Genomic DNA, 57,098 nt, shown 5'->3' with positions numbered 1-57,098 from the left:
GGGTGACCGGTTCGACGCCCGTGCCGACAGCTCCGTGATGAGCCGACAGGCGGTGTCCAACCTGGTCACGGCCGTGCAGGGCACCGGGGACGCCAAGGCGCAGCTGAACGACTTCGTCGACGACGCCCTGCGGAACGTGGGCGGGTCGGCGCCGAGCAGCTGGGGCGGCGGCTCGGGCGGCGGCGTACCGGTCGGCGGCCTGATCACCGTGGGCGCCCTGGTGGCGGCCGGCGGCGCTGGCGTCTACGCGGTGTCCCGGCGCAACCGGCGCCGCCACGAGGAGGAGCAGCGGGCCGCGCTGGAGAAGCTGCGGGTCGTCGTCGACGAGGACATCACCGCCTTCGGCGAGGAGCTCGACCGCCTCGACTTCCATCCGGGGGAACCCGGCGCCGACGACGCGATGCGCGGCGACTACGAACACGCCCTGGACGCCTACGACCGGTCGAAGACCCTGATGGCGGCCGCCGTGCGGCCGGAGGACGTCAAGGCCGTCACCGAGGCCGTCCAGAACGGCCGGTTCTCCCTGGCGCGGCTCGACGCCCGCCGCACGGGCAGGCCGCTGCCCGAGCGCCGCCCGCCCTGCTTCTTCGACCCGCGCCACGGCCCCTCGGTCGCGGACGCCGACTGGACACCCCGGTCCGGCACCGTGCGCGAGGTCCCGGTCTGCGCGGCCGACCAGCGGCGTCTCGCCGAGGGCCGCGACCCGGTGATCCGCGAGGTCGACACCGACACCGGCCGCCGCCCGTACTGGGAGGCGGGCCCGGCGTACGGCCCCTGGGCGGGCGGTTACTTCGGCGGCGGCATCCTGCCCGGCCTCCTCGTCGGCACCATGCTCGGCAGCATGATGGCGGCTCCCGCCTACGCGGCCGACTACGGCTCCGGCTACGGGGACTTCGGCGGCTACGAGGGCGGCGACGTCTCCGGCGCGGACTTCGACACCGGCGATTTCGGCGGTGACTTCGGCGGGGGCTTCGGCGGCGGTGACTTCGGCGGGGGCGGGGACTTCGGGGGAGGGTTCTGACGGCCGCGGGGGCTGGACGGAGGGCCTGAGCGGTGGACGCCCTGGGCGTCTTCCTGGACGCCCTCACCCACGCCCGGGCGCCTGCGTTGCCCGCCCCTCCCCTGGCGGACAGCCTCTGTCCCATGCCGGCCCTACGGTGGCGCCATGAGCGACGCTGACGGAACGGACCCGGTCTCCCCTTCGCCACCGCGGCCGCCCTCGACGACTGGCTGTCGGCCCACCCCGCCCCGCATCCCGGCCTGTGGGTCCGGGTCGCCAAGAAGGGGTCGGGCGTCCCCTCCGTCAGCGCCGCCGAGGTCAACGACGTGGCGCTGTGCCACGGCTGGATCACCGGGCGGCGCAAGGGACTCGACGGGTCGCACTCCCTCCAGCGGATCACCCCGAGACGCCCCGGCAGCCTGTGGTCCCTCGTCAACGTGCGCCGCGTCGGGGAGCTGACCGAGCACGGCCGGATGCGGCCCGGCGGGCTCGCCGAGGTGGCGGCCGCGCGGGCCGACGGACGCTGGGAGGCGGCGTACGCCTCACAGCGGGACGCGCAGGTCCCCGAGGACCTCGCGGCCGCGCTGGAGCGCACCCCGCGGGCCGCGACCGCCTTCGGGGCGCTCGGGCGGACGGGACCGGTACCTCGCGATGCTCGGCGTGCTCCGCGCCCGGACCCGGGGGCCGGGCGGCCCAAGTGGCCGCGGCGGTGAGGAGGCTGGAGTCCGGAGGGTGAGACCCCGACGAGGGGCGCCGCCGCGCGGAACGGGCCCGGCACCACCCGGTGCCGGGCCCGCGAGCCGTGGGCGGCTCAGAGGGTGGAGGCCGCCGAGGCGATGGCGGAGGCGAACGTCGAGACCTCCGTGTAGACGCCGGGCGCCTCGGGCCGGGCGCAGCCCTCGCCCCAGCTCACGATGCCGACCTGGATCCAGCCGCCGGTGTTGTCCTTGCGGAACATGGGGCCGCCGGAGTCGCCCTGGCAGGCGTCCACGCCGCCCGCGTCGAAGCCGGCGCAGATCTCCTCGTTCGCGACGAGGCCGCTGTAGAGGCCGCCGTAGGCCCTGCAGACAGCGTCGCTCACGAACGGCACGGTCGCCTTCAGCAGGTAGCGCTGCTGGGAGCCGCCCTCGCGGTTCGCGCCCCACCCGGCGACGGTGAAGGTGCCGGTGTTGTACTGCGTGGTGGTGGCGATCTTCAGCGTCGGCAGGTTGATGGGCTGCGCGAGCTTGATGAGCGCCCAGTCCTTGCCGGTGCCGTTGTAGCCGGGCGCGCGCAGTACCTTCGTCGAGCGGACCTGGACCCGGCCGCTGCTGGACTGGAGGTCGACGACCCCGGCGGTGGCCGTGATGCCGGTGTTGTTGCCGGAAGGGCCCACGCAGTGCGCGGCCGTCAGCACGATCTGCTGGGTGTAGAGCGCGCCGCCGCAGCCCATGGACAGCCGCACCATGAACGGGAACTCGCCCTGCGCGGCTCGGGTTCCGCCGACGATGGGCGAGGGGGCGGCCTGCGCCGCGGAGACGGGCTGGAGGCTGGCGATCGCGAGGGCCGCGGCGCCGAGCACCGCGCATCTCTTGAGAGCCGTGAGGAGTCGCTTCAACGTGATGCCTTCCGTGGGGGGTTGGCCGGGTGTGCTACCGGGACACCAGATTGACCAGTTCATGACAGCAGTGAGGACGAAAAGAACGTCCAGGGGCTGGCATGGACTGGTCAAGATGCTGCTGCTGGATTATCGGAAGGCCGACCGTTCTCGCGCAAGGGGTGCGATCCGGCCAGACCGGCCCGGTGGGGGTCACCGGGCCGGTGTCCCCCGGCTCACGCGGTGCGGATCGCCGAGACGTCGAAGCTCAGCCTGATCTTGTCCGAGACCAGGACGCCGCCGGTCTCCAGCGCGGCGTTCCAGGTCAGGCCCCACTCGGAGCGCAGGATCTCCGCCTTGCCCTCGAAGCCCACGCGCTCGTTGCCGAAGGGGTCCGTCGCCGCGCCGTTGAACTCCAGGTCGATGGAGAGCGGGCGGGTCGTGCCGAGGATCGTCAGGTCGCCGGTGATCCGGTAGTCGTCGCCGCCCAGGGCCTCCGCCTCGGTGGAGCGGAAGGTCATGGTCGGGAACTCGTCCGTCTTGAAGAAGTCCGCGCTCTTCAGGTGGCCGTCACGGTCGGCGTTGCCGGTCTCGATGCTGTCCATCACGACGTCGAGGGAGGCCGTGGACCGCGACGGGTCCGAGCCGTCGAGGTGGAGCGTCCCGGTGAACTCCTGGAAGCTGCCCTTGACGTTCGTGACCATGGCGTGCCGGGCGGTGAAGCCGAGCGTCGAGTGGGCCGGGTCGATCGTGTAGTCGCCGGTCAGGGCGGCCAGGTCCGGGTTCACGGCGGCGGCGGTCCCGTTGTTGTTGCGGCTGAAGATGCCCATGGCTTGCTCCTCCGAAGAGTAAGTTGAATGTTGAACTAGTTAACGGGTCTCACCGTAGACCTATTCCGTTCAACCTTCAATATTTGTGAGCCGGGGTCGTGACGACCCGGGAGGCCTACTCGGTGGGCCGGCGTGCGGGCGATCCCGGTGACGTGCCCCGGGTGTGGACGTACAGCCGCCGCCGGTCGCCGACGTCGAGGCGCTGCGGCAGCGGCAGTTCGTAGCGCACCGGCATGCTGTGGTCGGCGAGCTGCCGGCGCGGGTTGTAGACCTGGTTGAACTTCCACAGCATGCGCGCGAAGTTCGTCTGCCCGTGCAGCAGGTTGCGGCCCAGGACCCGGGCCGCGCCGAAGGCGGTGCGCAGGCCCAGGTGCTTGCGGTTGATGACGGCCTGGGTGCGGACGAGCTCCTCGTAGAAGCGCTCCAGCGGGAGCGTGGTGGGCACCACCGCGTGCTGGATGTCGAAGAGGCGGTAGTCCCGGGTGGTCAGGCGCCGCGACTCGGTGTGCCAGATCTCCGTGCCGGGGTACGGCGTCATCACCGTGAAGTGCACGATCTCCGGAACCGCCATCGCGAACTCCCGTACCACCCGGAAGCGTTCCTCGTCCCAGGCCGGGTCCACGATGAGGTTGATGGCGACCTTGATGCCGAGGCGGCGGGCGACCTGGAGGGCGCGGAGGTTCTCGTCCATGCTGACCCGCTTGCGGTACAGCTCCAGGCCCTCCGCGTCGATGGCCTCCATCCCGAGGAACATGTACTCCAGCCCCAGCCGGGCCCACCGCTCGAACACCTCGGGGTGGCGCAGCAGGACGTCGCTGCGGGTCTCCAGGTAGTAGCTCTTGCGGATGCGGCGCCGCTCGACCTCCGCGGCGATCGCGTCCCCGTGCTCGGGGCGGATGAAGGCCACGTCGTCGACGATGAAGACGTTCGGCTCCCGGACGGCCGCCAGGTCGTCGGCCGCCGCCTCGGGCGACGCCTTGCGGTAGCTGCGCCCGTAGAAGGTCCATGCCGAGCAGAACGAGCAGTCCCAGGGGCAGCCGCGGGTGAACTCGATGGAGGCGCACGGGTCGAGCTCGCCGATGAAGTAGCGCCGGCGGCAGCGCGTCAGGTCCCGGGCGGGCAGCGGCTCGTCGATGCCGTGCAGCATCAGCGGAGCCGGGCCCCGACCGGCGGTCGTGACGATCCCGGGCACGTCCTGCACGCCGCCGTCCCGGACCGCCTCCAGCAGGGGCCCGATCGCCGGTTCGCCCTCGCCGCGCACCACCGCGTCGACCACGCCCTCGGCCTGCTCCAGCACCTCCTCGGCGACGAAGGAGACGCTGTGCCCGCCCAGGAACACGAAGCAGTCCGGCACGGCCTGCTTCACCCCGGCGGCCAGCTCGATCGCCTCGGGGATGTTCGCCAGGTAGTTCAGCGAGATGCCGAGCGCCTGCGGCCGGAACGAGCGCACCTCGGCCCACAGCCGGTCGGGGCGCAGCACCTGGAGGTCGACGATCCGCACCTCGTGGCCGGCCTCACGGGCCGCGCCCGCGACCCGTTCGAGGCCCAGGGGTTCGAGCCTCAGGAAGATCTCGGAGTACATCAAGGCGCTGGGGTGGACGAGCAGGACACGCATGGACACCTCGCCACAGGAAGCCGTACCGGACACGGGGTGCTCCCTACGTAACCCGGGACGGTCCCGTCGTGTGCTGCCCATACCGCCGCCTGGCGGCACCGTGCGGCCCGTAGGAGTGGTCCTGCCGCACGCGCCGCGCGACGGCCCGGCCCGCGGACGCGCACGGCACAGCGCCCGTAGGACCGGATCCGCCACAGCCGCGGGAGCGCCCCCAGCACTGGCGCGGAGCCCTGCGGTGGCGGTGTCCTGGAACAAGAAGTTCCGCTTAGCCGGGTCCCCCGGGAGGTCCCCGGGAGGATCCGCGTACAGGAAGACGAGTCCACGGCGAACGCACAGCGCAGGGAGACCGACTCGTGACACTCACCGGCTCCGGCTCGGCCCACGACCGACCGGCGGGCAACGCCCCTCGCCGTTCCGCGGACCCCGTCCGGGTGCGCGCGCACGGTCCCCAGCGGCGCCTGGACCGGCGCGTGGCCCTCGTCACCGGCGCCTCCTCGGGCATCGGGGCGGCCACGGCACGGCGTCTGGCCCTGGACGGCTGGCAACTGCTGCTCAGCGGACGCGACCGGTACCGCCTGGAACTGACGGCGTCCGGCACCTCGGCCGTCGTACTGCCCGCCGACCTCGCCGCTCCGGGCGGCCCGCGTCTGCTGGCCCAGTCCGCGCTCCACACGACCGGGCGCGTCGACCTCCTGGTCGCCGGGGCGGGCATCGGCTGGGCGGGCCCCTTCGCCACCATGCCGCACACGGACATCGACCGGGTGCTCAACCTGGACCTCAACGCCACCCTCCACCTCGTGCGCGAGGTGCTGCCCACCATGATCGCGGCCGGCCGGGGCCGGGTGGTGCTGATCGGCTCGATCGCGGGCAGCGTCGGCGTACGGGAGGAAGCGGTGTACTCCGCCGCCAAGGCCGGACTCGCCGCGTTCGCCGACGCGCTGCGCCAAGAGCTGCGGGGCACGGGTGTGGGGGTGACGCTGATCGTGCCCGGCCCCGTCGACACGGCCTTCTTCACCCGCCGCGGCAAGCCCTACGACCGCTCCCACCCCCGGCCCGTGCCGCCCGGCAGCGTCGCCGACGCGGTGCTGGCGGCCGTACGCCGGGGCCGCGACGACACACACGTCCCCGGCTGGCTGACCGTCCCGGCCCGTGTCCGCGGCCTGACCCCCCGGCTGTACCACCGCCTGCTGAACCGCTTCGGCTGACCCGCCTCCGGCCCGCACACCGCGGCGCGTCGCGCCGTCCGGCCATCTCGGCCATATCCCCCGTTCGCGCGGGGCTCCTGCGGTGGTAGGCCGGGGCATGGGTCCCAGCGCCGCGCGTTCCCCCGCCCCAACCGCCGCGCCCTGCTGCTGGCTCCGGCCGCCCTGGCGGTGGGCGGCGGGCGGCACCCCCGGCCCGGGGCGCCGGCGCCGGGGCCGGCGACCCGTACGACGTCCTTCGCCGGCGCTGGCTCGGCATGCTGGCGGTCCGGCCCGAGCGACCAGTACCCCGACCGGTACTGGCCCAGCGTCGACCCGTAGCGGCTGCCCGGCACCACCTTCTCCACCCGGCGCCTGGCGGACCGGAAGGGCGGCGAGTGGGGCGCCGCCCTCCCGGACGCGCGCTGGGTCGGCGGCACCACCGACGGCACCTACGCGGCCTTCGGCCAGCACCTCAAGGGCCTCGGCTCCACCCTCCGGGCCCGCACGTCCTTCATCTGCCTGGCCGACGCGGTCGTCTGCCCCGGGGCGGGGATCAGCTGCCGGGACGGCGTCCCGGTCGAGACGATCGTCGACCGCCGCAACCTCGGCCCGTCCGGCGCCCAGCGCCTCGTCCGGGGCCCGCACCGGGCCCACCTGGAGGACCACGGCGGCTGGGTGTTCCTCCACGGCGAGCCTGCGCCCCTGCGCGAGGACCGCACGGGCGCCTGGCCCGACATCAACACCGGCGGCACCGACGAGCCCCGCACCCGCCGCTGGCAGACCCTCTGGCCCGACCACGGCACCGACCCCCGGGACGCCACGTACGCCCACGTCCTGATGCCGCGGGCCGTCCCGCCGCGCCGTCGCACGCCGTGCCGCCCGGCGGCACCGCTGGCTGTCCGTCCTCGCCAACGACGCCGCCCGGCAGACCATCGGGATGCCCTCCCCCGGCGCGCCGGCCGCCGCCTTCTGGCAGCCCGGCACGGCAGGACCCCTCACCGCCTCCGCCGGAGCGAGCGTGCCGGCGGTGCGCCGGGGCCGTACCGCTACGCTCCGCATGAGCGAGCCGCCCCGCACGGGCGAGCCCCTGGAGATCGTCTGGGACCGCCCGGTCCGCCGGGTGCTCCACGCGGACGACACGGTCGAGGGGCTCGCGACCGGCCCTCGGCTGAGGCCCCGGTTCACCCGGGGGACGGCATGTGCCCCCCATCGGTGTGAGGTGATCCTCGATTGAGCCGCTTGTCTGACCCCTACAAGCCACAGGCCCTCTGAGCAGTCGAATGAGCTGCCCCCAGGCGCGGTTCTGTTCAGGGCTACCAGGAAAACACGCCGGACACTGTGAGGAGTCGACGGCCCGGTTTCCTCGGTTCCCTTCGTAAGGTCGCTACATGACCGTTTTGGATGAGGCGCCGGGTGAGCCGACCGACGCGCGCGGACGCGTGGCCGAACTGCACGAGATCCGCGCGCAGGCGGTGGCCGGACCGAGCGAGAAGGCGACCGAGGCGCAGCACGCCAAGGGCAAGCTGACCGCGCGCGAGCGCATCGAGCTCCTCCTCGACCCTGACTCCTTCCGCGAGGTCGAGCAGCTGCGCCGGCACCGGGCCGTGGGCTTCGGCCTGGAGACCAAGAAGCCGTACACCGACGGCGTCGTCACCGGCTGGGGCACGGTGGAGGGCCGCACGGTCTTCGTCTACGCCCACGACTTCCGCATCTTCGGCGGCGCCCTGGGCGAGGCCCACGCCACGAAGATCCACAAGATCATGGACATGGCCATCGCGGCCGGCGCCCCGCTGGTCTCGCTGAACGACGGCGCGGGCGCCCGTATCCAGGAGGGCGTCTCCGCCCTGGCCGGCTACGGGGGCATCTTCCAGCGCAACACCAAGGCCTCCGGCGTGATCCCGCAGATCAGTGTCATGCTCGGCCCGTGCGCGGGCGGCGCGGCCTACAGCCCCGCTCTCACGGACTTCGTGTTCATGGTCCGCGAGACCTCGCAGATGTTCATCACCGGCCCGGACGTCGTCAAGGCGGTCACCGGCGAGGAGATCACGCAGAACGGCCTCGGCGGCGCGGACGTGCACGCCGAGACCTCCGGCGTCTGCCACTTCGCCTACGACGACGAGGAGACGTGCATCGCCGAGGTGCGCTACCTCCTGTCCCTGCTCCCGCAGAACAACCGCGAGAACCCGCCCCGCGCGGAGGCGTCCGACCCGGTGGACCGACGCTCCGAGCTGCTGCTCGACCTCGTCCCGGCGGACGGCAACCGGCCGTACGACATGGCGAAGGTCATCGAGGAGATCGTCGACGACGGCGAGTACCTGGAGGTCCACGAGCGCTGGGCCCGCAACATCATCTGCGCGCTGGGCCGGATGGACGGCCAGGTCGTCGGCATCGTCGCCAACCAGCCCCAGTCGCTGGCGGGCGTGCTGGACATCGAGGCCTCCGAGAAGGCGGCCCGCTTCGTACAGATGTGCGATGCCTTCAACATCCCGATCATCACTCTTCTGGACGTCCCCGGCTTCCTCCCGGGCGTCGACCAGGAGCACGGTGGCATCATCCGCCACGGCGCGAAGCTCCTCTACGCCTACTGCAACGCGACCGTGCCGAGGATCTCCCTGATCCTGCGCAAGGCCTACGGAGGTGCGTACATCGTCATGGACAGCCAGTCCATCGGTGCGGACCTCACCTACGCCTGGCCGACCAACGAGATCGCCGTCATGGGAGCGGAGGGAGCGGCGAACGTCATCTTCCGCCGCCAGATCGCCGACGCGGAAGACCCCGAGGCCATGCGGGCCCGCATGGTCAAGGAGTACAAGTCCGAGCTCATGCACCCCTACTACGCGGCGGAGCGCGGTCTCGTCGACGACGTCATCGACCCCGCCGAGACCCGTGAGATCCTCATCCGCTCCCTCGCGATGCTCCAGTCCAAGCACGCCGACCTGCCGTCCCGCAAGCACGGCAACCCGCCGCAGTAACCCTGCGGACATCTCAGCCACGGAGACTGACACCCATGGACACCCCTGACATCCGCGTCGAGAAGGGCCACGCCGAGCCCGAGGAGGTCGCCGCCCTCACGGCGATCCTGCTGGCCCGCGCCGCCGCCCGCCCCACCGACCCGACCCCGGCACACCGCGGCCGCGTGAAGGCCGGCTGGCGCCGCCTGGAACGCGAGCCCGGCTTCCGCGCCCCGCACAGCTGGCGCTGACCACAGAACCAGGAAGAAGGCCCCTCGTCAGAGGGGCCTTCTTCCTTGGGGGCGCGGGGAACCGCGCGACAGGCCACAGGCCACCCGCACACGGCAACACGACAGCCCCCGGACGCCCGTAGGCCGCCGGGGGCTGTTCCGCAGTGCGAGGACTAGCGCAGCCGCGCCATCAGGGCGTGCTCGACCAGCGTGATCAGCGCCGACTTCGCGTCGGCCCGATGCCGGGCGTCCGTGGTGATGATGGGCGTGTCCGGGCCGATCTGGAGCGCCTCGCGCACCTCGTCCGGGGTGTACGGCTGCTGGCCGTCGAAGCCGTTGAGGGCGATGACGAACGGCAGACCCGAGTTCTCGAAGTAGTCGACGGCCGGGAAGCAGTCGGCGAGACGCCTCGTGTCGACCAGCACGATCGCGCCGATGGCGCCGCGCACCAGGTCGTCCCACATGAACCAGAAGCGGTCCTGACCGGGCGTACCGAAGAGGTACAGGATCAGGTCCTGGTCCAGGGTGATACGGCCGAAGTCCATGGCCACCGTGGTGGTGGTCTTGTCCCCGGTGTGGGTGAGGTCGTCGATCCCCGCCGAAGCGGACGTCATGACGGCCTCTGTGCGCAGCGGATTGATCTCCGAGACGGCGCCGACGAACGTGGTCTTGCCCACGCCGAAGCCGCCGGCCACCACGATCTTCGCGGACGTGGTGGAGCGGGAAGGCCCTCCGCTAGAGCTTGCGAAGTCCACTGAGCACCCTTTCGAGCAGTGTCACGTCTGGCTGGCCGCCGGCGCTCTCGTCGCCGCCGGGCTGATGGATGGCGACCAGTCCCGCCTCCGCCAAGTCGGCGACGAGGATCCTGGCCACGCCGAGTGGGATCGTCAGGAGCGCCGAGATCTCGGCGACCGACTTGATCTCCCGGCAGAGGTTGCAGATCCGCTGATGCTCGGGCAGCTGGCCCTGCATCTGGTGCGGCTGCGCGGTGGTGTGCACCAGCGCCTCGATGGCGAGCTGGTAGCGCGGGCGTGTCCGGCCGCCGGTCATGGCGTACGGACGCACCAACGGGTTGTGCGACGCCGCGGCGGGCGCCGGCTCGGGGGTGCGGCGCTGCGGCTGCACGGGCTGGATACGCGGAGCCGGCGGCTGGTCGTACGGCGACGGGCCGGGGCCCTGGGGCGCGTACGGCTGCCGGTGGCTGGGCGCGGAGGGGAAGTTGTAAAGGTTCGGGTTCTGACCACCGTCGCCGTGACCCCGGGCAGGGTCGTACGACCAGGTGCCCGACGAACCGCCTGGGGGTGTTGCCACTTTTTCCTCCTCCGACTGTGCCTGGCACCCATCGCTGTGGAGCCGTGTCCCAAGACCTTACGGCCCCGGGACGCCAAAACGCACCGTCCGTCTGTTAGTTGAGCAGGCTGCCCTGGAGCTCCGCACGAAGGTCCGGGGTGAGGACCGTACCCGCCCGGTCCACCAACAGGGCCATCTCGTACCCGATGAGGCCGATGTCCGCATCGGGATGTGCGAGAACCGCGAGCGAGGAACCGTCGGAGATGGACATGATGAAGAGGAATCCCCGCTCCATCTCCACAACGGTCTGGTTCACGCTGCCGCCCTCGAAGATGCGGGAGGCGCCTGCCGTCAGAGACGTCAGACCGGAGGCGACGGCCGCGAGCTGGTCGGCGCGGTCGCGGGGGAAGCCTTCGGACATCGCCAGAAGGAGTCCGTCGGCGGAGACCACCACCGTGTGGGACACCCCCGGGGTGTTGTCCACGAAGTTGGTGATCAACCAGTTCAGGTTCTGTGCCGCCTGGCTCATCGGGCTCACACTAACGCTCCTGGTTGTAGGTGCTGTCAGGACCGAGGCCCTGGCCGTTCGTTCCACTGCCTGCGCTGCGTCCGCGTTGGACGCCCCGGCGCAGGTTGCTCAGCCTGCCCCGGACGTCCTCCGGGGCGCGGGAGACCTGTGGGCCTCCCTGGGGAGTGCTTTCGGCGGAACCCTCGATCAGGTTGGCCTTGGGTACCCGCCTCGGCAGGCCGGAGGAGGTGACCCCGCCCGCCCTGGGCTTCCGCAGTTGCGAGGCCTGCTGCCACCGCTCGTCGTTCGCCGAGCGCCAGTCGCCGTCGCCGTTGCTCTCCGGTGAGGAGGCCAAAGGCTCCTGGCTCGCGTGCCGTTCGCCGGAGCCGTTCGCACCGTTCGCGGTGGATCCGCGGCGGGGAAGCCCGGCGTCCGTCAGCGCGTGGGCGGAGGAGGGGGCCGTGTCGTCCGGACGGTCGAAGCCTACGCGGTCCTGCTCACCCGCGTCAGCGGCCCGCGCGGAGTCCGTTTCCGGGGTCTGAGCAGGGTACTGGCTCGGGTAGCCGTTCTGGTAGCCGTTCTGCTGCGGCCAGTCGTCCTGGTAGCGCCGCTGCTCGAACCCCGGGAAGCTCTCGGCCGCACCCGTGCCCGCTCCCGCGCCCTGCTCCTGGGCCTGCTCCGCATAGGAGGGGTCCGGGTAGCCGCCGTTCGGCGGGAAGGTGTCGTTGCGCGGCAGGCCGCCGTTGGGTGCGTAGTACTGCTCCTCGTACGCCGGCTGCTGCGGCTCGTCGTACGCCGTCTGCCGCTGCTCCTCGTGAGGAGACTGGCGGTCGTACGCCGACGGCTGCTGCTCCGGGTAGCCGTTCCGGCCGGTGTCGTAGGACCGGCCGGCGTCGTAGTCCTGCCGGGCGTCGTACGCGTCGGCGTAGCCGGAAGCCTCGGACTGCTCCTGGGCGTTGTCCCGCCCGGGCAGGGCGGGCTGCGGGTGCGACTGGGCCTCGGCCTCCAGGGCAGCCCGGCGCTCCTCGCGCATCAGGGAGCGGCCGACGGGGTCCAGCTCGCGTATGTCGTCGGGGACGTCCGCGTAACGGCTGTCGTCGAAGCCGAGCTCGGCCGCCGTGCGCATCGGCTGGCCGAAGTTCTCACCGCCGAGGTTCTGCTCCGGGATGATCTGCGAGACGGTGAACTCGTCGCGGTCCACGTGCTGCTCGCCGCCGCCGCCGTGCGTGATCGCGTCCGGCAGCATGACCAGCGAGGTGGTGCCCGCCTGTTCGCCCGAGGGGCGCAGCTGGACGCGGATGCCGTGCCGGTCGGACAGCCGGCCGACCACGAACAGGCCCATCCGCTGGGAGATCGCTGCGTCCACGGTCGGCGGGTTGGCCAGCCTGTGGTTGATGTCCGCGAAGTCCTCGGCGGTCAGGCCGATGCCCTTGTCGTGGATCTCGACCATCACGCGGCCGTCGGGGAGACGGGTCGCGGTCACCCGGACCTTGGTCTGCGGGGAGGAGAACGTCGTGGCGTTCTCCAGCAGCTCGGCGAGCAGGTGCACGAGGTCGGTCACGGCGCGGCCGTGGATCTCGGCCTCCGGCACGCCCGACAGCTCGATGCGCTCGTACTGCTCCACCTCGGAGGAGGCCGCGCGCAGGACGTCGACCAGCGGAACCGGCTGGTCCCAGCGGCGGCCGGGCTCCTCGCCGGCGAGGACGAGAAGGTTCTCGCCGTTGCGGCGCATACGGGTCGCGAGGTGGTCCAGCTTGAAGAGGTTCTCCAGCTGGTCCGGGTCGGCCTCGTTGTTCTCCAGATCGGTGATCAGGGTCAGCTGGCCCTCGATCAGCGACTGGTTGCGGCGCGAGAGGTTGGTGAAGATCGCGTTGATGTTGCCGCGCAGCAGGGCCTGCTCGGCGGCGAGCCGGACGGCCTCGCGGTGGACCTGGTCGAAGGCGCGGGCGACCTCGCCGATCTCGTCCGTGGTGGTGATCGGGATGGGGGCGACGCGGGTGTCGACCCGGCCGGGGTCGGTGCGCGAGAGCTGGTCGACGAGCATCGGCAGACGCTGCTCGGCGATGCCGAAGGCGGCGTTGCGCAGCCGGCGCATGGAGCGGCTCATCTGGCGGGCGACCGCGCCGGCCAGGATGAAGGCGAGGAGCAGGGCGACGACGACGGCGGCACCGGTGATGTAGGCGTCGCGCTGGGCCTCGTCGGCGATCTGGGAGGCCTCGTTCACCGCGGTGTCGGCGAGGTCGCTCTCGATCTTGCGGTAGCCGTCGAACTTGAGGGTGTTCACGGCCCACCAGTTGGCGGGGGTGATGCCCCGGGTGGCGAGGTCGGCGCGGGCGGCCGGGTCGGTGGTGTCGAGGCGGGCGAGCTCACCGATCATCGTCTCCGGCTTGGCCGGCGGCGGGACGTAGTCCGGGTCGTTCTCCTTGGCCTCCTTGGCCATGGCGGCGCTCTTGGCGCTGATCTCCTGCGCGGTCCGCTCCAGCTTGGCCGCGTCGGCGTCGGTGCCACCGCCCTTGTACTCCTCGATGGCGATGCGCTCGAGGTAGGCGTAGGAGGAGAGGGCGACGCGCTGGCTGGCGAGCTGGCTGGGCGTGGGACCCGGCCTGATCAGCATGTGCATGCCGATGGAGCGCTCCAGTGACAGGGCCGCCTTGGTCAGCGAGATCGCGTAGACCGTACGCCCGTAGCTGGTGATGTTTCCGGTGCCCAGACCCAGTTCGTTGGCGAACTCCATCAGCGGGTGGGCGATGTCGACGTAGCCCTCCTCGGTCTGGACGCCCTTGAGCTGGGAGGTGTAGGCGGCGGCGCGCAGCTCCGTCAGCTTCGGCTCGGCCTTGCGGAACAGGTTCAGGCGGCGCTCCAGGCCCGCCTTCTCCGGCATGTTCTGCGCGGCGTCGTCGAAGGCGTCCGCGGCCTTGTCGGTCGCGGCGCGGGCCTTGACGACGGTCGGTTCGTCCTCGCCCTGCAGCAGCGGCCCCGCGGTGATGTCGCGCTCGTTGTAGAGGGCGTTGGCGTAGAGCAGCGAGGCCTGGACCAGGCGCGCGGTGTTCTCCGCGTCCTCGGCCTCCTGCCAGGTGTCGATCGAGCTCCTCACCTGGAAGCCGCCCATGACGAGGCCGACCAGCACGGGTATGAGCAGGATCGCGTTCAGCCGGGTCGCCACGCGCCAGTTGCGCGGGGAGAGGCGTCCACCGCTCTGCGCGGGCGCGGCCGTGGGCTCCGAACCGGGCACGGGGGCGGGCGCCGCTGTGCGCGGCGGCGGGGTGAAGTTGCCCCGGGCCGACGGCTCGGGACTGTTCTTGCTTCGCCTCACTCGACCAACAACCTCTCGGCGGTCGGCACCAACGTTGTGCCGCAGTGTCTCAGAGCCCAGCCGCGCCATCGGCGGGCGCGTACGTCATTGACTATTGGGCAGTTCAGGCATTCCAGCACGACGACCTGCGCTCTTCCAAACAGTCGGGGGCAGGCGTTCCGTGCGTGGTGAGCCCCAGATAAAACGGTCATAAAGAGCGAGCCCCGCCAAAAGGCGGGGCGATTGTGCGCGCAGCGAGACTGGATGTGCGCGACGCGTGGCCGTGCCACTCGATTCCTCTGCCGAAACGTTATGAACACCTTGGCCGACCGTGTCAAAGGACACAGCCGGCTCCGGCGCAACTACGACAACTGCCGTATCTCTCCTCAGGTTCGGGTGCTACCGCAGCCGGGCCATCAATGCGTGCTCCACCAGCGTGATCAGGGCGCTCTTCGCATCGGCCCGATGCCGGGCGTCCGTCGTGATGATCGGGGCGTCCGGCCCGATCTGCAGGGCTTCCCGCACTTCATCGGGAGTGTACGGCTGCTGGCCGTCGAAGCCGTTGAGGGCGATGACGAACGGCAGACCACTGTTCTCGAAGTAGTCGACGGCCGGGAAGCAGTCGGCCAGGCGACGGGTGTCCACCAGGACCACCGCGCCGATCGCGCCGCGCACCAGGTCGTCCCACATGAACCAGAAGCGGTCCTGACCGGGCGTACCGAAGAGGTACAGGATCAGGTCCTGGTCCAGGGTGATACGGCCGAAGTCCATGGCCACCGTGGTGGTGGTCTTGCCTCCGGTGTGCGTCAGGTCGTCGATCCCCGCGCTCGCCGAGGTCATGACGGCCTCTGTGCGCAGCGGGTTGATCTCCGAGACGGCGCCGACGAACGTGGTCTTGCCCACGCCGAAGCCGCCCGCCACCACGATCTTCGCGGAGGTGGTGGAACGACCTGCGTCAGAGCTTGCGAAGTCCACTGAGCACCCTTTCGAGCAGTGTCACGTCCGGCGCACCGGTTGCCTCGTCGCCGCCCGGCTGGTGGATCGCCACCAGGCCGGCTTCCGCCAGGTCCGCGACCAGGATCCTGGCCACACCCAGGGGCATGTTGAGCAGGGCCGAGACCTCGGCCACCGACTTCACCTCGCGGCAGAGGTGGCAGATGCGCTGGTGCTCCGGGAGCAGGCCCATGAGCGCGGCGGGGTCCGCCGTCGTGCTGATCAGTGCCTCGATGGCGAGCTGGTAGCGCGGCCGGGTCCGGCCACCCGTCATGGCGTAGGGCCGTACCAGTGGCTGGTCGCCCTCGTCCTCGTACGGCTCCGCGTACGGATCATGAGAGGCGGTGGGCGGGGTCATGGGTCCTCCGGGCGGGACACTGAGTCGGTCAGTCAAGCCGTCCGACGGGGCCTGTGCGGGGTGTCTGGCCGCCGGACGGTGATGTGGTGAGACGGGTGGTGCCGGGGCCTGTCAGTGGAGCAGACTGCCTTGGAGTTCGGCTCGCAGGTCGGGGGTGAGAACCGCGCCCGCGCGGTCGACCAGGAGTGTCATCTCGTAGCCGACGAGGCCGATGTCGCACTCCGGGTGCGCGAGGACGGCCAGGGACGAGCCGTCCGAGACGGACATGAGGAAGAGGAATCCCCGCTCCATCTCCACGACCGTCTGCGCGACCTCGCCGCCCTCGAAGATCCGGGAGGCGCCTGCCGTCAGCGACGTCAGGCCCGAGGCGACGGCCGCCAGCTGGTCCGCGCGATCGCGTGGGAAGCCCTCCGACATCGCCAGGAGGAGTCCGTCGGCGGACACGACGACGGTGTGGGACACCCCGGGGGTGTTGTCCACGAAGTTGGTGATCAACCAGTTGAGGTTCTGTGCCGCCTGGCTCATCGGACTCAACTAACGCTCCTGCTGGTGAGTGGGCCGTGGGTGGCTGCCGGTCTGGGTGCTGCCGGCCTGACGACCCTGTGCGATTCCCCTACGGAGATTGGTCAGCCGGCCGCGCACGTCATCGGGAGCGCGGGAGACCTGCGGACCGCTCTGGTGGGTCTGCTGCTGAGCCGTGCCGGGGACGAGGTTCGCCCTGGGGACCCGGCGCGGCAGGCCAGAGGTGGTGATACCGCCCGCGGCCGGCTGACGGACGCGTTCGGCCTGGCGGACGAGGTCGTCGTTCGGCGAGGTGCGCCAGTTGGCGGGGGCGGACCGCTGGGGACCGGTGGATCCCTGCGGCTGCTGCGGGTCCGGAGCCGAGCCGTTGTTCTGCGGCTGCTGCTCCTGCTGGCCGTGGAACCAGTTGGTCTCGAGCGTGTCGTACAGCGGCGTCCGCCCGTCGCCCGGGCCGGTCGCCGGCGGCAGGGCCTCGGGCTCCTGCCGGGCGGGCCGGGCCTGCGGGGCCGGGGGAAGCGGGGCGCCGTAGTCGGCCCCGTTCCGCCCGCCGTTGACCTGCGGGCGCTCGAACTGGCCCGTGCCCGCCGGGGCGGGCAACCCCGGGCCGCCGGAGCCGTTGTCCTGGCGCGGCACGGAGTACTGCCCGGCCGAGCCGCTGTCCTGCGGCGGCACGGGGTACTGGCCCGTCGCACCGGCGGCCTGGCCCATGCCGGCGTACTGCCCGGTCGAGTCGTTGTCCTGGCGGGGCACCGGGTACTGGTTCGGCGCACCGCTGCCGTAGCCCTGCGGGGCCGGGAACTGACCGGTCGCGGAGGCCGAGGTGCCGTAGACGTCCGGCCGGACGAACAGGCCCTGGTCCTGCGACCCGTCGCCGTGCTGGGGACCGCCGGAGTCGCCCGGCGAGCCGGGGCCCTGACGGTCGTCGGCGCGCGGCATGGGGGAGGTGCGGGAGACGTCCTGCTCCTCGTGGCCGCGCGGGGAGTCCAGCGAGGCGCGCGGCACCGGCGGCTGGGCGTTCTCGTCGCTCCAGCTCGGTACGCGCGGCTGCTGCGCGTCTCCACCGGGCAGCGCGGCCCGCGGACCGCCACGCGGCGGCAGCTGCGGCCGACGGCCCTTGCCCTGCTCGGGGTCACGGCCCTGCTGCCGGCCGCGGCCACCGCCACCGCCGAAGGCGTCCTGGCCCTGCGGCCCGTCCGTGCCCGCGGCCTGCAGGCCCTGCGGGGCGCCGGGCGCCTGGCCGAACCCGGCTCCCGTCGGAGCCGGACGGCCCTGCTCGAACAGGGAGTCGCCGGTGCCCTGCGGTCCGCGCGCGCCACCCTGACCGGCCGGCCGGCCACCGTCGCCGTCCCGTCCGGGCAGCGCGGCCCGCGGGCCCTGGCCGGCACCGAGCCGGCCCCCGCCGCCGCCGAACGCGCCGGACGCACCGGCCCCAAGGGCGCCGGCGCTCTGACCGTTGGCGGCCCGTCGGGCCGCGGCCGCGCCCGCGGCGGCCTGCGCGGCGGCCGGGCCGCCACCGCCGATCGGCGGCTGACCACCCTGCTTGGGCTGGGGCTTCCTGCCGCCCTGGGCGACGTCGACGGGCAGCATGACCAGCGCGGTCGTACCACCGGAGTCGGACGGCCGGAGCTGGATGCGGATGCCGTGCCGCTGGGACAGCCGGCCGACCACGAACAGACCCATGCGGCGGGAGACCGAGACGTCCACCGTCGGGGGAGAGGCGAGCCGCTCGTTGATCGCCGCGAGGTCCTCGGGGGAGAGGCCGATACCGGTGTCGTGGATCTCGATGAGCACCCGGCCGTCGGGCAGGGCGTGACCGGTGACCTTGACCTTGGTCTGCGGCGAGGAGAACGAGGTGGCGTTCTCCAGCAGCTCGGCGAGCAGGTGCACGAGGTCGTTGACGACCCGGCCGGCCACCTCGGTGGTCGGCACGGAGGCCAGTTCGATGCGCTCGTACTGCTCCACCTCGGACGCGGCGGCGCGGAGCACGTCGACCAGCGGTACCGGGCGGGTCCAGCGGCGGCCGGGCTCCTCACCGGCGAGGACGAGGAGGTTCTCACCGTTACGGCGCATGCGCGTGGCGAGGTGGTCGAGCTTGAACAGCGAGGACAGCTGGTCCGGGTCGGCCTCGCGGGACTCCAGCTCGGAGATGAGCGACAGCTGACGCTGGATGAGGCCCTGGGAACGGCGCGAGAGGTTGGTGAACATCGCGTTGACGTTGCCCCGCAGCAGGGCCTGTTCGGCGGCGAGGCGGACCGCCTCGCGGTGCACGTCGTCGAAGGCCGCGGCCACCCGGCCGATCTCGTCCCGGGAGTGCACACCGACCGACTCCACGGACGTGTCGACGTCCTGCGGGTCGGACTCGGACAGCTGCTTGACCAGCTCGGGCAGACGGTCGGAGGCGACCCTGGTGGCCGTCTCCTCCAGGCGGCGCAGCGAGCGGATCATCGAGCGGGCCACGACGAAGGCGCCGACCAGCGAGACGCCGAGCACGAGGAGGATCAGCGCACCGGAGATGATCGCGTCGCGCTCGGTGGCGCTGCGCAGCTCGCGGGCCTTCTGCTCCATCTCCTCGAGCAGGGTGTACTCGATGTTCTTCATCTGCTGGATCTTGGTGGAGCTGTCGTCCAGCCAGTCGCGGTAGGACCGCTTGTCCTGCTGGGCGAGACCGCTCGCGGAGACCAGGGCGCGACCCGCGTAGGTGTCGGTCGCCTTGATGGTGGAGTTGCCGCCGTCCTCGATCGGCTTCAGCAGCTCGGCGGCGGTGTCCTCGCCGTAGATGCTCTTGAAGCTGCGGATCTCGGACTTCTGGCTCTCCAGGGCCGACTGGGCGTAGAGCCGGTCGTTCGGCGAGAGCTTTCCGGCGGTGGTCTTGCTCGCGGGGAGCGCCGCCGCGAGGGCCGCGCGCTGGATCGAGGAGTACTCCTTGGCGGAGGAGAACGCGGCCAGCGCCCGCGTGCGCTGGATCATGTCCGGGTTGCTCGTCGCCTCGGCCATGTCCTGCGAGAGGGCGATCAGATTCTCGATCAGACGGTGGTACGCCTCGATCGTCTGCGTCGAGTTGCCCTCGGAGGCGTAGGCGTTCTTGCGGATCTGCTCCAGGTCGCCGAGCTCGCCGGCGATCTGGATGAGGTACTCGCGGACGCCCCTGAGGTTGCCGTCCTTGCTGGCGCTGTCGATCTCCTCGGAGTTGTCGAGGAAGTTCTTCCGGGCCCGGTCGGTCTTCTCGCGAAGTCCCTTGACCGCGAAGTCGGTCGCCTTGCCGCCGTGCGCGAGCGGGCCCGCCGACTGGTCGCGCTCCTCCTGGAGGGCGGCGGACAGCTCGGTGGCCTGCTTGGTCATGTCCGTCAGCAGCTTCATGTTGTCGAGCTGCTGGATGTCGTCCATGGACTGGTCGATACGCAGGGCGCCCAGCGAGGTGGCCGCGACCACCGGGAGCGCGAGCAGCGACACCAGCCGGGTGGAGATGCGCCAGTTGCGCAGGGCTATTCGCGGGCCGGGGCCGGCGGGGCCCGTCGGCGGCTTCAGAGCCGGGGTGGGCGGGCTCGCGATCGCCGAGGAGGACGGCATGCCGGGGCGCCCGGGGCGCTCACCGCTGTCGCCTGCCGGGCCCGGGTTCTGGGCGTGCTGGGGCGAGGGGCCGCCATTGATGGGGCCAGTCCCGCCGTGCGGCTCCGGCTCCGCCGAAGCGGCGCCATCCCTCTTGAAACGTCCCTGCACTAGCGTCGCAACCTCTGGACCAGGCACCCCGTCGGTTGGACGGCGGGGCACGGTGTCGGCGTTCTGGGGACGCCCTGAAAACGCCCCCGTGGTGGTCGTCAGTGACCGGCGCTTGCTCCCCCTTCTGGCCGCCACTCGGCGCGTCTGTGCGCCCCCTGTGCGCCGGATCGATCCCGCGGCGGTCCGTGGCATTCCAGCACAGCAGCAGGATCTCCAACAAGGCTCGTAGGCCAGGCCGTGACATAGGTGACACCAAGTGAGTGGTGAATCACCCGCCGTAGAAAGTGAGTTCACTCATTTCGGGCTTATGCGGACGAGCTGCGGAGCCGCGTCAGGTGTCCCGGTCGCCATGATCAGGAGCGGAATGATGTCTTCAGGGGGTCAATGTCCGCTTCGTCGGCCCGTGGAATGAGTTCTTTATGTCTGATTCGACCTTGGGTTCGTGAGTAAACTCACACGTCGATCATGGCTCCTCGGAGAAGGAGCCGGGAATCCCGTGTTTAGCCTGACGCTTTGCAGAGAAGGCAAAACCGACAACCCGCGCCCCGGCGGGGGTCTCGCACCCTCCCGGCGCCCGTCACAGGACAGGGTCAAGTAAACAGTGAAGACGACGACGATGTTCCACAAGATCGCCAACCCGCGGCGCACGACGCTGGCGCACCTGGACGACGCCGACGAACTGCAGACGCCGCAGCAGCCGGAACACCGAGTCGAACTTCCCTCCCAGACCGCCAACCCCAAGCGCACCGTCCTCATGGACGTTCCGGTCGCCGCCGCGGCCGCGGAATGACACCAGGTGGTACGCGCGCCGGCCGCCGGATGCTCACGGCCGCGCGGCACGGCCTCCGAGGGGCGCTCCCGCGGACGGGGGCGCCCCTTCGTACGGCGCGCGGCGGGGACACCTCCCCGCGTTAGCCTGGAGCGTCAGACTCCAGCCGCTTCAGTCGAGGGGCCAAGCACCCGTGCGCATCGCCAGATTCTCCATCGACGGGAACGTCGCCTTCGGCGTGATCGAGGGAGAGAAGCAGGACGAGCTCGTCCTGGACATCATCAAGGGCATCCCGTTCGCGGACTTCGAGCTCTCCGGCACGAAGGTGCCGGTCGGCAAGGTCCGGCTGCTGCCGCCGGTGCTTCCCAACAAGGTCGTGGCCTTCGGCCGCAACTACGCCGAGCACGCGAGGGAACTGGGCAACGAGGTCCCCGAGGCGCCCTTCGCCTTCTTCAAGCCCTCCACCTCGGTGATCGGCCCCGGTGACGACATCCAGTACCCGTCCTTCTCCTCCGAGGTGCACCACGAGGCCGAGCTGGCCGTGGTCATCGGCCGCATGTGCCGCGAGGTCCCACGCGACCGCGTCAAGGACGTGGTCTTCGGCTACACCTGCGCCAACGACGTCACCGCCCGCGACGTCCAGAAGCGCGAGAAGCAGTGGGCCCGCGCCAAGGGCTTCGACACCTCCTGTCCCCTCGGCCCCTGGGTGGAGACCGACCTGGACCCGGCCGACCTGACCATCCAGCTCACGGTCAACGGCCGGCAGCGCCAGCTCGGCCGCACCAGCGAGATGATCCACTCCGTCGAGGACCTGATCGTCAACATCTCCGAGGCCATGACGCTGCTCCCCGGCGACCTGATCCTCACGGGCACCCCGGCTGGGGTCGGCCCCCTCAACGTCGGCGACGAGGTCGCCGTCACCATCGAAGGCATCGGCACTCTCACCAACAAGGTTGTCAAGCGTGGCTAGCGCACCCGTACGCGTCCGTTTCTGCCCCTCGCCCACCGGTAACCCTCATGTGGGCCTGGTGCGCACCGCCCTGTTCAACTGGGCGTTCGCCAAGCACCACCAGGGCACCCTCGTCTTCCGCATCGAGGACACCGACGCGGCGCGCGACTCCGAGGAGTCGTACACCCAGCTGCTCGACTCGATGCGCTGGCTGGGCTTCGACTGGGACGAGGGCCCCGAGGTCGGCGGCCCGCACGCGCCGTACCGCCAGTCGCAGCGCATGGACCTCTACAGGGACGTCGCCGCCAAGCTGCTCGACGCCGGCCACGCCTACCACTGCTACTGCTCCCAGGAGGAGCTGGACACCCGCCGCGAGGCCGCCCGCGCCGCCGGCAGGCCCTCCGGCTACGACGGTCACTGCCGTGAGCTGACCGGCGCCCAGGTCGAGGAGTTCAAGGCCCAGGGCCGCGAGCCGATCGTCCGCTTCCGGATGCCCGACGAGACGATCACCTTCACCGACCTGGTCCGCGGCGAGCTGACCTTCACCCCGGAGAACGTCCCGGACTACGGCATCGTCCGGGCCAACGGCGCCCCGCTGTACACGCTGGTCAACCCGGTCGACGACGCCCTGATGGAAATCACCCACGTCCTGCGCGGCGAGGACCTGCTCTCCTCCACCCCCCGCCAGATCGCCCTGTACAAGGCGCTGATCGAGCTGGGCATCGCCCGGGAGATCCCGTCCTTCGGCCACCTGCCGTACGTGATGGGCGAGGGAAACAAGAAGCTCTCCAAGCGCGACCCGCAGTCCTCCCTCAACCTCTACCGGGAGCGCGGCTTCCTCCCCGAGGGCCTGCTCAACTACCTCTCCCTGCTCGGCTGGTCGCTCTCGGCCGACCAGGACGTGTTCTCGATCGACGAGATGATCGCGGCGTTCGAGATCTCCGACGTCAACCCGAACCCGGCCCGCTTCGACCTCAAGAAGTGCGAGGCCATCAACGGCGACCACATCCGCCTGCTGGAGGTGAAGGACTTCACCGAGCGCTGCCGCCCGTGGCTCCGCGCGCCGGTCGCCCCCTGGGCGCCGGAGGCCTTCGACGAGGCGAAGTGGCAGGCCGTCGCCCCGCACGCGCAGACCCGCCTGAAGGTGCTCTCCGAGATCACCGACAACGTCGACTTCCTGTTCCTGCCGGAGCCGGTCTTCGACGAGGCCTCCTGGAGCAAGGCCATGAAGGAGGGCTCCGACGCCCTGCTGCGCACGGCCCGCGAGAAGCTGGAGGCGGCCGACTGGACCTCTGCCGAGTCGCTCAAGGAGGCCGTCCTGGCCGCCGGCGAGGCCCACGGCCTCAAGCTCGGCAAGGCGCAGGCCCCCGTCCGTGTCGCCGTCACCGGCCGCACGGTCGGTCTGCCGCTCTTCGAGTCGCTGGAGGTCCTGGGCAAGGACACGACGCTGGCCCGCATCGACGCGGCGCTGGCGAAGCTGTCCGCCTGACGCGGCGGAGCACGGAGCACGAGGGCGGCGTCCGCACCGGGCGCCGCCCTCGCCCCGTCCGCCCAATCGCCACCCGGAGTGCACCCTTCCCGCCAACTCCCTTCCGTCGGCTGGCTGTTGGATGGGTCCGGGCGCACGGTACGCGGGTGCGGCCGGGGAGGGAACACGAGCCGTTCACGCAGACCCGTCCGCACGGCCGCCGGCGGGGTGCTGGCGTTGACCTGCACCGCGCTGAGCGCACCCGAGCAGGCGGCGCCCGAGGCCGACGAACCGGTCGGCGCGGTGCGGCTCGTCACCGAGCGGCGCGTCACGCTCGACCACCCGTGGGCCGGGGCGTCCGGCTTCCGGTACCGGCCGCTGGGCGCCTCCACCGTCACCGCGGTCGACAGCCCGGGGCCGGTCCCGCCCGCCCACGCCGGCCCGGACGACCCGGTCAGCGGACCGACGGTGCCCACCTCGCCCCTCGCGCGGATGGAGGCCCAGTTCCCCGCGCCCTCCGTGATCGGCACCTCGGCACCTCGGACGCCGGTGTGGCAGCTGAACAAGCCGTCCACCTGGATCCTGACCCCGACCGACGCCTCCGGCGGGCCCGTGCCGCACCCTGGCCGGCACCTCCACCGGCGCCGCCGTACGCCCCTTTTGGAACGGCACCGCCGACGGCGGCGGCGCGGCCCCGGCCGGCCCCCACACCCGGAGGCTCACCGCCGACCCGCGCGACGACCAGGGCCCGGACCTCGCACGCACCGGCACCCTGGGCTGAGACCGGAGCGCGTGGGTACGGTCGAAGCATGAGCATCCACGCCGTGGTCTGGGACGTCGACGACACCCTCTTCGACTACACCACCGCCGACCGCCTCGGCATGCACGCCCACCTCACGGCCGAGGGCCTGCTCGACGGCCACGGCGGCGTCGAGCAGGCCCTCGCCCGCTGGCGCGAGATCACCGAACTGCAGTGGGCGCGCTTCGCGGCGGGGGAGGCCACGTTCGAGGCCCAGCGCCGCGACCGGGTGCGGATGTTCCTGGACCGGGAGCTCACCGACGCCGAGGCCGACGCCTGGTTCCAGCGCTATGTCGGCCACTACGAGGCGGTCTGGGCGCTCTTCCCGGACGTCCTGCCCGTCCTGGACGCCCTCGCCGCCAGCCACCGGCACGCGGTGCTCTCCAACTCCAGCCTCCACGTCCAGGACCGCAAGCTGCGTCTCCTCGGCGTCCACGACCGCTTCGAGACCATCCTGTGCGCGGCCGAGCTGGGCGTCTCCAAACCCGAGGCCGGGGCGTTCCTCGCGGCCTGCGAGTCCTTGAACCTCCCGCCGCACCAGGTCGCCTACGTCGGCGACCATCCGGAGATCGACGGACGGGGCGCCGCCGACGCCGGGCTGCTGTCGGTGTGGATCGACCGGGGCGGCCCGTCCGCCATGGTCGAGCCGCCCGCCGGGCCGCACCGCATCGCCTCCCTCGCCGAACTGCCGTCTCTGCTCGGCGCGGATACTCGTTTTGGAGCCCCGTCCACCTTCGGGTAATGTTCTTCCTGCGCCGCGGGGAGCGGGCCGGAAGGCACGAACCCCAGGCGCACAGCTAGAACAAGATCCCCTCAGGGGCTTGCGTTCCAGTGGCCTATGGTGTAATTGGCAGCACGACTGATTCTGGTTCAGTTAGTCTTGGTTCGAGTCCAGGTAGGCCAGCTCGCAGAGCTTATCTGCGTCAGCGGATTCCGATCCGCAAGCCCCCGTTGTGTAGCGGCCTAGCACGCTGCCCTCTCAAGGCAGTAGCGCCGGTTCGAATCCGGTCGGGGGTACTGGTTCCGAGTGATCGACGATCATCTCGGGGCTGCTGGGGCCCCCGTTGTGTAGCGGCCTAGCACGCCGCCCTCTCAAGGCGGTAGCGCCGGTTCGAATCCGGTCGGGGGTACTGACTGGTCTAAACCACATTGGTCTATGGTGTAATTGGCAGCACGACTGATTCTGGTTCAGTTAGTCTTGGTTCGAGTCCAGGTAGACCAGCTCGGACCTGCGGAAACGCAGTGTCCAGGCCCCCGTTGTGTAGCGGCCTAGCACGCCGCCCTCTCAAGGCGGTAGCGCCGGTTCGAATCCGGTCGGGGGTACATCAGAAGAAGGCCCTCCATTTCGGTGGAGGGCCTTCTTCGTGCGTGCCTTCCCGGGGTGCGGGGGACCTCGATCCACCGCGTACGGTCCGCACGCGGCAACGAGACCGTCGCCGTCTGGGCGCCCAGTCGGGAAGGCCTGCCGCGGCGTTGAGGCCGGCCTTCCCGGAACGCTCAGCCGGTCCGCCGGAGTGCCTCGGAGAGACGTCCCGCCGCATCGATCACGGCCTGCGCGTGCATCCGCCCCGGATGCCGCGTCAGCCGCTCGATCGGCCCGGACACGGACACCGCCGCCACCACCCGGTTCGACGGCCCCCGCACCGGCGCCGAGACGGACGCGACGCCCGGCTCCCGCTCACCGATCGACTGGGCCCAGCCCCGCCGCCGCACACCCGACAGCGCCGTCGCCGTGAAGCGCGCCCCCTGCAGGCCGCGGTGCAGCCGCTCCGGCTCCTCCCAGGCCAGCAGGATCTGCGCCGAGGAGCCGGCCTTCATCGTGAGCGTCGAACCGACCGGGACCGTGTCCCGCAGTCCGGACAGGCGCTCCGCCGCGGCGACGCAGATGCGCATGTCGCCCTGCCGGCGATACAGTTGCGCGCTCTCGCCCGTGACGTCACGCAGGTGCGTGAGCACCGGGCCGGCCGTGGCGAGGAGGCGGTCCTCGCCCGCCGCCGCGGCGAGCTCCGCGAGGCGGGGGCCGAGAATGAAACGGCCCTGCATGTCGCGCGCCACCATGCGGTGGTGTTCCAATGCCACGGCCAGGCGGTGGGCCGTGGGTCGTGCCAGTCCGGTGGCGCCGACCAGGCCCGCGAGGGTGGCCGGACCGGACTCCAGAGCGCTCAGGACGAGGGCCGCCTTGTCCAGAACGCCGACGCCGCTACTGTTGTCCATGCAACGATACTCGCGTCTCACTCTGTGAAACGCAAGTTCAAATTTCCGTGGAACCCGCCACCCTGGAATCACGAAAGTCACAACGGCCCGTGACGTAAGGGCCTGGTGGTGTGCGCCCGGCATCAGGGGAACGGGCGCCGCCTCTCACGATCTCTAGTTGGGTCGGCGGATCGTCGTCGGCCGGAGGGAACAGCGATGGGTAGGACACTCGCGGAGAAAGTCTGGGACGACCATGTCGTCCGGCGCGCGGAGGGCGAGCCCGACCTTCTCTTCATCGATCTGCACCTGCTGCACGAGGTGACCAGCCCGCAGGCCTTCGACGGTCTCCGCAGGAGCGGCCGCGCGGTGCGGCGCCTCGACCTCACCATCGCCACCGAGGACCACAACACCCCCACGCTCGACATCGACAAGCCCATCGCCGACCCGGTCTCCCGGGTCCAGCTGGAGACGCTGCGCAGGAACGCCGCCGAGTTCGGTGTGCGCCTGCACCCGCTGGGCGACGTCGAGCAGGGCGTCGTGCACGTCGTCGGCCCGCAGCTGGGCCTGACCCAGCCCGGCACCACCGTCGTCTGCGGCGACTCCCACACCTCCACCCACGGCGCCTTCGGCGCGCTGGCGTTCGGCATCGGCACCTCCCAGGTGGAGCACGTGCTGGCCACCCAGACGCTGCCGATGGCCCGCCCGAAGACGATGGCGATCACGGTCGAAGGCGAGCTGCCCGAGGGCGTCACCGCCAAGGACCTGATCCTCGCGATCATCGCGAAGATCGGCACCGGCGGCGGCCAGGGCTACGTCCTGGAGTACCGCGGCGAGGCCATCGAGAAGCTCTCGATGGAAGCCCGCATGACCATCTGCAACATGTCGATCGAGGCCGGCGCCCGCGCGGGCATGATCGCCCCGGACGAGACGACGTTCGCCTACCTCAAGGGCCGCCCGCACGCCCCCGAGGGCGAGGACTGGGACGCGGCCGTCGCGTACTGGAAGACGCTGAGGACGGACGACGACGCCGAGTTCGACGCCGAGGTCGTCATCGAGGCCGCCGAGCTGTCGCCGTTCGTCACCTGGGGCACCAACCCCGGGCAGGGCGCACCGCTTTCGGCGTCCGTCCCCGACCCGGCTTCGTACGAAGACGCATCGGAGCGCCACGCCGCCGAAAAGGCCCTGGAGTACATGGGGTTGGAGGCCGGGCAGCCGCTGCGCTCCATCAAGGTGGACACCGTCTTCGTAGGCTCCTGCACCAACGGCCGCATCGAGGACCTGCGCGCGGCCGCCGAGCTGCTCAAGGACCGCAAAGTCGCCGACGGTGTACGCATGCTGGTCGTCCCGGGCTCCGCGCGGGTGGGTCTGCAGGCCGTCTCCGAGGGCCTGGACGTCGTCTTCAAGGAGGCCGGCGCCGAGTGGCGGCACGCGGGCTGCTCCATGTGCCTGGGCATGAACCCGGACCAGCTGGCCCCGGGCGAGCGCTCCGCGTCCACCTCCAACCGCAACTTCGAGGGACGGCAGGGCAAGGGCGGCCGTACGCACCTGGTGTCTCCCCAGGTAGCGGCCGCCACCGCAGTCCTGGGCCACCTCGCCTCCCCGGCCGACCTGGCCGACGCCGACACCCGTACGCCCGCTGGAGTCTGAGAACCATGGAAGCCTTCACCACCCACACCGGCCGGGCCGTCCCGCTGCGCCGCAGCAACGTCGACACCGACCAGATCATCCCCGCCCACTGGCTCAAGAAGGTCACGCGCGACGGCTTCGAGGACGGGCTGTTCGAGGCCTGGCGCAGGGACGCGTCCTTCGTGCTCAACCAGCCGGAGCGGCAGGGCGCGACCGTGCTGGTCGCCGGCCCCGACTTCGGCACCGGCTCCTCCCGTGAGCACGCCGTCTGGGCGCTGCAGAACTACGGCTTCAAGACCGTGATCTCCTCCCGCTTCGCCGACATCTTCCGCGGCAACTCGCTCAAGAACGGCCTGCTCACGGTCGTCCTGGAGCAGCCGGTCGTGGACGAGCTGTGGGAGCTCACGGAGCAGGACCCGCAGGCCGAGATCACCGTCGACCTGGTCGCCCGCGAGGTGCGCGCCGAGGGCACCACCGCACCCTTCGAGCTGGACGAGAACTCCCGCTGGCGGCTGCTGAACGGCCTCGACGACATCTCGATCACCCTGCAGAACGAGGCCGACATCGCCGCCTACGAGGCGAAGCGCCCCTCGTACAAGCCGCGGACGCTCCCGGTCTGATCCGCAACACGGTCCGCAGTCGCCGGCAAGGCGACTTTCGGCCACCGCAACACCCCTCTGTACCCCCGATCAGCCCGATCGGGGGTACAGCCGTGTCTGCACCCGAACGGCCCTGGCGACCCCCCGAGGTCGCAGCCAACTTCCCACGTTAAGACGGTGGTTGCCGGGGTACGCGAGTGGTGCAGCTGTGACTTCCGAGTGTGCCCGGACGACTGTTTGAGGCGGCAGTTGTCCCCTGCGCAGGCGACAACTCGCCCCAGATGGCACAATCTGTGCATGGAACACGACGGCCAACTCGAGCTCTATGCGGCAGTCGCGGACCGACTCAAGGAAGCGCACACAAGAGTGCGCGCACTGCAAGTCCCGGAGGGCGTACGGATGGCGCTGACCCGGAAGCTGCTGGTCATTACGGCCGCGGCCAAGCACGATCTCGCCGACGCGGCAAGGCGGCTGGAACGGTTCACGACGGATCTCGACGAGGGACGTCTCCCCGACGAGGAACGCTGAACGCGACGGCACCGCCGAGTTCGATGAGGCACAAGGGTGATAAGCCCGTTTCGTGTTTGATTTGCGGTATATATCTGCCTAACGTGCGAAAAAGCTTGAACACTTTCGTTCTGGCGATGTCTCCGAAGGGGAAGACGTGAACAAGGCGCAGCTCGTAGAAGCGATTGCCGACAAGATGGGCGGTCGCCAGCAGGCCGCCGACGCTGTCGACCATGTGCTGGACGCCATCGTCCGCGCGGTCGTCGCAGGTGAGAGGGTCTCCGTCACCGGCTTCGGTTCCTTCGAGAAGGTCGACCGCCCGGCGCGCTACGCCCGCAACCCGCAGACGGGCGAGCGGGTTCGGGTCAAGAAGACCTCCGTTCCCCGCTTCCGTGCCGGCCAGGGTTTCAAGGACCTGGTCAGCGGCTCGAAGAAGCTCCCGCGGGGCGGTGAGGTCTCCGTGAAGAAGGCGCCCAAGGGCAGCCTCACCGGTGGTGCAGGCGCGACGGTGAAGAAGGCCGCCGCGAAGAAGGCGACCACCAAGACCGCCGCCGCCAGGAAGACCGCCGCCAAGAAGACGACGGCGAAGAAGGCCACCACGAAGACGGCGGCCGCCAAGAAGACCACGGCGAAGAAGGCCCCCGCCAAGACCGCCGCGGCCACCAAGACCGCCGCCGCGAAGAAGACCACCGCCAAGAAGGCCCCGGCGAAGAAGGCGACGGCCAAGAAGGCGCCCGCCAAGAAGTCGACGGCGCGCAAGACCACCGCCAAGAAGACCACCGCCCGCAAGAAGTAGGGGCGCCGGGAACTCACGCGCCGGGCCGGACTCCGCACGGAGTCCGGCCCGCGGTGTGTTCGGCCCGTGGTCAGAGGGTCTGCAGAGTCACCAGTGTGATCCTGAAGTCGTCCCGGGGGCCCTCGACCTCGATGCGCACGCGCTGGCCCGGGCGCAGCAGCCTGAGACCGCCCGCGTCGAACGCCGCCGCGTCGAAGGGCACCGGGGTGCCGTCGTCCAGGAGCACCTGCCCGCTGCGGCTCTTGGGGTCATACGTGTACGCGGTCGCCTGCATGGCAGCAGCCTACTGCCCGGGGATCAGCAACCGCGCGGCGGCCGCGGCCGTATGAGGGCCGACCCCCAGGGCCAGCGCGCTGCGCAGGTCGTCGCCGGTGTCCACGTCCTGGCGCACCGAGTCCACGTCCGCGGGGGCCAGTTCCTCGGCTCCGGACGCGCGGTGCCGGGAGCGGGAACCGGTGCCGAACGCCGGGTGCAGTTCCCGGCCCGGAGCGGCGGCCAGCAAAGTGGTGCCCACCGCGGCCGCATCCGCGAGAAAAGAGCGCGGGAATTGAGCGGCGGCATCGAGCACCCGGGACAATTCCGGCGGACGCAGCGCCGGCAGATCGGCGTTCAGCGCGGCCACCGCACAGGCGGGACGGGCGGACCGCACGGCGTGCGCCGCGTGCCTGAGCGCGGCGTTGAGACCGCTGCCCGGCTCGTCCGCGACGATCCCGGCGCCCAGGGCGGCCAGCACGTGGCCCGCCATGGCGTCGTCCGTGACGACTGCCACATCACGGACCGCGGGGCACGCCAGCGCGGCCGCCACCGTGTCCTGGGCGAAGGCGAGGGCCAAGTCCTGCCGCAGCCCGTCGTGGGCGGTGTCCGCGAGCCTGCTCTTGGCGCGGGCCAGGGGCTTCAGGGGTACGACCAACGTCCACTGCACCGGCGTTCCGCCCTCCTCTTGTCGCGGCCATTGTCACCCGGGGCATCGGGCGGGCGGCGTGTCGGGGCGTACGGTGTCCTCGACAGACCGGCGGCCCGGGGCGACACTTGTGCGGCCCCCCCACGGCCCCCGCTCCAGGCCCTAGAGGAAGGTGTCCGCGTGCCCCGCCGCAGAATCGGCTTCTGGTACCGCTTCGCCGCGGTGATCTGCAAACCACCGCTGGTGGTTCTGCTCAAGCGGGACTGGCGTGGAATGGAGCACATTCCGGCTGAGGGCGGATTCATTACCGTGGTGAACCACAATTCCCACATCGATCCCGTCGCATACGCGCATTTCCAGTACAACACCGGACGCGTCCCGCGATTCCTCGCGAAGAGCGGACTTTTCAAGAAAGGATTCGTCGGTGCCGCGATGCGCGGCACCGGGCAGATCCCCGTCTACCGCGAGAGCACCGACGCGCTCAGCGCCTTCCGGGCCGCGATCGACGCCGTGAACCGCGGGGAATGCGTCGCGTTCTATCCCGAGGGCACCCTCACTCGCGACCCCGACGGCTGGCCCATGACCGGCAAGACCGGAGCCGCCCGCGTCGCCCTGCAGACCAAGTGCCCGGTGATCCCCGTCGCCCAGTGGGGCTGCAACGAGTTGCTGCCGCCGTACGCGAAGAAGCCGCGTCTGCTGCCCCGCAAGACGCACCGCGTGCTCGCCGGGCCGCCGGTGGACCTCACGCGGTTCTACGACCGGGAGATGACCGCGGACCTCCTGAAGGAGGTCACCGAGGCGATCATGGCCGCCATCACCGCCCGGCTGGAGGAGATCCGCGGGGAGAAGGCGCCCGGGACGCCCTACGACCCGCGCCGGGAGCGGATCGAGCAGCGCCGCCGCACACAGGCGCAGACACAGCGGGGCGGGCAGCAGCCCGGGCGGTCGGTGCGGTCGGCACCGCCCGCATCGTCGGGACAGCCGTCGCAGACGGCGCGGGATGAAGGGCTGGGCACGTGAGCAAGCCGGTCAAGGCGGCGGTCCTGAGCGCCGGTTCGTGGGGTACGGCCTTCGGCATGGTGCTCGCCGACACGGGCTGCGAGGTCACCCTGTGGGCACGCCGCCCGGAGGTCGCTCAGGCGATCAACTCCAGCCGCACGAATCCCGACTACTTCCCGGGCGTCGAGCTCCCCGAGCACGTGCGGGCCACCACGGACCCCGCAGAAGCCGCCGCCGACGCCGACTTCACGGTCCTGTCGGTGCCCTCGCAGACCCTGCGCGGCAACCTCGCCGAGTGGAGCCCGCTGCTCGCTCCGGACACGGTCCTCGTCTCCCTGATGAAGGGCGTCGAACTCGGCTCCGCGATGCGGATGAGCGAGGTCATCGACGACGTCGCCAAGGTCGGCCCGGACCGGATCGCCGTGGTGACGGGGCCCAACCTGGCCCGCGAGATCGCCGCGCGCATGCCGGCCGCGGCCGTGGTCGCCTGCACCGACGAGGCCGTCGCCCGCCGCCTGCAGGCCGCCTGCCACACGCCGTACTTCCGCCCGTACACCAATACCGACGTGGTGGGCTGCGAGCTGGGAGGGGCGGTGAAGAACGTCATCGGCCTGGCCGTCGGCATCGCGGACGGCATGGGGCTGGGCGACAACGCCAAGGGCTCGCTCATCACCCGCGGCCTGGCCGAGACGACCCGGCTCGGGATGGCGCTCGGCGCCGACCCGCTGACCTTCTCGGGACTCGCGGGTCTGGGCGATCTGGTGGCCACCTGCTCCTCGCCGCTGTCGCGCAACCACACCTTCGGCACCAACCTCGGCAAGGGCATGACCCTGCAGGAGACCGTCGCGGTGACCAAGCAGACCGCCGAGGGCGTCAAGTCCTGCGAGTCGGTGCTGGACCTGGCCCGCCGGCACGGCGTCGACATGCCGATCACGGAGACGGTCGTCGGCATCGTGCACGAGGGCAAGCCCCCGGTGGTCGCCCTCAAGGAGCTGATGTCGCGCAGCGCCAAGCCCGAACGACGCTGAGCGACGCGAGGCCGGGGGCGCTGTCTCCGGGCACCACCAACGGGTACTCTCGACGCGATATGAGCACCGAGAACCTCCCCCAGAGCCCCGAGCAGCCGCCTCGCAAGCCGCGTGTGGCCGTCGTGTTCGGCGGGCGCAGCTCCGAACACGGGATCTCCGTGGTCACCGCCGGCGCCGTCCTGAAGGCCATCGACCGGACGAAGTACGACGTCCTGCCGATCGGCATCACCCAGGACGGCCGTTGGGCGCTCACGGCGGACGAACCGGAGCGGATGGCCATCGTCGACCGGCGCCCGCCGAGCGTGGACGCGATCGCCGAGTCCGACGAGGGGGCCGTGATCCTCCCGGTCGACCCCGCCGACCGCGAAGTCGTCTACAGCGAGCCTGGTTCGGTGCCGAAGGCGCTCGGCGAGGTCGACGTGGTCTTCCCGGTGCTGCACGGCCCCTACGGCGAGGACGGCACCCTCCAGGGCCTCCTGGAGCTCTCCGGCGTCCCGTACGTGGGCTCGGGCGTGCTCGCCTCGGCCGTCGGCCAGGACAAGGAGTACATGAAGCGGGTGTTCACCTCCTTCGGGCTCAAGGTCGGCCCGTACCTGGTGGTCAGGCCCCGCGAGTGGGAGCGGGACCAGACCGCCGCCCGCAAGAGGATCGTCGACTTCGCCGGCGAGCACGGTTGGCCGCTGTTCGTGAAGCCCTCGCGCGCCGGTTCGTCCATCGGCATCACCAAGGTCGACGACCTCTTCGGCCTGGACGAGGCGATCGCCGAGGCCCAGCGCCACGACCCGAAGATCCTCGTCGAGGCGGCCCTGCGCGGCCGCGAGATCGAGTGCGGCGTCCTGGAGTTCGAGGACGGCCCCCGGGCCTCCGTCCCCGCCGAGATCCCCCCGCCCGAGGCGCACGCGTACTACGACTTCGAGGCGAAGTACATCGACTCCACGCCCGGCATCGTCCCGGCGCCGCTGACGCCCGAGGAGACGGCCGAGGTGCAGCGCCTGGCGGTCGACGCCTTCGAGGCGGCGTCCTGCGAGGGGCTGGTCCGCGCGGACTTCTTCCTCACCGAGGACGGCGAGTTCGTGATCAACGAGATCAACACGATGCCCGGTTTCACACCCATCTCGATGTACCCGCAGATGTGGCAGGCGAGCGGGATCGGCTACCCGGAGCTGGTGGACCGTCTGGTGCAGGCTGCCCTGCGCCGCTCGACCGGCCTGCGGTGAAGCGCCCTTGAGGTACGGCGCTCAGGAGGCGATCCCCTGGGGGATCGCCTTTTTCACAGCCGCTGCCAGATCGATCAGGACGCCGGAGCTGTCCACCCCCTCCGGCACACCCACCTCGACATAGGCCTCACGGTTGGCGGTGGTGAAGCGATGGCCGCCGTCCTGCCGCTCCATGAGCCAGTCGACCCCGTTCACACCCCCGGCCACCGCGTCCTCGTCGCGCCCCTCCGCCACCTTCGGATCGACCATCTTCGGCGGCTGGGGCACACCGCATCGCAGTATGATCGCCGGGCTGCCCCAGGCCGCCGTCAGCGCCGAGGCGGGCTCGGGGTCCTCGCGACGCTCACCGCCCACCTTCGCGGGCAGTACCTTGTCCAGGTCGCGGCACAGTTCCGTGACCTCCGCGCCGGGACTGGGAACCGCCGCCGACGCGCTGTCGTCTGCTGAGGAGCAGCCCGCTGCCGTGATCAACAGCGCGACGGCGGCCAGGCGGGACAGGTGCGGTACACGACGGTGCCGGTGACGGAAAGAGTTCACCGGCACAGGTTAGACGGGGGCTACAGATGGACCACCGGGCAGGTCAGGGTGCGGGTGATGCCGTCCACCTGCTGAACCTTGGCGACCACCATGCGACCGAGGTCGTCGACGGTGTCGGCCTGGGCCCGCACGATCACGTCGTACGGTCCGGTCACGTCCTCGGCCTGGATGATCCCAGGGATCTTGCTGATCGTCTCGGCGACGGTCGACGCCTTGCCGACCTCCGTCTGGATCAGGATGTACGCCTGTACCACGGAACCTCCAGGGCGGCCACGAGGATCATGTGGGGAAAAGGAACGCCACGGTATCGCGTTGCCGCACACCGCGGGGAGACCTGCGGGCACCGGGTCTCGTGTGCCGGGGCGCGAGTCCGGCGGAACGTGGCGGTCACCTCGACCGTAGCGAGGACCGAGAGGCCCCGCGACCGGGCACGGACAGGGACAGAAGGGGAGAAAGGGCAATGAAGGGCACTGTTGGTGAGCTCGGTGAGTTCGGGCTCATCAGGGAGCTCACCTCCCGTCTGACCACCACCCCGGCGGTCCGGCTCGGCCCCGGCGACGACGCCGCCGTGGTGGCCGCGCCCGACCGCAGGGTCGTGGCCAGCACGGACATCCTGGTGGAGGGCCGGCACTTCCGCCGGGACTGGTCGACGGCGTACGACGTGGGCCGCAAGGCGGCCGCGCAGAACCTCGCGGACATCGCCGCCATGGGCGCCGTGCCGACCGCGCTGCTGCTCGGCCTGGTCGTCCCGGCCGAACTGCCGGTGACCTGGCCGAGCGAGCTGATGGACGGCCTGCGCGACGAGTGCCAGGTGGCGGGCGCCGCCGTCGTCGGGGGCGACGTCGTGCGCGGCGACTCGATCATGGTGTCGATTACCGCGCTCGGCGACCTGCGCAACCAGGAGCCCGTGACGCGGGCGGGCGCGCAGCCCGGCGACCTCGTCGCGGTGACGGGCTGGCTGGGCTGGTCGGCGGCCGGGTACGCGGTGCTCTCCCGGGGGTTCCGCTCGCCGCGCGCCTTCGTGGAGGCGCACCGGCGGCCGGAGCCGCCGTACCACGCGGGCCCCGCGGCCGCCGGGCTCGGGGCGACCGCGATGTGCGACGTGAGCGACGGGCTGATCGCCGACCTCGGGCACATCGCCGAGGCCAGCAAGGTGCGCATCGACATCCGCTCCGGGGCGATCGACATCCCGACCCAGATGAACGACATCGGGCAGGCCGTGGGCGTCGACCCGATGCAGTGGGTGCTGACCGGGGGAGAGGACCACGCGATCGTGGCGACGTTCCCGCCGGACGTGAAGCTGCCCGCACGCTGGAAGGTCATCGGCGAGGTGCTCAACCCCTCGGCTCTGCCCCAGGTGACGGTCGACGGGGCGCCGTGGACCAGCAAGGGCGGCTGGGACCACTTCGGGGACATCGAGTCATGATCCCGGGCGTCCTGGCGGTGGCGGGCTCCGACTCGGGCGGCGGGGCGGGCATCCAGGCCGACCTGAAGACGATGCTCGCGCTCGGTGTGCACGGCATGAGCGTCCTCACGGCGGTGACGGCCCAGAACTCCCTCGGCGTACAGGGAGCATGGGAGCTGCCCGTGGAGGCCGTGCGGGCCCAGTACCGCAGCGTCGTCGACGACATCGGCGTCCGCGCGGTCAAGACCGGCATGCTCTCCTCCGCCGAACTGGTCGAGGAGGTAGCCGAGTTGCTCGCGGGTACGAACGCCCCGACGGTCGTGGACCCGGTCGTCGTCTCCAAGCACGGCGACTCCCTGCTCGCGGCCTCCGCGCTGGACTCCGTCCGGACGAGGCTGCTGCCGGTCGCGACGGTCGCCACGCCCAACCTCGACGAGGTCGCCCAGCTGACCGGCGTGCGCGTCGAGTCGGAGGGCGAGATGCGGCGCGCCGCGGTGGCGGTGCTCGGGTACGGGCCGCGCTGGGTGCTGATCAAGGGCGGCCATCTGCCCGGGGAGGCCGTCGATCTCCTCACCGACGGCTCCGACGAGCACTGGCTCCGGGCGCCGCGGCATGACAACCGCCACACGCACGGCACCGGCTGCACCCTCGCCTCCGCGATCGCCGCACAGCTGGCGAAGGGGGACGCGGTGCCGGAGGCGGTGGTGGCGGCCAAGGAGTACGTCACCGGCGCGATCGCGGCCGGCTTCGCCCTCGGCGGGGGGATCGGGCCGGTGGATCACGGCTGGCGGTTCCGGGGGCAGGCGTAGCCGTCGGCGCCGCCCCCGTTCCGGCAACGCCTGGGTCCGGACACACCAAAGAGCCGGTCCACACGAGGTGGACCGGCTCTGCAGCGAACCGACAGCGGCCGCGCGCTAGCTGAGCGTCAGCGCGAGACCTTGCCGGCCTTGATGCACGAGGTGCAAGCGTTCACGCGCTTCGGCGTCCCGCCCACCACGGTACGCACTCGCTGGATGTTCGGGTTCCAGCGGCGGGACGTACGGCGGTGCGAGTGCGAGATGTTGTTGCCGAAGCCCGGCCCCTTGCCGCAGACGTCGCAGTTGGCAGCCACGGGTCACTCCAAAGACTTCAGATGCACTTACGGGTTATCCCGGCATGCCGGGATCGGATCGAAGATCTGAGTGGCGCTGCCAGGGGAATGGCCCGATCGGGATCGGGCAACCGGAGCAGCATACAACGACTGCTCCAGTGCAACGAAACTACCATGGCCGGCCCCGGGCCCGCCCCGGGCCGTGTTCCGGTCGAGACCGCCCCGGGGTCTACGCTGCCTGCCACGTCCAGCAGCTCAGGGAGGCGCAGTGGCGCAGGTGCCGCAGACATGTCTCGATGCGGTCGCGGTGCGCACCTGGTGCGCTCTCGCACTCGAGACGCTGGGGCGGGCGCGTGAGGAGATCGACGCGATCAACGTCTATCCCGTGGCGGACGGGGACACCGGGACCAACCTGTACCTGACGGTGGAGTCGGCGGCGGCGGCGGTCGAGGCGGTGTTCGCGGGGCACGCGGCCGGCTCCGGCCCACACGGGCGGCCGACCCTCTCCGACGCGGTGCGGGCCATGGCGCACGGCGCGCTCATCGGGGCCCGCGGCAACTCCGGGACGATCCTCGCGCAGCTGCTGCGCGGCATGGCCCAGGTGCTCGCCGACGCCGAGGCGGCGCACGCCGACGGCCGGGACCTGCGCGAGGCTCTGCGGCGCGCGGCGGACTCGGCCCGCCAGGCGGTGGCCCACCCCGTGGAAGGCACGGTCCTCACGGTCGCCTCGGCCGCCGCCGACGCCGCGGACGCCGCCGAGGGCGACTGCGGCACGGTGGCCCGGGCGGCCTACGCGGGAGCGCGAGCGGCCCTCGCGGCGACCCCGCGGCAGCTGGCCGTCCTGGAACGCGCCGGGGTGGTCGACGCCGGCGGCCGGGGACTGGTGGCGGTGCTCGGGGCGCTGGTGGAGACGTTCACGGGGGAGAGGCCGCGGGCCGTGACGGTGGCTGCCGTCACGAGTGCGGGCGGTGCCGTGCCCGCGCCGAGCGTCCCGGGGGCCCGGGCCTCCGGGCAGGGCGGGGCCGGCGAACCGGCCGGTGCGCACGCGCGCGTGACGGCCGCAGGGGCCGGTGAGACGGCGCTCGCCGCGGGCGCCGCACGCGTCGACGAGCCGGGGCCGGGCGCGGGCACCGGGCCGGTCCGCGCCCCGCACGCGTGCGGGGAGGCCGACGGAGCCGAGGACGCCGCCGGCAGCGGCGCCGCCGTCCCCGGACCGGACGGTCCCGCCTTCGAGGTCATCTACCTGCTGGAGGCCGAGGACGCGGCCGTCGCGCGGTTGCGGGAGCGGCTCGACGTCCTCGGGGACTCGCTGGTCGTGGTCGGCGGGGACGGCCTGTGGAACGTGCACGTCCATGTCGACGACGCGGGCGCCGCCGTCGAGGCCGGTATCGAGGCCGGGCGGCCGTACCGGATCCGGATCACGCACTTCGGCGCCGACGACGTGCACACCACGGGCGCGGAGCGTCCGCCCCGGGAGCGCGCGCAGCGGGCCGTCGTGGCCGTCGTGCCCGGCGAGGGGCTGGCCGGGCTGTACGCCGAGGCCGGCGCGACCACCGTGCTCGCACGCCCCGGGGAGCCACCCGCGAGCGGCGAGCTCGTGCAGGCCGTGCGCCGGGCCCACGCGCGCGAGGTCGTGCTCATGCCCAACGACGCCGACCTCCGCCACACCGCCGCCGCGGCGGCCGAGCAGGTCCGCGCGGAGGGCGTCCGCGTGGCGCTCATCCCGACCCGCTCGGCGGTCCAGGGCATCGCGGCCCTGGCCGTGCACGAGCCGGAGCGCCGCTTCGACGAGGACGTCGTGTCGATGACCTCGGCCGCCGGTGCGACCCGCTACGCCGAGGTCACCGTCGCCGAGGCCGAGTCCTGGACGATGGCCGGCATCTGCCAGGCCGGTGACGTCCTCGGCCTGATCGACGGCGACGTGGCCGTGATCGGCTCGGACGTCGCGGCCACCGCGGCAACCGTCCTGGACCGGATGCTCGCGGCCGGGGGCGAGATGGTCACCCTGGTGCTCGGTGACGACGCCCCCGACACCGTCGCCGAGCATCTGGAGAGCCGTGTCCGCGAGGGTTACCTCGCCGTCGACACGGTGGTCTACCGGGGCGGGCGGCAGGGGGCCCTGCTGCTCATCGGCGTCGAGTAGCGCCGGCGGGCCGCGGAACCGCGAACGGGCCGGGCCGCGTTCGGGGACGGGCCGCTGCCGGGTGGAGCGGACCGGTCCGCCTCGGCCGTCGGTCCGGCCGGCCCGGGGGCGCCCCGGCCCCACCCGCTGAACGAGCCCTCTGACCAGGTTTTTCCTGGATCTTCACGGCGATACCGGCCGCTGCCCGCAGGCCGTTGTCAGTGCGGTGGTGTGCAATGGATCTCGTGCCCGCACTGGAAGAACCGCTGCAACAACCGCTGAAGTCGGTGCTCGGCCCCGCCACCGCGAAGGTGATGGCCGAGCACCTCGGCCTGCGTACCGTCGGCGACCTGCTCCACCACTACCCGCGCAGATACGAGGAGCGCGGGCAGCTCACGCACCTCGCCGACCTCCCCATGGACGAGCACGTCACGGTGGTCGCCCAGGTCGCCGACGCCCGGCTGCACACGTTCGCCTCGGCCCGGGCCCCGCGCGGCAAGGGCCAGCGCCTGGAGGTCACGATCACGGACGGCAGCGGCCGCCTCCAACTGGTCTTCTTCGGCAAGGGCGTTCACAAGCCCCACAAGGAGCTCCTGCCCGGCACGCGCGCGATGTTCGCCGGCAAGGTCTCCGTCTTCAACCGCCGTCTGCAACTGGCCCACCCGGCGTACGAGTTGCTGCGCGGGGACCCCGAGGAGTCCGTCGAGACCTGGGCGGGCGCCCTGATCCCGATCTACCCGGCCACCGCCCAACTGGAGTCCTGGAAGATCGGCAAGGCGCTGCAGACGGTCCTGCCCACCGCCCGGGAGGCCGCCGACCCGCTGCCGGAGTCCCTGCGCGAGGGCCGCGGCCTGGTCCCCCTCCCCGAGGCACTCCTCAAGATCCACCGCCCGCACACCAAGGCGGACGTCGAGGACGCCCGCTCCCGCCTCAAGTGGGACGAGGCCTTCGTCCTCCAGGTCGCCCTCGCCCGCCGCCGCCATGCCGACGCCCAACTCCCCGCCGTGGCCAGGAAACCGGCCCCCGACGGCCTGCTCACGGCCTTCGACGCCCGTCTCCCCTTCACCCTCACCGACGGCCAGCGGCGCGTCTCCCGGGAGATCTTCGACGACCTGGCGACCGAGCACCCGATGCACCGCCTGCTGCAGGGAGAGGTCGGCTCCGGCAAGACGATGGTCGCCCTGCGCGCCATGCTCGCCGTCGTCGACGCCGGTGGCCAGGCCGCCATGCTCGCACCCACCGAGGTCCTCGCCCAGCAGCACCACCGCTCGATCGTCGAGATGATGGGCGAGCTGGCCGAGGGCGGCATGCTGGGCGGGGCCGAGCAGGCCACCAAGGTGGTGCTGCTCACCGGCTCCATGGGCGCCGCCGCCCGCCGCCGGGCGCTGCTCGACCTCACCACCGGCGAGGCCGGCATCGTCATCGGTACCCACGCGCTGATCGAGGACAAGGTCCGGTTCCACGATCTCGGCCTGGTCGTGGTCGACGAGCAGCACCGCTTCGGCGTCGAGCAGCGCGACGCCCTGCGCGGCAAGGGCAAGCAGCCCCCGCACCTGCTCGTCATGACGGCCACGCCCATCCCGCGCACGGTCGCCATGACCGTCTTCGGCGACCTGGAGACCTCCGTCCTCGACCAGCTGCCGGCCGGCCGCTCACCGATCGCCAGCCATGTCGTCCCGGCCGCCGACAAGCCCCACTTCCTGGCCCGCGCCTGGGAGCGGGCCCGTGAGGAGGTGGCGAAGGGCCACCAGGCGTACATCGTCTGCCCCCGCATCGGCGACGAGGAGGACGACCCCGGGAAGACCGGGGGGAAGAAGCCCCCCGGGTCCCCGGAGGACGCCGCCGAGAAGCGTCCGCCGCTCGCCGTCCTCGACGTCGCCGACCAGCTGGCCAAGGGCCCGCTCCAGGGCCTGCGGGTCGAGGTCCTGCACGGCAGGATGCACCCCGACGACAAGGACGCCGTCATGCGCCGCTTCGCCGCGGGCGAGGCCGACGTCCTGGTCGCCACGACGGTCATCGAGGTCGGCGTCAACGTCCCCAACGCCACCGCCATGGTGATCATGGACGCCGACCGCTTCGGCGTCTCCCAGCTCCACCAGCTCCGCGGCCGCGTCGGCCGCGGCTCGGCCCCCGGCCTGTGCCTGCTGGTCACCGAGATGCCGGAGGCGAGCCCCGCCCGCCAGCGGCTGAACGCCGTCGCCTCCACCCTCGACGGCTTCGAGCTCTCCCGCATCGACCTCGAACAGCGCCGCGAGGGCGACGTCCTCGGCCAGGCCCAGTCGGGCGCCCGCACCAGCCTCAGGATGCTGGCGGTCATCGAGGACGAGGAGATCATCGCGGAGGCCAGGCAGGAGGCGACGGCGGTGGTGGCCGCCGACCCGGAGCTGACCGGCCTTCCCGGCCTGCGCACAGCCCTGGACGCCCTCTTGGACGAGGAGCGGGAGCGGTACTTGGAAAAGGGGTGAGAGAGACTTCCATCAGGGGCGCGGGGAACTGCGCGACCAGCCACACTGAAACGTAAAGCCGCCCACCATCAAGGACCGAAGATGACCCGCGTGATCGCCGGCACAGCCGGCGGACGCCGCCTGGCCGTCCCACCAGGCAACGGCACCCGCCCCACCTCCGACCGCGCGCGCGAAGGCCTCTTCTCCACCTGGCAGTCCCTCCTCGGCGGCCCCCTCGACGGCGAACGCGTACTCGACCTGTACGCGGGTTCGGGGGCGGTCGGTCTCGAAGCCCTCTCCCGGGGCGCGAGCCACACCCTCCTGGTCGAGACCGACGCAAGGGCCGCGCGCGTCATCCGGGAGAACGTCAAGAGCCTCGGCCTCCCCGGCGTCGAGGTCAGGGCGGGCAAGGCCGAGCAGATCATCCAGTCGGCGCCCGCAGCCCCGTACGACCTCGCCTTCCTGGACCCCCCGTACCGTGTGACGGATCACGATCTTCGGGAGATCCTCCTCACACTCCGCTCGGAAGGGTGGCTCGCAGAGGAAGCCCTCGTCACCGTGGAGCGCAGCACCAGAGGCGGCGAATTCCGGTGGCCCGAGGGTTTCGAACCCCTCAGGTCCCGCCGCTACGGCGAGGGAACGTTTTGGTACGGTCGCGCCGCCTCTACGTGCGCATACGCACGATGACCGGACCGGAGAGCGAGGGATCACAAGTGCGCCGCGCCGTCTGTCCCGGGTCGTTCGACCCGATCACCAACGGACACCTCGACATCATCTCCCGCGCCTCCAGGCTGTACGACGAGGTCTACGTCGCGGTGATGATCAACCAGGCCAAGCGGGGTCTGTTCGAGATCGAGGAGCGGATCGACCTGATCCGCCGGGTCACCGCCGAGTACGGCAACGTCCGCGTCGAGGCCTTCCACGGCCTGCTCGTCGACTTCTGCAAGCAGCGCGACATCCCCGCCATCGTCAAGGGCCTGCGCGCGGTCAGCGACTTCGACTACGAGCTGCAGATGGCGCAGATGAACAACGGCCTCTCGGGCGTGGAGACCCTCTTCATCCCCACCAACCCCACCTACAGCTTCCTGTCGTCCTCCCTGGTCAAGGAGGTCGCGACCTGGGGCGGCGACGTCTCCCACCTGGTGCCCGAGGAGGTCCTCCAGGCCCTCTCCGAGCGGCTGCGGAAGGACTGAACGCCCCCCGGGCGCCCCGCCGGGGCCTGACAACCCGTCACCCGGTGCCGGGCGGCGACCCCGTGGCCTTAGAGTCGTCCCGTCCGTCTCCAAGGCATCTGTAGAGAGTGGCGAGCACACGGTGGACGTGCAGAAGAAGCTCGACGAGATCGTCACCACGATCTCCGGCGCCCGGTCCATGCCCATGTCGGCCTCGTGCGTGGTCAACCGCGCCGAGCTGCTCGCGATGCTGGAAGAGCTGCGCGCGACGCTGCCCGACTCCCTCGCCCAGGCCCGGGAGCTGATCGGCGACCGCGAGCAGATGGTCGAGCAGGCCCGTCAGGAGGCCCAGCGGATCATCGAGAGCGCGCACGCCGAGCGCGGGTCGCTGATCTCCGGCACCGAGGTCGCCCGACGCTCCCAGGCCGAGGCCGACCGGATCCTCGCCGAGGCCCGCCAGGAGGCCGAGGAGGTCCGCGCCGAGGCCGACGACTACGTCGACTCCAAGCTCGCCAACTTCGAGGTCGTCCTCACCAAGACCCTCGGCTCCGTCGGCCGCGGCCGCGAGAAGCTCCTCGGCACGGGCCCGGGCACCGACGAGCAGGGCTACGAGGACGAGGACGCCCCCGAGCGCAGCCACGACCCGGAGACCCAGCGCCGTACGGCCGACGAGTACGTCGACGCCAAGCTCGGTGCGTTCGAGGCGGTCCTCGCCAAGACCCTCGAGGCGGTCGGGCGGGGCCGGCAGAAGCTGCACGGCCGGATCGCCACCGACGACCTCGGCGCCCTCGCCGACGACACCAGCACCGTCCGGCACTCCAGCGACGCCGACTACCTCGCGGACCTGGCCGCGCTCGCCGAGCAGCCGCCCACCCCCGCCGAGCGGCCCGCCGCCCAGCGGCAGGACTACGCGACGCCCCAGCCGGCGTACGGCTACCAGCCGCAGCCCGATGCGTACGGCGGCTACCCGCAGCAGCCTTACCCGGCCGAGCAGGACCCGTACGGCTACCAGCAGGCCGACCCTTACGCCGCCTACCAGGGCTACGACCCCCAGCAGGCCGCGTACGACCCGAACCAGGCCCAGCAGCAGCCCCAGCAGGCTCACCAGGACCGTCAGGGTCGGCAGGGTCACCAGCAGTACGCGCTCGACGAGACCAGCCTGTTCGACACCAGCATGATCAGCGCGGAGCAGCTGCGGGCCTACGAGCAGGGCCGCGGCCAGGGCTGAGCACCGGATTGGGCCGACAGCGAAAGGTCCAGTATCCTGGCTCTTCGGTCGCGCGTACGTCCGCGATTACCGCTGCCCGGGAACACCACAGGGCAGCTTCCCTCCGAGCTCGAAGACCGAAAGCAGGAATGGCCCTGAACGCCCGCCTCGACCACCGGAACCCCCTCGTGTTCGACACGCACGAGCTGGGACGGCGTCCTGGTGCGCTGCAGCGCCTGACCCGCACGGTCGACGCTCCCAAGGACTTCGGGATCAAGGAAGTCATCGGAGTGCCGGAAGGCGCCCCGGTGGAGCTCGGCCTCCGTCTGGAGTCGGTCATGGAAGGGGTGCTCGTCACAGGCACCGCCCGTGCCACGGCCGAGGGGGAGTGCGTAAGGTGTCTGGAGCCGCTGGAGCAGCAGCTCGAAGCGGACTTCCAGGAGATGTTCTCGTACCCTGACGCCGACGACCGGGGCCGCGTGATCGCGGAACCGGGCGACGACGCCGAGGACGACGAGGACAGGCTCTTCCTCGAGGACGGTCTGTTCGACCTCGAGCCCGTGCTGCGGGACGCGGTGGTGCTCGCACTGCCGATGCAGCCGGTGTGCCAGGAAGACTGCCCTGGTCTGTGCGCCGAGTGCGGCGCACGGCTGGCGGACGACCCGGACCACCACCACGACGCCGTCGACATCCGTTGGGCGGCTTTGCAGGGACTCGCCGGCACCATGAAGGACGGCGAGAAGGACGAGATGAGCGGCGCCGAACCGGGCGTCGACGAGAAGCAGGAGAAGTAGCCGTGGCTGTTCCGAAGCGGAAGATGTCGCGCAGCAACACGCGCCACCGCCGGTCGCAGTGGAAGGCTGCGGTCCCCACCCTGGTTGCGTGCGAGCGCTGCCACGAGCCCAAGCTGCAGCACATCGCGTGCCCGTCGTGCGGCACCTACAACAAGCGCCAGGTCCTCGAGGTCTGAGCGGCTGGTGAGAGGCACTGTGTCCACGCCTAAGAACAAGTCTTCCCGTGTGAGCGGGAGTGCTCCGGCGGACAACCAGGCCTCGTCCCACACGCTTCTGGAAGGGCGGCTCGGCTACAACGTCGAGTCCGCCCTTCTGGTGCGGGCACTGACCCACCGGTCGTACGCATACGAGAACGGCGGTCTGCCGACCAACGAGCGGCTGGAGTTCCTCGGGGACTCCGTCCTCGGCCTCGTGGTCACGGACACGCTGTACCGAACCCACCCCGACCTCCCGGAAGGCCAGCTGGCCAAACTGCGGGCCGCGGTGGTGAACTCGCGTGCGCTCGCCGAGGTGGGCCGCGGGCTCGACCTGGGCTCCTTCATCCGGCTCGGCCGGGGCGAAGAGGGCACGGGCGGCCGGGACAAGGCGTCCATCCTCGCCGACACCCTCGAAGCGGTGATCGGTGCGGTCTACCTCGACCAGGGACTGGACTCGGCGGCGGAGCTCGTGCACCGCCTGTTCGACCCCCTGATCGAAAAGTCCTCGAACCTCGGAGCCGGCCTGGACTGGAAGACCAGTCTCCAGGAGCTCACCGCGACCGAAGGGCTCGGCGTCCCCGAGTACCTGGTCACGGAGACCGGCCCCGACCACGAGAAGACCTTCACTGCTGCCGCCCGCGTCGGAGGCGTCTCGTACGGCACCGGCACCGGCCGCAGCAAGAAGGAGGCGGAGCAGCAGGCCGCCGAGTCCGCCTGGAGGTCCATCCGGGCCGCGGCGGACGAGCGCGCCAAGGCGGCGAAGGAAGCCGAAGCCACGCAGACGGCGGCGGTTCAGGCTGCCCACACGGCCGTCGACAGCAGCGTCGACGGCTGACAGCGCCGCCGCCCCTGGGCGACGGCTGCAGAGCGCACCCGAGCGCCCGCCCCCGCCCGGGGCGGGCGCTCGGTCATCCACAGGTTCGTGACGGGGGATCCATGCCCGAGTTGCCCGAGGTCGAGGTCGTACGGCGCGGTCTGGAGCGGTGGGTCGCCCACCGCACCGTCGCCGAGGCCGAGGTGCTGCACCCGCGCGCGGTGCGCCGCCACCTCGCGGGCGGCGACGACTTCGCACACCGCCTCAAGGGCCACCGCATCGGCGTCCCGAGCCGTCGCGGCAAGTACCTGTGGCTGCCCCTGGAGGACACGGACCAGTCGATCCTGGCCCACCTCGGCATGAGCGGCCAGCTCCTGGTCCAGCCGCACACGGCCCCGGACGAGAAGCACCTGCGCGTCCGCGTCCGTTTCGCCGACGCCCTGGAGACCGAACTCCGCTTCGTCGACCAGCGCACCTTCGGCGGCCTGTCCCTGCACGAGACCACCCCGGACGGCCTGCCCGACGTCATCGCGCACATCGCCCGGGACCCCCTGGACCCGCTCTTCGACGACGACGCCTTCCACCAGGCACTGCGCCGCAAGCGGTCCACCATCAAACGGGCCCTGCTGGACCAGTCGCTGATCAGCGGCGTCGGCAACATCTACGCCGACGAGGCCCTGTGGCGCTCCCGCATCCACTACGAGAGCCCGACGGCGACCTTCACCCGCCCGCGCACCCAGCTGCTCCTGGGACACGTGCGGGACGTCATGAACGCCGCCCTCGCCCAGGGCGGCACCAGCTTCGACAGCCTCTACGTCAACGTCAACGGCGAGTCGGGCTACTTCGACCGGTCGCTGGACGCGTACGGGCGCGAAGGCCTGCCGTGCCGGCGGTGCGGCACACCGATGCGCCGCCGGGCGTGGATGAACCGGTCCAGCTACTTCTGCCCCACGTGTCAGAGGGAGCCGCGCGTCTCGTCGTAGCGCCGCCGGGCCTCCAGCACGTCGTCCATCCGCCCCTCCACGAAGTGGATGAGGCCCAGCAGCCGCTCGGCGACCCCGCGTCCGAGCGGTGTCAGCTCGTAGTCGACCCGCGGCGGGTTGGTCGGCTGCGCCTCGCGGTGCACGAGGCCGTCCCGCTCCAGGGCGTGCAGCGTCTGCGACAGCATCTTCTCGCTGACACCGTCGACCCGGCGGCGCAGCTCGTTGAACCGCAGAGAGCCCTCGTACAGGGCGCCGAGGGTCAGTCCGCCCCAGCGGCCGGTGACGTGCTCCAGCGTGCCGCGCGAGGGCAGGCCCTGGCGAACACGTTGTACGGGAGGTCGTCCAGGCCCTCCGCATGCTCCTGGGTGGTGGTCATGCAGCCAGCCTACGGGAGTACAGCGCTAACCGACAGGTTGCACTGACGGAGGGTTAGTGACGTGCCACGGGGAGTCCCAGGGCGACCAGGAGAGCTGAGGACAGCTCCTCCGCGAAGAGGGGGCCGACCCGGCGAGCGTCCGCCGGACATCCTCCTCGTCGGGTGCCCGTCCGGCGGCGGCCGGCCAGGCGAGTGCGCCCGCCACGGCGGATTCGACGGGGAGGTGCTCCACGGGTGTGTCGCAGCTCTCGAGCGGTTGAGCAGGCCCTCCCAGCCGTCGCCGTCCGGCGTGAGGGCCTCGACGAAACCGACGTCGCTGTCGCGGAAGGACACCCTCACGGCCGGAGCCCCGTTCGCCCGACGAGATCCGCGACCTGCCATCCCTCCGCCGCCGGCTCCGGGTCCGCGACGCCCATGAATCCGGCTGCCGACCGCTCCACACCGGTAGTGGACGAGGAACAGAGGCTGCACTGGGACGTCATACCCGCGCGTGCATCGCCCAGGCGTCCGTGAATGAGGTGTGCCGGGTCCCCGGCAAGGCCGCCGCTTTCCAGGGACGGGCCGGGCTTCACTCCACCGGCCCGCCAGCCACGATCGCTCGGGCCATGACCCCGGCGTCACGCTGCGGACGTACAAGCCGCTGGCGCCGCCGAGCGGGACCCGGACCCGGGCCGCCGTGGACCGCGTCCTCGGGGGCGGGGTATCCGCGCGGACGTGTAACCCACGCGGGCGACGGACCTCGACTGACGGCCCGGGCGCGGCCCGGCAGGGTCGCTCAGCCGTCTGCACCCCGGTTACCTCAGTAGCCGAAGTTCTGCGTCCACCAGGGGCCGCCCGAGCCGAACTCGACGCCGACGCCCAGTGTCTTGAAGTCGCAGTTCAGTATGTTGGCGCGGTGGCCGGGGCTGTTCATCCAGGCGTCCATCACGGCCGCCGCGGTGCCCTGGCCGCGGGCTATGTTCTCGCCGCCGAGGTGGGATATCCCGGCCTTCTCGGCCCGGTCCCACGGCGTGCGGCCGTCGGGGTCGGTGTGGTCGAAGAAGCCGCGGGCCGCCATGTCCTCGCTGTAGCCCTGGGCCAGGCCGGTCAGGGCACTGTTCGCGGCGACCGGGCTGCAGCCGACCTTGGCCCGCTCCTCGTTCACCAGGCTGAGCACCTGGGCCGCGACGGCGGACTCCTGGGAGAGGGCGGCGGAGCCGCTGGGCTTCTTCGGTGCCTGGGTGGCCGTGCGCGAGGGCGTGGTGTCCGGCTTCGCGCTGGGGGTCTCGGCCGGCGCCTTCTTCTCCGGGGTCTTCTCCCGCGTTTTTTCCCGCCTGTCCGGTGTCTTCGTCGGCGCGGCCGAGGACTTCGACTCGGACGGCGACGCCGACGCGGAGCGCTGGGCGTCCCGGCTCGTCGGAGTGTCGTCCCGGTTCTCGGCGCTGCCGGAGGTGCCGCCCAGTCCGGTCGGCGTGTTCGTCGGGACGTCACCCGCCTGGACGTTGTCGGGGCCGCTGTCGCCGCCGAGCTTGTAGTTGTCGAGGCCGGGCACCGCACCCGTGGCGACCGCGACCGTGCCGAGCGCGACGGCGGCGGACACGCCGAGCAGTCCGGAGCGCACCGGGCGCGCGGCCTTCTTCCGGCGGCGGTGCGCACCGGCGCGGCGGGCCCCGTCGTCGGGCGTGAAACCGTCGTCTGCGAAGACGGCCGTGTCGTCGTAGCGCTCACCGGGCGCGGGCGCCTCGGCACCGAACAGGTAGGCCTCGCTCCGCGCGTACGTGCCGGCGAACGCCTCGGGGTTCAGATAGGGCGCGATGCCCATCGTGGGGGCGTCGTCCGCGCCGGGGTACAGCGGATCTTGGTCCTCCGCGAAGCCGTCGGCGTGGGAGATCCCCGTGGCGCGGCCCGTGGCGGCGCGGCCGGCGGCGGAGCGTCGGTGGCGTCCCATGTCCTGGCCTTCCTCGTCCTGGCGGTCGACTCGTCGCGAGATCAACACCAAACTCACTCGATCGTGTGAGTTTCATATGAGATTCGTCGATGGGGGACGGTACCGCATGGCGCATGGGGTGGAAGTGCCCAGTGGGAGATTGGGCGGTTAGGTTGCAGCCATGAGCGAGGATGTGCGATTGGTCGCCTGGGTGCGAGGACGCGTCCAAGGTGTGGGTTTCCGCTGGTTCACCCGGGCCAAGGCCCTGGAGATCGGCGGCCTGAGTGGCTTTGCTCTCAATTTGGGCGACGGGCGCGTCCAAGTGGTCGCCGAAGGGGGCCGGGAGGGCTGTGAAGGTCTGCTGGAGTGGCTCCTCAGCGACGACACGCCCGGGCGCGTAGACGGGGTCACCGAGATCTGGGACACACCTCGTGGAGGCTACGAGGGCTTCGCCGTCCGCTGATCCCGCACGGCCCGGAGGCCGCCCCGGCCGCGCCCGGGCGGCGCCGTGGGGAGTCCCCGCAACGGAAACTCGCTGGTGATTGCCGAGAACCGCTTGCCTTGGCGCGCCGCACACGCAAGGATGATCGCCACGCCCAGAGTGCCCCGCACAGACCGCCACGATGCCGCTCCAGTCCGTGTGCGACCGGGTCGCCCCCCATACGGGGCGTGATCGTGTTGACCGTCAAACTTTTTGGTGAGACGCTGAAAGCATCCCGCGCACCTTAGCTGTTTGGCATGGCTGAACGGCAGCACAACTGAAGGCCCTGCCAAGCCGCGGGTGCGAATCCCTCACGACCCACACCGCATCGGTCGGTCACTCATTGTGGAGGACCATCCATCATGGCAAAGGCGCTTCTCGGTTACGTCGGCGGCTCCGACCCGCGACTCCTCGCCGAGATGCGACGGCTCCAGCAGCGCGTCCAGGACCTGGAATCCGAGCTCGTACGGATCCAGGCGGAGAACGAGGCGCTGACGGCTGCCGCTTCTCACGACAGGATCATGGAGAGCGTTGACGCACACCAGGCGGAGCCTGCGCTCACCTGATCACTGCACCGCTCCACATCGGTACAGCAGTGGTTGGGCCGCCCGTCACCACCGCTCAACGTCAGAAGTGCAAGGGACGCCACCGGCGTCCCTTCTTTCTTTCCCCCGCGCTCCCTTCACCGTCTTAACGTCTGGTCTGCCCTGCGTGTTCAACGGTGAAACCGTGGGTTCATGGAGTGAGACATGCCTGGGCGGTAAAGTCCGGCGGCGTGCACCTCAAGGCCCTGACCCTCCGCGGGTTCAAGTCGTTCGCCTCGGCGACCACCCTCCGCTTCGAGCCGGGGATCACGTGCGTCGTCGGACCGAACGGCTCGGGCAAGTCCAATGTCGTCGACGCGCTCAGCTGGGTCATGGGCGAACAGGGCGCCAAGTCGCTGCGCGGCGGCAAGATGGAGGACGTCATCTTCGCCGGCACCACCGGCCGCCCGCCCCTGGGCCGCGCCGAGGTGTCCCTGACCATCGACAACTCCGACGGGGCCCTGCCCATCGAGTACGCCGAGGTCACCATCACGCGGATCATGTTCCGCAACGGCGGCAGCGAGTACCAGATCAACGGCGACACCTGCCGTCTGCTCGACATCCAGGAGCTCCTGTCCGACTCCGGCATCGGCCGGGAGATGCACGTCATCGTCGGCCAGGGCCAGCTCGACTCCGTGCTGCACGCCGACCCCACGGGCCGCCGCGCCTTCATCGAGGAGGCCGCCGGCGTCCTCAAGCACCGCAAGCGCAAGGAGAAGGCGCTGCGGAAGCTGGACGCGATGCAGGCCAACCTCGCGCGCGTGCAGGACCTCACCGACGAGCTCCGGCGCCAGCTCAAGCCGCTCGGCCGCCAGGCCGCCGTCGCCCGCAGGGCCGCCGTCATCCAGGCCGACCTGCGCGACGCCCGTCTGCGCCTGCTCGCCGACGACCTCGTACGGCTCCGCGACGCCCTCAAGGCCGAGGTCGCCGACGAAGCCGCGCTGAAGGAGCGCAAGGAGGCCGCCGAGCAGGAGCTGCGCAGGGCGCTCCAGCGCGAGGCCCTGCTGGAGGACGAGGTGCGACGCCTCGCCCCGCGCCTCCAGCGGGCCCAGGAGACCTGGTACGAGCTCTCCCAGCTGGCCGAGCGGGTGCGCGGCACCATCTCGCTGGCCGACGCACGCGTCAAGAGCGCCACCTCTGCACCGCCCGAGGAGGGGCGCGGCCGCGACCCCGAGGACATGGAGCGCGAGGCCGCCCGCATCCGTGAGCAGGAGGCCGAGCTGGAGGCGGCCCTGGAGGCGGCCGAGCGTGCCCTGGAGGACACGGTCGCCCACCGTGCCGAACTCGAGCGCGCCCTGATCCAGGAGGAACGGCGTCTGAAGGACGTCGCCCGGGCCATCGCCGACCGGCGCGAGGGCCTGGCCCGTCTCAGCGGCCAGGTCAACGCGGCCCGCTCCCGGGCCGCCTCCGCGCAGGCCGAGATCGAGCGCCTGGCCGCCGCCCGCGACGAGGCGCGGGAACGTGCCGTCGCCGCCCAGGAGGAGTACGAGGCGCTCCAGGCGGAGGTCGACGGCCTCGACGCCGGCGACGCCGAACTCGCCGAGCGGCACGAGGCCGCCAAGCAGCGGCTCGCCGACGCCGAGGCCGCCCTCACGGCAGCCCGAGAGGCGGCCACGGCAGCGGAACGCCGCCGCGCCGCCACCCTGGCCCGCCACGAGGCCCTGGCCCTGGGCCTGCGCCGCAAGGACGGCACCGGGACACTCCTCGCGGCGAAGGACCGTCTCTCCGGCCTGCTCGGCCCCGCGGCGGAACTGCTCACGGTGACCCCGGGCCACGAAGTCGCCCTTGCGGCCGCCTTCGGCGCGGCCGCGGACGCGATCGTGGTGACGAGCCCGGCGTCGGCCGCGGACGCGATCAGGCTTCTTCGCAAACAGGACGGAGGCCGGGCCACCCTGCTCCTCGCGGGAGACCCGGGCCCCGGGGACACGGGGCAGCACCCGGCGTGCGGCTGCCGTCAGGCGGGCGCGACCGGCCCCGACGCATCCGCGGACGCACGCCACACCTACGCCGCCGACCTGGTCCGCGGCCCGTCCGAACTGATGCCGGCCGTGCGGCGGCTGCTCCACGGCATCGTCGTCGTCGGCACCCTCGAGGACGCCGAGGACCTCGTCTACGCCCACCCCCGTCTCACGGCGGTGACCGCTGAGGGCGACCTGCTGGGCGCCCACTTCGCCCACGGCGGCTCCGCCGGCGCCCCGAGCCTGCTCGAAGTGCAGGCCTCCGTCGACGAGGCCGCCGCCGAGCTGGAGGAGCTGGAGGTGCGTTGCGAGGGGCTCGGCGCGGCCCAGCAGCAGGCCGTCGAACGGCGCCGGGAGTGCGCCGCGCTGGTCGAGGAACTGGGGGAGCGGCGCCGGGCCGCCGACCGGGAGAAGTCGGCCGTCGCCCAGCAGCTCGGGCGGCTGGCCGGGCAGGCACGGGGCGCGGCCGGGGAGGCCGAGCGGTCCACCGCCGCCGCGGCCCGCGCGCAGGACGCCCTCGACGCGGCGCTGCTCGAGGTCGAGGAACTCGCCGAGCGGCTCGCCGTGGCCGAGGAGATGCCCATCGAGGAGGAGCCGGACACCGCCGTACGGGACCGGCTCGCCGCCGACGGCGCCAACGCACGCCAGACCGAGATGGAGGCCCGCCTCCAGGTACGTACGCACGAGGAGCGGGTCAAGGGCCTGGCCGGGCGGGCCGACTCCCTGGACCGGGCCGCGCGCGCGGAACGCGAGGCACGCGCGCGTGCCGAGCAGCGACGGGCCCGGCTGCGGCACGAGGCGGCCGTGGCCGAGGCGGTGGGCTCGGGCGCCCGGCAGCTGCTCGCGCACGTGGAGGCCTCCCTGACCCGCGCCGACGAGGAGCGCGCCGCGGCGGAGGCCGCCAAGGCCCACCGGGAGCGGGAGCTCGCCCGCGCCCGCACGGAGGGACGCGATCTCAAGGCCGAGCTCGACAAGTTGACGGATTCGGTTCACCGGGGCGAGGTACTCGGCGCCGAGAAGCGGCTGCGGATCGAGCAGCTGGAGACCAAGGCGCTGGAGGAGCTGGGTGTCGAACCGGCCGGGCTGGTGGCGGAGTACGGTCCGCACCAGCTGGTGCCGCCCTCGCCCCCCGCCGAGGGCGAGCAGCTGCCGGAGGATCCGGAGCACCCGCGCAACCGGCCGAAGCCGTATTTCCGGGCCGAGCAGGAGAAGCGCCTGAAGGCAACCGAGCGTGCCTACCAGCAGCTCGGCAAGGTCAACCCGCTCGCCCTGGAGGAGTTCGCGGCGCTGGAGGAACGCCACCAGTTCCTCAGCGAGCAGCTGGAGGACCTGAAGAAGACGCGGGCGGACCTGCTGCAGGTGGTGAAGGAGGTCGACGAACGCGTCGAACAGGTCTTCACCGAGGCCTACCGGGACACCGCACGCGAGTTCGAGGGCGTCTTCAGCCGGCTCTTCCCCGGCGGCGAGGGACGGCTGATCCTGACCGATCCCGACCACATGCTCACCACGGGCGTGGACGTCGAGGCCCGCCCGCCGGGCAAGAAGGTCAAGCGGCTGTCGCTGCTCTCGGGCGGGGAGCGGTCACTGACGGCCGTGGCCCTGCTCGTGTCGATCTTCAAGGCACGGCCGAGCCCGTTCTACGTCATGGACGAGGTCGAGGCCGCGCTGGACGACACCAACCTCCAGCGGCTCATCCGGATCATGCAGGAGCTCCAGGAAGCCTCCCAGCTGATCGTGATCACGCACCAGAAGCGCACGATGGAGGTCGCCGACGCGCTCTACGGCGTCTCCATGCAGGGCGACGGTGTGTCGAAGGTCATCAGCCAGCGACTGCGTTAGGTGCATGCGGCGTACAGCTTCCTTACCTGCCCCTCTCCGTCACTTCAACGCTTGAACACATTTCTGACACACGCCAGCTCCAGGATTTTAGATCTGCCCTATTGACTTCGAAACTTGAAGACATAGTCTCGGCAACGTTCTTTTTACCTTCAGGTACCTTCAGGTGGACCTCGAAGGGCTGACCCCCTCCGGCGACGTTGCCGGCGGCCCGAGGAGTACACGTGACCAGCACAACGCAGGCACTCAAGTCAAAAGCCGGAGCGACTCACCCCGATCATCTCGGGCACGTCGTCTTCATCGCGGCGGCGGCGGCGATGGGTGGTTTCCTCTTCGGTTACGACAGTTCCGTGATCAACGGTGCCGTCGAGGCCATCCGGGACCGCTACGACGTCGGTTCCGCTGCCCTCGCCCAGGTCATCGCCATCGCCCTGATCGGCTGCGCGGTCGGCGCCGCCACCGCGGGGCGCATAGCCGACCGCATCGGCCGCATCCGGTGCATGCGGATCGCCGCGGTGCTGTTCACCGTCAGTGCCGTCGGCTCCGCGCTGCCCTTCGCCCTGTGGGACCTCGCCTTCTGGCGGGTCGTCGGCGGCTTCGCCATCGGCATGGCCTCCGTGATCGGCCCGGCCTATATCGCCGAGGTCGCCCCGCCCGCCTACCGCGGCCGGCTCGGCTCCTTCCAGCAGGCCGCGATCGTCGTCGGCATCGCCGTGTCGCAGCTGGTCAACTGGGGCCTGCTGAACGCCGCCGACGGTGACCAGCGCGGTGAGCTGATGGGCCTGGAGGCCTGGCAGGTCATGCTCGGCGTCATGGTCGTCCCGGCCGTCCTGTACGGGCTGCTGTCCTTCGCCATCCCCGAGTCCCCGCGCTTCCTCATCTCCGTCGGCAAGCACGAGCGCGCCCGCCGGATCCTCACCGAGGTCGAGGGCAAGGACGTCGACCTGAACGCCCGTGTCGCCGAGATCGAGGGCGCCATGAAGCGCGAGGACAAGTCCAGCTTCACGGACCTGCTGGGCGGTGGCTTCTTCTTCAAGCCGATCGTCTGGGTCGGCATCGGTCTGTCGGTGTTCCAGCAGTTCGTCGGCATCAACGTCGCGTTCTACTACTCCTCGACGCTGTGGCAGTCCGTCGGCGTCGACCCGACGGACTCGTTCTTGTACTCCTTCACCACGTCCATCATCAACATCGTCGGCACCGTCATCGCGATGATCTTCGTCGACCGCATCGGCCGCAGGCCGCTGGCGATCATCGGCTCGGTCGGCATGGTCGTCGGCCTGGCCCTGGAGGCCTGGGCCTTCTCCCACCCCCTGGTCGACGGCAGGCTGCCGGCCGCGCAGGGCTGGATCGCCCTGGTCGCCGCGCACGTCTTCGTCCTCTTCTTCGCCCTGTCCTGGGGCGTGGTCGTCTGGGTCATGCTCGGCGAGATGTTCCCCAACCGGCTGCGCGCCGCCGCCCTGGGTGTGGCCGCCGCCGCGCAGTGGATCGCCAACTGGGCCATCACCGCGAGCTTCCCGTCGCTGGCCGACTGGAACCTGTCCGTCACCTACGTGATCTACACGGCCTTCGCCGCGCTCTCCATCCCGTTCGTCCTGAAGTTCGTCAAGGAGACCAAGGGCAAGTCCCTGGAGGAGATGGGCTGAGTCCCGCCCCGCGCTCGGGGAGGAGCGCCCGAGTCCCCGCTGCCCCTCTCCCCTGTGACCCGACGCGGCCCCGGTTCGGTCACCGCCCGAGCCGGGGCCGCGGTGCGTCATCCACCGGAGGACGACAGAGGACGACGCCGCCCCCGGCCACCGGGGCGTGCGGCGCGGCCACACGTCCCGCGCGCGCAGCAGGCGCCGACGGACGTCGGGCCTTGAGGATCCGCCCGCGCGCCTTCGGCTGCCGGAGCGCCGGTCCTCCGGGGCTGCGGGGATCCGGCGGCCCGAGACTCCACGGGGCGGCGCAAGCGGGGTGACCCGGGGGTGCATGGCTGATACTGGACGCGTTATGGACATCGTCATCCTTGCTGTAGTCATCGCCGTGGTCGTGCTCGGCGTGCTCGGCGGACTCATCGTCGGCAGCCGGCGCAAGAAGCAGCTGCCGCCGCCCCCGCCCGCGGCACCCGACATCACCGCCCCACCGGCCGAGCCGCACGTCGGCGACGAGGCCGAGACGCCGCGGGAGGAACCGCGGCGCACGATAGAGGAGGTGGATCTTCCCGGCGCCTCGGCTCCGGTCGTCGTCGAGGAACCGCCCACCGAAGCCCCCGCGATCGAGATCCCGGAACCCACCGCCGGCCGGCTGATCCGGCTGCGCGCCCGGCTCTCCCGCTCGCAGAACGCCCTCGGCCAGGGCCTGCTCACGCTGCTGTCGCGCGAGCACCTGGACGAGGACACCTGGGAGGAGATCGAGGACACGCTGCTCACCGCGGACGTCGGTGTGCAGCCCACCCAGGAGCTCGTCGACCGCCTGCGCGAGCGCGTGAAGGTGCTCGGCACCCGCACCCCCGAGGACCTGCGCACCCTGCTGCGCGAGGAACTCGTCACCCTGGTCGGCCGCGACATGGACCGCGCGGTGAAGACCGAGCCGGAGGACCGCAAGCCCGGCATCGTGATGGTCGTCGGCGTCAACGGCACCGGCAAGACCACCACCACCGGCAAGCTCGCCCGCGTCCTGGTCGCCGACGGCCAGAGCGTCGTCCTGGGCGCCGCCGACACCTTCCGGGCCGCCGCCGCCGACCAGCTGCAGACCTGGGGCGAGCGCGTCGGCGCCTACACCGTGCGCGGACCGGAGGGCGGCGACCCGGCCTCCGTCGCCTTCGACGCGGTCAAGGAGGGCAAGGAGATGGGTGCGAACGTCGTGCTCATCGACACCGCCGGCCGCCTGCACACCAAGACCGGCCTCATGGACGAGCTCGGCAAGGTCAAGCGGGTCGTGGAGAAGCACGCCCCCGTCGACGAGGTGCTGCTCGTCCTGGACGCCACCACCGGCCAGAACGGCCTGGTCCAGGCCCGGGTCTTCGCCGAGGGCGTCGACATCACCGGCATCGTGCTCACCAAGCTCGACGGCACGGCCAAGGGCGGCATCGTGGTCGCGGTCCAGCGTGAGCTGGGCGTGCCGGTCAAGCTGGTCGGGCTCGGTGAGGGCGCCGACGACCTGGCGCCGTTCGAGCCGGAGGCGTTCGTCGACGCCCTGATCGGGGAGTGAGCTCCGGCACCCGACGAGAAGCGGCCTCCGGGCCACCGGATCCGCACGGCGAAGCGCCCGCCCCGGAACACGATCGGGGCGGGCGC

At 71.6% G+C, this 57,098-nt stretch carries 50 protein-coding genes, 5 tRNA genes and 3 pseudogenes (1 of these 58 running past the window's edge); 39 read left to right on the top strand and 19 right to left on the bottom strand.

Annotated elements, in window-relative coordinates; genetic code table 11:
* A protein-coding gene (locus ACFW6P_RS22360) for a hypothetical protein (RefSeq protein ID WP_386424429.1) crosses the window boundary here: on the top strand, positions 1-1,021 show its 3' portion. 329 nt of this gene lie to the left of the window's left edge; 1,021 of the gene's 1,350 nt are visible here — the last part of the coding sequence; the start codon falls outside the window, past its left edge; its stop codon occupies positions 1,019-1,021.
* A gap of 209 nt (positions 1,022-1,230) precedes the next feature.
* Positions 1,231-1,736 (top strand): annotated as a pseudogene (locus ACFW6P_RS22355) (YdeI family protein).
* 75 nt (positions 1,737-1,811) lie between these two features.
* Here the strand turns inward: ACFW6P_RS22355 and ACFW6P_RS22350 are convergent.
* The 3 genes from ACFW6P_RS22350 to hpnR form a co-directional block, all read right to left on the bottom strand.
* Positions 1,812-2,597: a S1 family peptidase gene (locus ACFW6P_RS22350; protein ID WP_386357128.1), complete on the bottom strand. Its 786-nt coding sequence runs from the start codon at positions 2,595-2,597 to the stop codon at positions 1,812-1,814.
* A gap of 215 nt (positions 2,598-2,812) precedes the next feature.
* Entirely contained in the window at positions 2,813-3,406 is a 594-nt protein-coding gene (locus ACFW6P_RS22345) for a YceI family protein (RefSeq protein ID WP_386357130.1), read from the bottom strand.
* A gap of 115 nt (positions 3,407-3,521) precedes the next feature.
* A complete protein-coding gene (gene hpnR, locus ACFW6P_RS22340) occupies positions 3,522-5,021 on the bottom strand; it encodes a hopanoid C-3 methylase HpnR (RefSeq protein WP_386357133.1) in 1,500 nt (499 codons plus the stop codon).
* 353 nt (positions 5,022-5,374) lie between these two features.
* Here hpnR and ACFW6P_RS22335 point away from each other — a divergent pair, with 353 nt between their 5' ends.
* The 4 genes and pseudogenes from ACFW6P_RS22335 to ACFW6P_RS22320 all read left to right on the top strand — a co-directional run bounded on the left by ACFW6P_RS22335 (position 5,375) and on the right by ACFW6P_RS22320 (position 9,407).
* Entirely contained in the window at positions 5,375-6,226 is an 852-nt protein-coding gene (locus tag ACFW6P_RS22335) for an SDR family NAD(P)-dependent oxidoreductase (RefSeq protein ID WP_386357136.1), read from the top strand.
* Between the two features lie 240 nt (positions 6,227-6,466).
* A pseudogene (locus ACFW6P_RS22330) lies at positions 6,467-7,439 on the top strand (polysaccharide lyase family 8 super-sandwich domain-containing protein); the annotation flags it as partial.
* A gap of 154 nt (positions 7,440-7,593) precedes the next feature.
* Positions 7,594-9,177 carry an acyl-CoA carboxylase subunit beta gene (locus ACFW6P_RS22325; protein WP_386357139.1) on the top strand — a complete coding sequence of 528 codons (1,584 nt, stop codon included), beginning with the start codon at positions 7,594-7,596 and terminating at the stop codon, positions 9,175-9,177.
* Between the two features lie 35 nt (positions 9,178-9,212).
* Complete coding sequence (locus tag ACFW6P_RS22320) at positions 9,213-9,407, top strand: acyl-CoA carboxylase epsilon subunit (RefSeq protein WP_365098165.1); 195 nt, start codon at positions 9,213-9,215, stop codon at positions 9,405-9,407.
* A gap of 152 nt (positions 9,408-9,559) precedes the next feature.
* Here the strand turns inward: ACFW6P_RS22320 and ACFW6P_RS22315 are convergent, their stop codons facing one another.
* From ACFW6P_RS22315 to ACFW6P_RS22280, 8 genes are all read right to left on the bottom strand, one after another.
* Positions 9,560-10,141, bottom strand: coding sequence for an ATP/GTP-binding protein (locus ACFW6P_RS22315; RefSeq protein ID WP_014675207.1), 582 nt, complete (start codon positions 10,139-10,141; stop codon positions 9,560-9,562).
* Positions 10,122-10,697, bottom strand: a complete 576-nt coding sequence (locus ACFW6P_RS22310) for a DUF742 domain-containing protein (RefSeq protein WP_386357143.1) — start codon at positions 10,695-10,697, stop codon at positions 10,122-10,124. Before ACFW6P_RS22310 ends, ACFW6P_RS22315 begins: the two co-directional genes overlap by 20 nt.
* 94 nt (positions 10,698-10,791) lie before the next feature.
* Positions 10,792-11,205 (bottom strand): roadblock/LC7 domain-containing protein, encoded by a 414-nt coding sequence (locus ACFW6P_RS22305; RefSeq protein WP_055493648.1) that lies wholly within the window; start codon positions 11,203-11,205, stop codon positions 10,792-10,794.
* A 10-nt stretch (positions 11,206-11,215) separates the two neighbouring features.
* Positions 11,216-14,497, bottom strand: coding sequence for a nitrate- and nitrite sensing domain-containing protein (locus ACFW6P_RS22300; RefSeq protein ID WP_386357146.1), 3,282 nt, complete (start codon positions 14,495-14,497; stop codon positions 11,216-11,218).
* A 378-nt stretch (positions 14,498-14,875) separates the two neighbouring features.
* On the bottom strand, positions 14,876-15,451 hold the full coding sequence (locus ACFW6P_RS22295) for an ATP/GTP-binding protein (RefSeq protein WP_386357149.1): 576 nt from the start codon (positions 15,449-15,451) through the stop codon (positions 14,876-14,878).
* Positions 15,432-15,827: a DUF742 domain-containing protein gene (locus ACFW6P_RS22290; protein ID WP_031121441.1), complete on the bottom strand. Its 396-nt coding sequence runs from the start codon at positions 15,825-15,827 to the stop codon at positions 15,432-15,434. Before ACFW6P_RS22290 ends, ACFW6P_RS22295 begins: the two co-directional genes overlap by 20 nt.
* A gap of 111 nt (positions 15,828-15,938) precedes the next feature.
* Complete coding sequence (locus ACFW6P_RS22285) at positions 15,939-16,352, bottom strand: roadblock/LC7 domain-containing protein (RefSeq protein ID WP_386357152.1); 414 nt, start codon at positions 16,350-16,352, stop codon at positions 15,939-15,941.
* Positions 16,353-16,361: 9 nt separating this feature from the next.
* A complete protein-coding gene (locus ACFW6P_RS22280) occupies positions 16,362-20,066 on the bottom strand; it encodes a nitrate- and nitrite sensing domain-containing protein (protein ID WP_386357154.1) in 3,705 nt (1,234 codons plus the stop codon).
* 601 nt (positions 20,067-20,667) lie between these two features.
* Between ACFW6P_RS22280 and ACFW6P_RS22275 the strand changes: the two genes are divergently transcribed.
* The 10 genes from ACFW6P_RS22275 (at position 20,668) to ACFW6P_RS22230 (ending at position 25,374) form a co-directional block, all read left to right on the top strand.
* The gene (locus ACFW6P_RS22275; protein WP_386357233.1) at positions 20,668-20,856 is read left to right on the top strand and encodes a hypothetical protein; all 189 of its coding nucleotides are present in this window, start codon (positions 20,668-20,670) and stop codon (positions 20,854-20,856) included.
* 172 nt (positions 20,857-21,028) lie between these two features.
* Positions 21,029-21,805 (top strand): fumarylacetoacetate hydrolase family protein, encoded by a 777-nt coding sequence (locus tag ACFW6P_RS22270; RefSeq protein ID WP_386357156.1) that lies wholly within the window; start codon positions 21,029-21,031, stop codon positions 21,803-21,805.
* The gene (gene gltX / locus ACFW6P_RS22265; protein ID WP_386424426.1) at positions 21,789-23,273 is read left to right on the top strand and encodes a glutamate--tRNA ligase; all 1,485 of its coding nucleotides are present in this window, start codon (positions 21,789-21,791) and stop codon (positions 23,271-23,273) included. The genes ACFW6P_RS22270 and gltX overlap by 17 nt, the downstream gene beginning before the upstream one ends.
* Positions 23,274-23,489: 216 nt before the next feature.
* Complete coding sequence (locus ACFW6P_RS22260; protein WP_386357161.1) at positions 23,490-24,065, top strand: hypothetical protein; 576 nt, start codon at positions 23,490-23,492, stop codon at positions 24,063-24,065.
* Positions 24,062-24,793, top strand: coding sequence for an HAD family hydrolase (locus ACFW6P_RS22255; protein ID WP_386357164.1), 732 nt, complete (start codon positions 24,062-24,064; stop codon positions 24,791-24,793). The genes ACFW6P_RS22260 and ACFW6P_RS22255 overlap by 4 nt, the downstream gene beginning before the upstream one ends.
* 90 nt (positions 24,794-24,883) lie before the next feature.
* Positions 24,884-24,955, top strand: a tRNA-Gln gene (locus ACFW6P_RS22250).
* A 40-nt stretch (positions 24,956-24,995) separates the two neighbouring features.
* Positions 24,996-25,068: transfer RNA gene (locus ACFW6P_RS22245), tRNA-Glu, on the top strand.
* Between the two features lie 40 nt (positions 25,069-25,108).
* Positions 25,109-25,181: transfer RNA gene (locus ACFW6P_RS22240), tRNA-Glu, on the top strand.
* A 20-nt stretch (positions 25,182-25,201) separates the two neighbouring features.
* A tRNA-Gln gene (locus tag ACFW6P_RS22235) sits at positions 25,202-25,273 on the top strand.
* A 28-nt stretch (positions 25,274-25,301) separates the two neighbouring features.
* Positions 25,302-25,374, top strand: a tRNA-Glu gene (locus ACFW6P_RS22230).
* 174 nt (positions 25,375-25,548) lie between these two features.
* On the opposite strand, the gene ndgR is transcribed toward ACFW6P_RS22230, so the two are convergent.
* The gene (gene ndgR / locus ACFW6P_RS22225) at positions 25,549-26,265 is read right to left on the bottom strand and encodes an IclR family transcriptional regulator NdgR (protein WP_010044585.1); all 717 of its coding nucleotides are present in this window, start codon (positions 26,263-26,265) and stop codon (positions 25,549-25,551) included.
* 195 nt (positions 26,266-26,460) lie between these two features.
* Between ndgR and leuC the strand changes: the two genes are divergently transcribed.
* The 4 genes from leuC to ACFW6P_RS22205 all read left to right on the top strand — a co-directional run bounded on the left by leuC (position 26,461) and on the right by ACFW6P_RS22205 (position 29,772).
* Complete coding sequence (leuC, locus tag ACFW6P_RS22220; protein WP_386357167.1) at positions 26,461-27,891, top strand: 3-isopropylmalate dehydratase large subunit; 1,431 nt, start codon at positions 26,461-26,463, stop codon at positions 27,889-27,891.
* Between the two features lie 5 nt (positions 27,892-27,896).
* Positions 27,897-28,490: a 3-isopropylmalate dehydratase small subunit gene (gene leuD / locus ACFW6P_RS22215; protein WP_386357170.1), complete on the top strand. Its 594-nt coding sequence runs from the start codon at positions 27,897-27,899 to the stop codon at positions 28,488-28,490.
* 276 nt (positions 28,491-28,766) lie between these two features.
* A complete protein-coding gene (locus ACFW6P_RS22210) occupies positions 28,767-28,997 on the top strand; it encodes a hypothetical protein (protein WP_386357172.1) in 231 nt (76 codons plus the stop codon).
* A gap of 136 nt (positions 28,998-29,133) precedes the next feature.
* Positions 29,134-29,772 (top strand): HU family DNA-binding protein, encoded by a 639-nt coding sequence (locus tag ACFW6P_RS22205; RefSeq protein ID WP_386357175.1) that lies wholly within the window; start codon positions 29,134-29,136, stop codon positions 29,770-29,772.
* A 70-nt stretch (positions 29,773-29,842) separates the two neighbouring features.
* Here ACFW6P_RS22205 and ACFW6P_RS22200 read toward each other — a convergent pair whose 3' ends face one another.
* Positions 29,843-30,046 carry a hypothetical protein gene (locus ACFW6P_RS22200; RefSeq protein ID WP_386357177.1) on the bottom strand — a complete coding sequence of 68 codons (204 nt, stop codon included), beginning with the start codon at positions 30,044-30,046 and terminating at the stop codon, positions 29,843-29,845.
* 9 nt (positions 30,047-30,055) lie between these two features.
* The gene (gene cofC / locus ACFW6P_RS22195) at positions 30,056-30,694 is read right to left on the bottom strand and encodes a 2-phospho-L-lactate guanylyltransferase (RefSeq protein ID WP_386357179.1); all 639 of its coding nucleotides are present in this window, start codon (positions 30,692-30,694) and stop codon (positions 30,056-30,058) included.
* 159 nt (positions 30,695-30,853) lie between these two features.
* On the opposite strand from cofC, the gene ACFW6P_RS22190 reads away from it, so the two are divergent.
* Genes ACFW6P_RS22190 through ACFW6P_RS22180 form a run of 3 tightly spaced genes read left to right on the top strand, consistent with a single transcriptional unit; the run spans position 30,854 to position 33,917 of the window.
* The gene (locus ACFW6P_RS22190) at positions 30,854-31,693 is read left to right on the top strand and encodes a lysophospholipid acyltransferase family protein (protein WP_386357182.1); all 840 of its coding nucleotides are present in this window, start codon (positions 30,854-30,856) and stop codon (positions 31,691-31,693) included.
* The gene (locus tag ACFW6P_RS22185) at positions 31,690-32,700 is read left to right on the top strand and encodes an NAD(P)H-dependent glycerol-3-phosphate dehydrogenase (RefSeq protein WP_386424423.1); all 1,011 of its coding nucleotides are present in this window, start codon (positions 31,690-31,692) and stop codon (positions 32,698-32,700) included. The genes ACFW6P_RS22190 and ACFW6P_RS22185 overlap by 4 nt, the downstream gene beginning before the upstream one ends.
* Before the next feature lie 59 nt (positions 32,701-32,759).
* Positions 32,760-33,917, top strand: coding sequence for a D-alanine--D-alanine ligase family protein (locus ACFW6P_RS22180; RefSeq protein WP_386424420.1), 1,158 nt, complete (start codon positions 32,760-32,762; stop codon positions 33,915-33,917).
* A 21-nt stretch (positions 33,918-33,938) separates the two neighbouring features.
* Here the strand turns inward: ACFW6P_RS22180 and ACFW6P_RS22175 are convergent, their stop codons facing one another.
* The gene (locus ACFW6P_RS22175) at positions 33,939-34,454 is read right to left on the bottom strand and encodes a DUF3515 domain-containing protein (protein WP_386357190.1); all 516 of its coding nucleotides are present in this window, start codon (positions 34,452-34,454) and stop codon (positions 33,939-33,941) included.
* A 20-nt stretch (positions 34,455-34,474) separates the two neighbouring features.
* The gene (locus ACFW6P_RS22170) at positions 34,475-34,708 is read right to left on the bottom strand and encodes an Lrp/AsnC family transcriptional regulator (RefSeq protein WP_020138723.1); all 234 of its coding nucleotides are present in this window, start codon (positions 34,706-34,708) and stop codon (positions 34,475-34,477) included.
* 206 nt (positions 34,709-34,914) lie between these two features.
* On the opposite strand from ACFW6P_RS22170, the gene ACFW6P_RS22165 reads away from it, so the two are divergent.
* Together ACFW6P_RS22165 and thiD are read left to right on the top strand one after the other, a co-directional pair.
* Positions 34,915-35,880 (top strand): thiamine-phosphate kinase, encoded by a 966-nt coding sequence (locus ACFW6P_RS22165; RefSeq protein ID WP_386424417.1) that lies wholly within the window; start codon positions 34,915-34,917, stop codon positions 35,878-35,880.
* The gene (gene thiD, locus ACFW6P_RS22160; RefSeq protein ID WP_386357195.1) at positions 35,877-36,668 is read left to right on the top strand and encodes a bifunctional hydroxymethylpyrimidine kinase/phosphomethylpyrimidine kinase; all 792 of its coding nucleotides are present in this window, start codon (positions 35,877-35,879) and stop codon (positions 36,666-36,668) included. The genes ACFW6P_RS22165 and thiD overlap by 4 nt, the downstream gene beginning before the upstream one ends.
* Before the next feature lie 116 nt (positions 36,669-36,784).
* Here the strand turns inward: thiD and rpmB are convergent, their stop codons facing one another.
* The gene (gene rpmB / locus ACFW6P_RS22155) at positions 36,785-36,970 is read right to left on the bottom strand and encodes a 50S ribosomal protein L28 (RefSeq protein ID WP_003993230.1); all 186 of its coding nucleotides are present in this window, start codon (positions 36,968-36,970) and stop codon (positions 36,785-36,787) included.
* A gap of 247 nt (positions 36,971-37,217) precedes the next feature.
* On the opposite strand from rpmB, the gene ACFW6P_RS22150 reads away from it, so the two are divergent.
* The 9 genes from ACFW6P_RS22150 to mutM all read left to right on the top strand — a co-directional run bounded on the left by ACFW6P_RS22150 (position 37,218) and on the right by mutM (position 46,682).
* Positions 37,218-39,092: a DAK2 domain-containing protein gene (locus tag ACFW6P_RS22150; protein ID WP_386424414.1), complete on the top strand. Its 1,875-nt coding sequence runs from the start codon at positions 37,218-37,220 to the stop codon at positions 39,090-39,092.
* 215 nt (positions 39,093-39,307) lie between these two features.
* Complete coding sequence (recG, locus tag ACFW6P_RS22145) at positions 39,308-41,536, top strand: ATP-dependent DNA helicase RecG (RefSeq protein WP_386424411.1); 2,229 nt, start codon at positions 39,308-39,310, stop codon at positions 41,534-41,536.
* A gap of 45 nt (positions 41,537-41,581) precedes the next feature.
* Positions 41,582-42,202 (top strand): 16S rRNA (guanine(966)-N(2))-methyltransferase RsmD, encoded by a 621-nt coding sequence (gene rsmD, locus ACFW6P_RS22140; protein ID WP_386424440.1) that lies wholly within the window; start codon positions 41,582-41,584, stop codon positions 42,200-42,202.
* A gap of 26 nt (positions 42,203-42,228) precedes the next feature.
* The gene (gene coaD / locus ACFW6P_RS22135; protein WP_386357230.1) at positions 42,229-42,708 is read left to right on the top strand and encodes a pantetheine-phosphate adenylyltransferase; all 480 of its coding nucleotides are present in this window, start codon (positions 42,229-42,231) and stop codon (positions 42,706-42,708) included.
* A gap of 121 nt (positions 42,709-42,829) precedes the next feature.
* Positions 42,830-43,915, top strand: coding sequence for a cell division initiation protein (locus ACFW6P_RS22130; protein ID WP_386357203.1), 1,086 nt, complete (start codon positions 42,830-42,832; stop codon positions 43,913-43,915).
* 128 nt (positions 43,916-44,043) lie between these two features.
* Positions 44,044-44,688: a YceD family protein gene (locus ACFW6P_RS22125; RefSeq protein ID WP_386357205.1), complete on the top strand. Its 645-nt coding sequence runs from the start codon at positions 44,044-44,046 to the stop codon at positions 44,686-44,688.
* A gap of 2 nt (positions 44,689-44,690) precedes the next feature.
* Entirely contained in the window at positions 44,691-44,864 is a 174-nt protein-coding gene (gene rpmF / locus ACFW6P_RS22120) for a 50S ribosomal protein L32 (RefSeq protein WP_007493396.1), read from the top strand.
* Positions 44,865-44,871: 7 nt separating this feature from the next.
* Positions 44,872-45,720 carry a ribonuclease III gene (rnc, locus tag ACFW6P_RS22115; protein ID WP_386357208.1) on the top strand — a complete coding sequence of 283 codons (849 nt, stop codon included), beginning with the start codon at positions 44,872-44,874 and terminating at the stop codon, positions 45,718-45,720.
* Positions 45,721-45,821: 101 nt separating this feature from the next.
* Positions 45,822-46,682, top strand: coding sequence for a bifunctional DNA-formamidopyrimidine glycosylase/DNA-(apurinic or apyrimidinic site) lyase (gene mutM, locus ACFW6P_RS22110; protein ID WP_386357211.1), 861 nt, complete (start codon positions 45,822-45,824; stop codon positions 46,680-46,682).
* Here the strand turns inward: mutM and ACFW6P_RS22105 are convergent.
* Positions 46,655-47,058, bottom strand: a pseudogene (locus tag ACFW6P_RS22105) (winged helix-turn-helix transcriptional regulator). The gene mutM and the pseudogene ACFW6P_RS22105 sit on opposite strands and share 28 nt — an antisense overlap.
* Before the next feature lie 799 nt (positions 47,059-47,857).
* Positions 47,858-48,985: a CAP domain-containing protein gene (locus ACFW6P_RS22100; RefSeq protein WP_386424408.1), complete on the bottom strand. Its 1,128-nt coding sequence runs from the start codon at positions 48,983-48,985 to the stop codon at positions 47,858-47,860.
* Between the two features lie 160 nt (positions 48,986-49,145).
* On the opposite strand from ACFW6P_RS22100, the gene ACFW6P_RS22095 reads away from it, so the two are divergent.
* From ACFW6P_RS22095 to ftsY, 5 genes are all read left to right on the top strand, one after another.
* Entirely contained in the window at positions 49,146-49,427 is a 282-nt protein-coding gene (locus tag ACFW6P_RS22095; RefSeq protein WP_386357216.1) for an acylphosphatase, read from the top strand.
* Between the two features lie 380 nt (positions 49,428-49,807).
* Complete coding sequence (locus ACFW6P_RS22090; RefSeq protein WP_003993245.1) at positions 49,808-50,011, top strand: hypothetical protein; 204 nt, start codon at positions 49,808-49,810, stop codon at positions 50,009-50,011.
* Positions 50,012-50,220: 209 nt separating this feature from the next.
* Entirely contained in the window at positions 50,221-53,826 is a 3,606-nt protein-coding gene (smc, locus tag ACFW6P_RS22085) for a chromosome segregation protein SMC (protein ID WP_386424405.1), read from the top strand.
* Between the two features lie 221 nt (positions 53,827-54,047).
* Positions 54,048-55,466 carry a sugar porter family MFS transporter gene (locus ACFW6P_RS22080; RefSeq protein WP_386357221.1) on the top strand — a complete coding sequence of 473 codons (1,419 nt, stop codon included), beginning with the start codon at positions 54,048-54,050 and terminating at the stop codon, positions 55,464-55,466.
* A gap of 346 nt (positions 55,467-55,812) precedes the next feature.
* Positions 55,813-57,012 (top strand): signal recognition particle-docking protein FtsY, encoded by a 1,200-nt coding sequence (gene ftsY, locus ACFW6P_RS22075; protein ID WP_386424403.1) that lies wholly within the window; start codon positions 55,813-55,815, stop codon positions 57,010-57,012.
* The last annotated feature ends 86 nt before the right edge of the window (positions 57,013-57,098 follow it).

The organism is Streptomyces sp. NPDC058741 (assembly GCF_042746715.1).
Classification (GTDB): Bacteria; Actinomycetota; Actinomycetes; order Streptomycetales; family Streptomycetaceae; genus Streptomyces.
This window is presented reverse-complemented; position numbering and strand designations above follow the sequence as displayed.

Excerpts from the sequence above, each read along its gene's own strand:
- ACFW6P_RS22095 (WP_386357216.1), top strand. The coding sequence starts at position 49,146 with ATGAGCGAGGATGTGCGATTGGTCGCCTGGGTGCGAGGACGCGTCCAA.
- leuD (WP_386357170.1), top strand. The coding sequence starts at position 27,897 with ATGGAAGCCTTCACCACCCACACCGGCCGGGCCGTCCCGCTGCGCCGC.
- hpnR (WP_386357133.1), bottom strand. The coding sequence starts at position 5,021 with ATGCGTGTCCTGCTCGTCCACCCCAGCGCCTTGATGTACTCCGAGATC.
- ACFW6P_RS22180 (WP_386424420.1), top strand. The coding sequence starts at position 32,760 with ATGAGCACCGAGAACCTCCCCCAGAGCCCCGAGCAGCCGCCTCGCAAG.
- ACFW6P_RS22320 (WP_365098165.1), top strand. The coding sequence starts at position 9,213 with ATGGACACCCCTGACATCCGCGTCGAGAAGGGCCACGCCGAGCCCGAG.
- ACFW6P_RS22165 (WP_386424417.1), top strand. The coding sequence starts at position 34,915 with ATGAAGGGCACTGTTGGTGAGCTCGGTGAGTTCGGGCTCATCAGGGAG.
- ACFW6P_RS22305 (WP_055493648.1), bottom strand. The coding sequence starts at position 11,205 with ATGAGCCAGGCGGCACAGAACCTGAACTGGTTGATCACCAACTTCGTG.
- recG (WP_386424411.1), top strand. The coding sequence starts at position 39,308 with ATGGATCTCGTGCCCGCACTGGAAGAACCGCTGCAACAACCGCTGAAG.
- mutM (WP_386357211.1), top strand. The coding sequence starts at position 45,822 with ATGCCCGAGTTGCCCGAGGTCGAGGTCGTACGGCGCGGTCTGGAGCGG.
- ftsY (WP_386424403.1), top strand. The coding sequence starts at position 55,813 with ATGGACATCGTCATCCTTGCTGTAGTCATCGCCGTGGTCGTGCTCGGC.
- ACFW6P_RS22325 (WP_386357139.1), top strand. The coding sequence starts at position 7,594 with ATGACCGTTTTGGATGAGGCGCCGGGTGAGCCGACCGACGCGCGCGGA.
- ACFW6P_RS22345 (WP_386357130.1), bottom strand. The coding sequence starts at position 3,406 with ATGGGCATCTTCAGCCGCAACAACAACGGGACCGCCGCCGCCGTGAAC.
- thiD (WP_386357195.1), top strand. The coding sequence starts at position 35,877 with ATGATCCCGGGCGTCCTGGCGGTGGCGGGCTCCGACTCGGGCGGCGGG.
- ACFW6P_RS22255 (WP_386357164.1), top strand. The coding sequence starts at position 24,062 with ATGAGCATCCACGCCGTGGTCTGGGACGTCGACGACACCCTCTTCGAC.
- ACFW6P_RS22210 (WP_386357172.1), top strand. The coding sequence starts at position 28,767 with ATGGAACACGACGGCCAACTCGAGCTCTATGCGGCAGTCGCGGACCGA.
- ACFW6P_RS22290 (WP_031121441.1), bottom strand. The coding sequence starts at position 15,827 with ATGACCCCGCCCACCGCCTCTCATGATCCGTACGCGGAGCCGTACGAG.
- ACFW6P_RS22200 (WP_386357177.1), bottom strand. The coding sequence starts at position 30,046 with ATGCAGGCGACCGCGTACACGTATGACCCCAAGAGCCGCAGCGGGCAG.
- ACFW6P_RS22090 (WP_003993245.1), top strand. The coding sequence starts at position 49,808 with ATGGCAAAGGCGCTTCTCGGTTACGTCGGCGGCTCCGACCCGCGACTC.
- ACFW6P_RS22125 (WP_386357205.1), top strand. The coding sequence starts at position 44,044 with ATGGCCCTGAACGCCCGCCTCGACCACCGGAACCCCCTCGTGTTCGAC.
- ACFW6P_RS22285 (WP_386357152.1), bottom strand. The coding sequence starts at position 16,352 with ATGAGCCAGGCGGCACAGAACCTCAACTGGTTGATCACCAACTTCGTG.
- leuC (WP_386357167.1), top strand. The coding sequence starts at position 26,461 with ATGGGTAGGACACTCGCGGAGAAAGTCTGGGACGACCATGTCGTCCGG.
- ACFW6P_RS22100 (WP_386424408.1), bottom strand. The coding sequence starts at position 48,985 with ATGGGACGCCACCGACGCTCCGCCGCCGGCCGCGCCGCCACGGGCCGC.
- ndgR (WP_010044585.1), bottom strand. The coding sequence starts at position 26,265 with ATGGACAACAGTAGCGGCGTCGGCGTTCTGGACAAGGCGGCCCTCGTC.